54 protein-coding genes and 2 tRNA genes (2 of these 56 only partly in view) are annotated in these 57,671 nt (G+C 65.2%); 23 read left to right on the top strand and 33 right to left on the bottom strand.

The annotated features are described in order from the left end of the window. Positions 1 to 153: the final stretch of a PQQ-dependent sugar dehydrogenase gene (locus ABZ293_RS04715; RefSeq protein WP_355177336.1), read on the top strand. The gene continues 954 nt to the left of window position 1, outside the view; 153 of the gene's 1,107 nt are visible here — the last part of the coding sequence; the start codon falls outside the window, past its left edge; the stop codon is at positions 151 to 153. A gap of 65 nt (positions 154 to 218) precedes the next feature. Here the strand turns inward: ABZ293_RS04715 and gatB are convergent, their stop codons facing one another. From gatB to ABZ293_RS04685, 6 genes are all read right to left on the bottom strand, one after another. Beyond that, positions 219 to 1,724 (bottom strand): Asp-tRNA(Asn)/Glu-tRNA(Gln) amidotransferase subunit GatB, encoded by a 1,506-nt coding sequence (gene gatB, locus ABZ293_RS04710; protein WP_355177335.1) that lies wholly within the window; start codon positions 1,722 to 1,724, stop codon positions 219 to 221. A gap of 129 nt (positions 1,725 to 1,853) precedes the next feature. Then, a complete protein-coding gene (locus tag ABZ293_RS04705) occupies positions 1,854 to 3,236 on the bottom strand; it encodes an alpha/beta fold hydrolase (RefSeq protein WP_355177334.1) in 1,383 nt (460 codons plus the stop codon). A 66-nt stretch (positions 3,237 to 3,302) separates the two neighbouring features. Further along, complete coding sequence (locus ABZ293_RS04700) at positions 3,303 to 3,746, bottom strand: hypothetical protein (protein ID WP_355177333.1); 444 nt, start codon at positions 3,744 to 3,746, stop codon at positions 3,303 to 3,305. Positions 3,747 to 3,801: 55 nt separating this feature from the next. Then, positions 3,802 to 4,836: an ATP-dependent 6-phosphofructokinase gene (locus tag ABZ293_RS04695; RefSeq protein WP_354954302.1), complete on the bottom strand. Its 1,035-nt coding sequence runs from the start codon at positions 4,834 to 4,836 to the stop codon at positions 3,802 to 3,804. Positions 4,837 to 4,907: 71 nt separating this feature from the next. After that, positions 4,908 to 6,794: a protein kinase gene (locus ABZ293_RS04690; RefSeq protein ID WP_355177332.1), complete on the bottom strand. Its 1,887-nt coding sequence runs from the start codon at positions 6,792 to 6,794 to the stop codon at positions 4,908 to 4,910. 175 nt (positions 6,795 to 6,969) lie between these two features. Continuing rightward, positions 6,970 to 7,854: a hypothetical protein gene (locus tag ABZ293_RS04685; RefSeq protein WP_354954298.1), complete on the bottom strand. Its 885-nt coding sequence runs from the start codon at positions 7,852 to 7,854 to the stop codon at positions 6,970 to 6,972. A 155-nt stretch (positions 7,855 to 8,009) separates the two neighbouring features. On the opposite strand from ABZ293_RS04685, the gene ABZ293_RS04680 reads away from it, so the two are divergent. After that, positions 8,010 to 8,132, top strand: coding sequence for a hypothetical protein (locus ABZ293_RS04680; RefSeq protein WP_355177331.1), 123 nt, complete (start codon positions 8,010 to 8,012; stop codon positions 8,130 to 8,132). Positions 8,133 to 8,352: 220 nt separating this feature from the next. After that, a complete protein-coding gene (locus tag ABZ293_RS04675) occupies positions 8,353 to 8,835 on the top strand; it encodes an adenosine-specific kinase (RefSeq protein WP_355177330.1) in 483 nt (160 codons plus the stop codon). Between the two features lie 5 nt (positions 8,836 to 8,840). Here ABZ293_RS04675 and ABZ293_RS04670 read toward each other — a convergent pair whose 3' ends face one another. From ABZ293_RS04670 to ABZ293_RS04660, 3 genes are all read right to left on the bottom strand, one after another. Next, positions 8,841 to 10,697 carry an ABC transporter ATP-binding protein/permease gene (locus tag ABZ293_RS04670; protein WP_355177329.1) on the bottom strand — a complete coding sequence of 619 codons (1,857 nt, stop codon included), beginning with the start codon at positions 10,695 to 10,697 and terminating at the stop codon, positions 8,841 to 8,843. An 86-nt stretch (positions 10,698 to 10,783) separates the two neighbouring features. After that, complete coding sequence (locus tag ABZ293_RS04665) at positions 10,784 to 11,971, bottom strand: NADH:flavin oxidoreductase (RefSeq protein WP_355177328.1); 1,188 nt, start codon at positions 11,969 to 11,971, stop codon at positions 10,784 to 10,786. After that, positions 11,968 to 12,549 (bottom strand): TetR/AcrR family transcriptional regulator, encoded by a 582-nt coding sequence (locus ABZ293_RS04660; protein WP_355177327.1) that lies wholly within the window; start codon positions 12,547 to 12,549, stop codon positions 11,968 to 11,970. Before ABZ293_RS04660 ends, ABZ293_RS04665 begins: the two co-directional genes overlap by 4 nt. A gap of 114 nt (positions 12,550 to 12,663) precedes the next feature. Between ABZ293_RS04660 and ABZ293_RS04655 the strand changes: the two genes are divergently transcribed. The 6 genes from ABZ293_RS04655 to ABZ293_RS04630 all read left to right on the top strand — a co-directional run bounded on the left by ABZ293_RS04655 (position 12,664) and on the right by ABZ293_RS04630 (position 20,238). Further along, positions 12,664 to 13,302 (top strand): hypothetical protein, encoded by a 639-nt coding sequence (locus ABZ293_RS04655; protein ID WP_355177326.1) that lies wholly within the window; start codon positions 12,664 to 12,666, stop codon positions 13,300 to 13,302. Further along, positions 13,302 to 14,777, top strand: a complete 1,476-nt coding sequence (locus ABZ293_RS04650) for an FtsW/RodA/SpoVE family cell cycle protein (RefSeq protein WP_355177325.1) — start codon at positions 13,302 to 13,304, stop codon at positions 14,775 to 14,777. Before ABZ293_RS04655 ends, ABZ293_RS04650 begins: the two co-directional genes overlap by 1 nt. Further along, positions 14,774 to 16,240, top strand: a complete 1,467-nt coding sequence (locus tag ABZ293_RS04645; RefSeq protein ID WP_355177324.1) for a penicillin-binding protein 2 — start codon at positions 14,774 to 14,776, stop codon at positions 16,238 to 16,240. The genes ABZ293_RS04650 and ABZ293_RS04645 overlap by 4 nt, the downstream gene beginning before the upstream one ends. A 37-nt stretch (positions 16,241 to 16,277) precedes the next feature. Beyond that, positions 16,278 to 17,804 carry a protein kinase gene (locus ABZ293_RS04640; protein ID WP_355177323.1) on the top strand — a complete coding sequence of 509 codons (1,527 nt, stop codon included), beginning with the start codon at positions 16,278 to 16,280 and terminating at the stop codon, positions 17,802 to 17,804. Then, positions 17,801 to 19,708: a Stk1 family PASTA domain-containing Ser/Thr kinase gene (gene pknB / locus ABZ293_RS04635; protein ID WP_355177322.1), complete on the top strand. Its 1,908-nt coding sequence runs from the start codon at positions 17,801 to 17,803 to the stop codon at positions 19,706 to 19,708. Before ABZ293_RS04640 ends, pknB begins: the two co-directional genes overlap by 4 nt. A gap of 110 nt (positions 19,709 to 19,818) precedes the next feature. Continuing rightward, positions 19,819 to 20,238 carry a CBS domain-containing protein gene (locus tag ABZ293_RS04630; RefSeq protein ID WP_354956791.1) on the top strand — a complete coding sequence of 140 codons (420 nt, stop codon included), beginning with the start codon at positions 19,819 to 19,821 and terminating at the stop codon, positions 20,236 to 20,238. 28 nt (positions 20,239 to 20,266) lie between these two features. On the opposite strand, the gene ABZ293_RS04625 is transcribed toward ABZ293_RS04630, so the two are convergent. From ABZ293_RS04625 to ABZ293_RS04615, 3 genes are read right to left on the bottom strand one after another with little or no spacing between them, the layout of a single operon-like run. After that, the gene (locus ABZ293_RS04625; protein WP_355177321.1) at positions 20,267 to 20,716 is read right to left on the bottom strand and encodes a deaminase; all 450 of its coding nucleotides are present in this window, start codon (positions 20,714 to 20,716) and stop codon (positions 20,267 to 20,269) included. 26 nt (positions 20,717 to 20,742) lie between these two features. Then, complete coding sequence (locus tag ABZ293_RS04620; protein WP_355177320.1) at positions 20,743 to 21,438, bottom strand: dihydrofolate reductase family protein; 696 nt, start codon at positions 21,436 to 21,438, stop codon at positions 20,743 to 20,745. Continuing rightward, the gene (locus ABZ293_RS04615) at positions 21,435 to 22,079 is read right to left on the bottom strand and encodes an aminodeoxychorismate/anthranilate synthase component II (protein ID WP_355177319.1); all 645 of its coding nucleotides are present in this window, start codon (positions 22,077 to 22,079) and stop codon (positions 21,435 to 21,437) included. Before ABZ293_RS04615 ends, ABZ293_RS04620 begins: the two co-directional genes overlap by 4 nt. A 207-nt stretch (positions 22,080 to 22,286) precedes the next feature. Here ABZ293_RS04615 and crgA point away from each other — a divergent pair, with 207 nt between their 5' ends. Both crgA and ABZ293_RS04605 read left to right on the top strand, forming a co-directional pair. Beyond that, on the top strand, positions 22,287 to 22,550 hold the full coding sequence (gene crgA, locus ABZ293_RS04610) for a cell division protein CrgA (protein WP_354956799.1): 264 nt from the start codon (positions 22,287 to 22,289) through the stop codon (positions 22,548 to 22,550). 194 nt (positions 22,551 to 22,744) lie between these two features. Continuing rightward, complete coding sequence (locus ABZ293_RS04605; RefSeq protein WP_354956825.1) at positions 22,745 to 23,146, top strand: PH domain-containing protein; 402 nt, start codon at positions 22,745 to 22,747, stop codon at positions 23,144 to 23,146. 43 nt (positions 23,147 to 23,189) lie between these two features. Here the strand turns inward: ABZ293_RS04605 and ABZ293_RS04600 are convergent, their stop codons facing one another. Continuing rightward, the gene (locus ABZ293_RS04600) at positions 23,190 to 24,059 is read right to left on the bottom strand and encodes a rhomboid family intramembrane serine protease (RefSeq protein WP_355177318.1); all 870 of its coding nucleotides are present in this window, start codon (positions 24,057 to 24,059) and stop codon (positions 23,190 to 23,192) included. A gap of 4 nt (positions 24,060 to 24,063) precedes the next feature. Then, on the bottom strand, positions 24,064 to 24,591 hold the full coding sequence (locus ABZ293_RS04595; RefSeq protein WP_355177317.1) for a peptidylprolyl isomerase: 528 nt from the start codon (positions 24,589 to 24,591) through the stop codon (positions 24,064 to 24,066). A gap of 278 nt (positions 24,592 to 24,869) precedes the next feature. Here ABZ293_RS04595 and ABZ293_RS04590 point away from each other — a divergent pair, with 278 nt between their 5' ends. Continuing rightward, positions 24,870 to 25,082, top strand: a complete 213-nt coding sequence (locus tag ABZ293_RS04590; protein ID WP_355177316.1) for a hypothetical protein — start codon at positions 24,870 to 24,872, stop codon at positions 25,080 to 25,082. Between the two features lie 26 nt (positions 25,083 to 25,108). On the opposite strand, the gene ABZ293_RS04585 is transcribed toward ABZ293_RS04590, so the two are convergent. The 3 genes from ABZ293_RS04585 to ABZ293_RS04575 form a co-directional block, all read right to left on the bottom strand. Further along, on the bottom strand, positions 25,109 to 25,927 hold the full coding sequence (locus ABZ293_RS04585; RefSeq protein ID WP_355177841.1) for an ABC transporter permease: 819 nt from the start codon (positions 25,925 to 25,927) through the stop codon (positions 25,109 to 25,111). Positions 25,928 to 25,956: 29 nt separating this feature from the next. Then, complete coding sequence (locus ABZ293_RS04580) at positions 25,957 to 26,976, bottom strand: ATP-binding cassette domain-containing protein (RefSeq protein WP_355177315.1); 1,020 nt, start codon at positions 26,974 to 26,976, stop codon at positions 25,957 to 25,959. 694 nt (positions 26,977 to 27,670) lie between these two features. Then, on the bottom strand, positions 27,671 to 28,612 hold the full coding sequence (locus ABZ293_RS04575; RefSeq protein WP_355177314.1) for an acyl-CoA dehydrogenase family protein: 942 nt from the start codon (positions 28,610 to 28,612) through the stop codon (positions 27,671 to 27,673). A gap of 163 nt (positions 28,613 to 28,775) precedes the next feature. Here ABZ293_RS04575 and ABZ293_RS04570 point away from each other — a divergent pair, with 163 nt between their 5' ends. Together ABZ293_RS04570 and ABZ293_RS04565 are read left to right on the top strand one after the other, a co-directional pair. Beyond that, positions 28,776 to 29,486 carry a YoaK family protein gene (locus ABZ293_RS04570; RefSeq protein WP_355177313.1) on the top strand — a complete coding sequence of 237 codons (711 nt, stop codon included), beginning with the start codon at positions 28,776 to 28,778 and terminating at the stop codon, positions 29,484 to 29,486. Between the two features lie 40 nt (positions 29,487 to 29,526). Further along, positions 29,527 to 30,774 (top strand): hypothetical protein, encoded by a 1,248-nt coding sequence (locus ABZ293_RS04565; protein ID WP_355177312.1) that lies wholly within the window; start codon positions 29,527 to 29,529, stop codon positions 30,772 to 30,774. Between the two features lie 261 nt (positions 30,775 to 31,035). On the opposite strand, the gene ABZ293_RS04560 is transcribed toward ABZ293_RS04565, so the two are convergent. The 10 genes from ABZ293_RS04560 to dnaA form a co-directional block, all read right to left on the bottom strand. Then, positions 31,036 to 31,108 (bottom strand) — tRNA-Ala (locus ABZ293_RS04560). 25 nt (positions 31,109 to 31,133) lie between these two features. Then, a complete protein-coding gene (locus tag ABZ293_RS04555) occupies positions 31,134 to 31,241 on the bottom strand; it encodes a DLW-39 family protein (RefSeq protein ID WP_218007666.1) in 108 nt (35 codons plus the stop codon). A 29-nt stretch (positions 31,242 to 31,270) separates the two neighbouring features. Next, positions 31,271 to 31,344 (bottom strand) — tRNA-Ile (locus tag ABZ293_RS04550). Between the two features lie 132 nt (positions 31,345 to 31,476). Then, on the bottom strand, positions 31,477 to 32,499 hold the full coding sequence (locus ABZ293_RS04545; protein WP_355177311.1) for a DUF3566 domain-containing protein: 1,023 nt from the start codon (positions 32,497 to 32,499) through the stop codon (positions 31,477 to 31,479). Between the two features lie 39 nt (positions 32,500 to 32,538). Next, positions 32,539 to 35,061 carry a DNA gyrase subunit A gene (gene gyrA, locus ABZ293_RS04540; protein WP_355177310.1) on the bottom strand — a complete coding sequence of 841 codons (2,523 nt, stop codon included), beginning with the start codon at positions 35,059 to 35,061 and terminating at the stop codon, positions 32,539 to 32,541. 47 nt (positions 35,062 to 35,108) lie between these two features. After that, positions 35,109 to 37,148: a DNA topoisomerase (ATP-hydrolyzing) subunit B gene (gene gyrB, locus ABZ293_RS04535; RefSeq protein ID WP_355177309.1), complete on the bottom strand. Its 2,040-nt coding sequence runs from the start codon at positions 37,146 to 37,148 to the stop codon at positions 35,109 to 35,111. Between the two features lie 399 nt (positions 37,149 to 37,547). After that, complete coding sequence (locus ABZ293_RS04530) at positions 37,548 to 38,108, bottom strand: DUF721 family protein (RefSeq protein ID WP_355177308.1); 561 nt, start codon at positions 38,106 to 38,108, stop codon at positions 37,548 to 37,550. A 197-nt stretch (positions 38,109 to 38,305) separates the two neighbouring features. After that, complete coding sequence (recF, locus tag ABZ293_RS04525; RefSeq protein WP_355177307.1) at positions 38,306 to 39,487, bottom strand: DNA replication/repair protein RecF; 1,182 nt, start codon at positions 39,485 to 39,487, stop codon at positions 38,306 to 38,308. A 136-nt stretch (positions 39,488 to 39,623) separates the two neighbouring features. Beyond that, positions 39,624 to 40,805, bottom strand: coding sequence for a DNA polymerase III subunit beta (gene dnaN / locus ABZ293_RS04520; RefSeq protein WP_355177306.1), 1,182 nt, complete (start codon positions 40,803 to 40,805; stop codon positions 39,624 to 39,626). An 841-nt stretch (positions 40,806 to 41,646) separates the two neighbouring features. Continuing rightward, positions 41,647 to 43,629, bottom strand: coding sequence for a chromosomal replication initiator protein DnaA (dnaA, locus tag ABZ293_RS04515; RefSeq protein ID WP_355177305.1), 1,983 nt, complete (start codon positions 43,627 to 43,629; stop codon positions 41,647 to 41,649). Positions 43,630 to 44,326: 697 nt separating this feature from the next. Here dnaA and rpmH point away from each other — a divergent pair. The 9 genes from rpmH to ABZ293_RS04470 all read left to right on the top strand — a co-directional run bounded on the left by rpmH (position 44,327) and on the right by ABZ293_RS04470 (position 51,530). Continuing rightward, complete coding sequence (gene rpmH / locus ABZ293_RS04510) at positions 44,327 to 44,470, top strand: 50S ribosomal protein L34 (RefSeq protein ID WP_084483849.1); 144 nt, start codon at positions 44,327 to 44,329, stop codon at positions 44,468 to 44,470. Positions 44,471 to 44,491: 21 nt separating this feature from the next. Beyond that, positions 44,492 to 44,923 carry a ribonuclease P protein component gene (gene rnpA / locus ABZ293_RS04505; protein ID WP_355177304.1) on the top strand — a complete coding sequence of 144 codons (432 nt, stop codon included), beginning with the start codon at positions 44,492 to 44,494 and terminating at the stop codon, positions 44,921 to 44,923. After that, entirely contained in the window at positions 44,920 to 45,270 is a 351-nt protein-coding gene (gene yidD / locus ABZ293_RS04500) for a membrane protein insertion efficiency factor YidD (RefSeq protein ID WP_354960264.1), read from the top strand. The genes rnpA and yidD overlap by 4 nt, the downstream gene beginning before the upstream one ends. A gap of 4 nt (positions 45,271 to 45,274) precedes the next feature. Beyond that, on the top strand, positions 45,275 to 46,372 hold the full coding sequence (gene yidC, locus ABZ293_RS04495) for a membrane protein insertase YidC (protein WP_354960263.1): 1,098 nt from the start codon (positions 45,275 to 45,277) through the stop codon (positions 46,370 to 46,372). 141 nt (positions 46,373 to 46,513) lie between these two features. After that, on the top strand, positions 46,514 to 47,044 hold the full coding sequence (locus tag ABZ293_RS04490) for a protein jag (RefSeq protein WP_355177839.1): 531 nt from the start codon (positions 46,514 to 46,516) through the stop codon (positions 47,042 to 47,044). A 117-nt stretch (positions 47,045 to 47,161) separates the two neighbouring features. Beyond that, positions 47,162 to 47,890, top strand: a complete 729-nt coding sequence (gene rsmG / locus ABZ293_RS04485) for a 16S rRNA (guanine(527)-N(7))-methyltransferase RsmG (protein WP_355177303.1) — start codon at positions 47,162 to 47,164, stop codon at positions 47,888 to 47,890. 591 nt (positions 47,891 to 48,481) lie between these two features. Next, on the top strand, positions 48,482 to 49,489 hold the full coding sequence (locus tag ABZ293_RS04480) for a ParA family protein (RefSeq protein ID WP_354960261.1): 1,008 nt from the start codon (positions 48,482 to 48,484) through the stop codon (positions 49,487 to 49,489). A gap of 65 nt (positions 49,490 to 49,554) precedes the next feature. Further along, on the top strand, positions 49,555 to 50,571 hold the full coding sequence (locus ABZ293_RS04475; protein WP_355177302.1) for a ParB/RepB/Spo0J family partition protein: 1,017 nt from the start codon (positions 49,555 to 49,557) through the stop codon (positions 50,569 to 50,571). Between the two features lie 227 nt (positions 50,572 to 50,798). After that, a complete protein-coding gene (locus ABZ293_RS04470; RefSeq protein WP_355177301.1) occupies positions 50,799 to 51,530 on the top strand; it encodes a GNAT family N-acetyltransferase in 732 nt (243 codons plus the stop codon). 111 nt (positions 51,531 to 51,641) lie between these two features. Here ABZ293_RS04470 and ABZ293_RS04465 read toward each other — a convergent pair whose 3' ends face one another. The 6 genes from ABZ293_RS04465 to ABZ293_RS04440 all read right to left on the bottom strand — a co-directional run. Next, entirely contained in the window at positions 51,642 to 52,838 is a 1,197-nt protein-coding gene (locus tag ABZ293_RS04465; RefSeq protein WP_355177300.1) for an N-acetylmuramoyl-L-alanine amidase, read from the bottom strand. Positions 52,839 to 53,100: 262 nt separating this feature from the next. Then, positions 53,101 to 53,427, bottom strand: coding sequence for a thioredoxin (trxA, locus tag ABZ293_RS04460; RefSeq protein ID WP_354960257.1), 327 nt, complete (start codon positions 53,425 to 53,427; stop codon positions 53,101 to 53,103). A 32-nt stretch (positions 53,428 to 53,459) separates the two neighbouring features. Further along, positions 53,460 to 54,446 carry a thioredoxin-disulfide reductase gene (gene trxB / locus ABZ293_RS04455; protein ID WP_355177299.1) on the bottom strand — a complete coding sequence of 329 codons (987 nt, stop codon included), beginning with the start codon at positions 54,444 to 54,446 and terminating at the stop codon, positions 53,460 to 53,462. 252 nt (positions 54,447 to 54,698) lie between these two features. Then, positions 54,699 to 55,535, bottom strand: a complete 837-nt coding sequence (locus ABZ293_RS04450; protein WP_355177298.1) for a hypothetical protein — start codon at positions 55,533 to 55,535, stop codon at positions 54,699 to 54,701. Positions 55,536 to 55,637: 102 nt separating this feature from the next. Next, complete coding sequence (gene sigM / locus ABZ293_RS04445; protein ID WP_355177297.1) at positions 55,638 to 56,222, bottom strand: RNA polymerase sigma factor SigM; 585 nt, start codon at positions 56,220 to 56,222, stop codon at positions 55,638 to 55,640. Positions 56,223 to 56,630: 408 nt separating this feature from the next. Further along, positions 56,631 to 57,671 carry the end of a lipid II flippase MurJ gene (locus ABZ293_RS04440; RefSeq protein WP_355177296.1) on the bottom strand. It continues 3,411 nt past the right edge of the window, so the window shows 1,041 of its 4,452 coding nt (coding positions 3,412-4,452); its start codon lies beyond the right edge, outside the window — the gene reads right to left on this strand; the stop codon is at positions 56,631 to 56,633.

Raw genomic sequence — 57,671 nt, 5'->3', positions numbered from 1 at the left:
GTGCAGGACAAATACGGCAGGCTCGGCGGGGCGGCGGCCGGTGGTGACGGCACCATCTGGGCGACCACGGTCAACAATGACGACAATCACGGCCCCTTTGACGATCGGGTGATCAAGATCCCGCCGCCGTCGTCAGGCGTCGGCCCGGACTAGCGAGCCCATACGCAACTGGACCGGTCCCGAAGGACCGGTCCAGTCGCGTTGGCGGCAGCCGAAACTCAGGCGCACGCCGCGAGCACGAGTTCGCGTACTCGCGCCGCGTCCGCTTGGCCGCGGGTGGCCTTCATGACATCACCGACGATCTTGCCAGCGGCCTGCACCTTGCCCGAACGGATCTTCTCCGCGATATCCGGATTGGCCTCCAGTGCCTTCTGCACCTCGGCCTGCAGCGCGGTCTCGTCGCTGACCATGCCGAGGCCCTTGGCCTCGACGATCTGCGCCGGATCGCCCGCACCCGCCAATACGAAGTCGACAACCTGCTTGGCGACCTTGTTGTTCACCGTCTTCGATTCGACGAGCTTGATCACCTCGGCCACCTGGGCGGGCGTGATCGGCAGGTCCTCCAGCGAAACCTCACGCTCCTTGGCCTTTTCGGTGAGGTAGGCGACCCACCACGACCTGGCGTCGTTGACCGGGGCGCCCGCGTCGACGGTGGCGATGATGAGATCCAGCGCGCCCGCGTTGACCAGGTCGCGCATGACCTCATCGGACAGCTCCCAGTCGGACTGGATGCGCGCGCGGCGCAACCACGGGTACTCCGGAATGGTGCCGCGCAGCTGCTGCACCCAATCCTGGGCGGGCGCAACGGGTTCCAGGTCCGGCTCGGGGAAGTAGCGGTAATCCTCCGAGGTTTCCTTGACCCGGCCGGACGAGGTGGTGCCGTCGGCCTCGTTGAAGTGCCTGGTCTCCTGCAGGATCGAGCCGCCGTCGGCGAGAATGGCGGCCTGCCGGCGCATTTCGAAGCGGACCGCGACCTCGACGCTCTTGAGCGAGTTGACGTTCTTGGTCTCGGTGCGGGTGCCGAATTCCGTTGCGCCGATGGGCATCAGCGAGACATTGGCATCGCAGCGCAGCGAGCCCTGCTCCATCTTGACGTCGGATACCTGCAGCGACTTCAGAACTTCACGCAATGCGGTCACATACGCGCGCGCCACCTCCGGCGCCCGCTCCCCCGCGCCGGTGACCGGCTTGGTGACGATCTCGATGAGCGGCACTCCGGCCCGGTTGTAGTCCAGCAGCGAATGGCTCGCGCCGTGGATGCGACCGGTCGCGCCACCGATGTGGGTGGACTTGCCGGTGTCCTCCTCCATATGCGCGCGCTCGATCTCGACGCGGAAGGTACTGCCGTCGTCGAGCACAACGTCGAGGTGTCCGTTGGTGGCGATCGGCTCGTCGTACTGGCTGATCTGGTAGTTCTTCGGCTGATCCGGGTAGAAGTAGTTCTTGCGCGCGAAGCGGCCCCACGGGGTGATCGAGCAATTCAGCGCCAGTCCGATCCGAACCGCCGACTCCACGGCCTGCTGATTCACCACCGGCAGCGAGCCGGGCAGACCGAGGCATACCGGGCATACCTGAGTGTTGGGAGCCGCGCCGAACTCGGTCGGGCAACCGCAGAACATCTTGGTCGCGGTGTTGAGCTCGACGTGAACCTCCATGCCGAGCACCGGCTCGAACCGGTCGATGACATCGGCATAGTCCATCAAGTCGACGGTGGGGGCACTCATGACTCCGCCTCGCTGACGCTCGGCTCCGTCATGACCGCACCCATGGCGGCTGTGCCGATTGTTGGCTCGCTGCGCTCGCTCATAGCGATCAGTCTATTGACCCGCTCACCGGCCCCGCCACGCGGTTGGTCAGCGGGTCGGGGCGTGCTGCGACAGCCACGCGGTGACGTAGCCGAGGACCTCGGGCGAGATGGTGGTTTCGATGGTGGTGTACTCGCTGGGCAGGCCGGAGTTCGCGGGTTGCATGAGGTGGTTGAGGCGGGGGAACACGTGCACGGTGGCGTCGGGATCGGCGGCGAGGCGATCGCGCATCGGCTGCTCGTTCTGGGTGGCGAGCACCTGCAGGTCCTTGGTGCCGAAGAACGCGAGGACCGGGATGTGCAGGGCCGAGAGTGCGGGCGCCGGATCGTAACTGATGAAGGCCGCCATATAGGGCGTGTTGTAGGCGTTGAGCACGTCGGCGGACGCGCGCTGCTCCGGCGGGAGGGACTCGTTGTGCCGTTGGCCGAGATCCTTGGCTCCGGCGAGATCGCCGGAGCGGATCAGGTTGGTCCAGTCGGTGATGTAGGCGACCTGCTCATCCACCCGCGACTGCGGTGCGCCGGCCGCGGTCAGCAGTGCGCGGTTCTGTTCGATCAGCACCTCCCAGCCCGGTACCGACGGACCGGCCATCAGGATCGCGAAGGCGATGCCGCTGTCCGGGCGCGCGGCCACCAGCGGTGCGAGGTAGCCGCCCTCGCTGTGGCCGAACAGGCCGACGTGGGCCGGGTCGATGTCCGGACGGGCACGCAGGAACTTCACACCGGCCGCGGCGTCATCGGCCAGGTCGGTGTAGTTGGCGTTATCGAGTTTGCCGCTGGTGCCGCCGACGCCGCGGTCATCGGTGCGCAGTACGGCGTAGCCCGCGCGGGTGAACGTATCGGCCAGCAGCAGAAAAGGCTTGTGGCCCATGAGTTCTTCGTTGCGGTCCTGTGCGCCGCTGCCGGAGATCAGCAGAATCGCCGGAAACGGTCCGTTGCCCTCGGGCTCGGTCAGTGTGCCCGCGATGGTGATATCGCCATTGCGGTAGGTGACATCCTCGGATCGGTACGGATACGGCGGTTTCGGCTCCTGTGGGCGCGTGGCCTGCTCGACCTTGCCCGGTTGCAGCGTCAGCGGCAGGCTCTGCCCCGCCTGACGGAACTCGCCGACGATACGGTCGGAACCCTTGTCGAACTTGCCCGCGAATGCCGGGTCGCCCGGCACGTCGGGAATCGCGAATGCCACCCGATCCGGTTGCGTGGAAACATCTTTCAACTGCGCGCCGTGCACACCCTGCAGCGGAATGTCGATGGTGGCGCTGCCGTTATCGGCAAAGCTCACCCCGACCGACAGCGGCGCACCGGGCGCTTCGATGGCGCCGTGCCAGTCTCCGGTGAGCGAGGGCGGCGCACCCTTATCGGATGACGAGCACCCCACCACCACGGTGACGATCAGGAACACAACCGAGACGAACCATCGCCCATTGCGCATGCCGCAAGACTACCGACCCCTGCGACCGGTTCCGGCGAAAACACGATGCCGACAGCACCGCACTCCTCACGCCCCGCGCGCGTATCGAACCGCCGCGGCGATCGCTTCCATATCGAGTTCCAGCGTGGGGTCGTCCTCCTGCGCCTCCTGGAATTCCAGGATCGCATCCGGTACGCCGCCGCGCCGCGCGACCGCCAGCAGTTCCCGGCGCACGAAGGCACCGAGCGGCAGTTCGGCGGCCCGAGCCCGGCGGCCGAACATGCCGAGCACGTCGGCGGGCAGGTCGTATACCTGGATGAGCGTCAGTGCGGCGGAGTCGAATGCCGGAGTCAGATCACGGCCCTGGGACTCCAGGAATTCCACGATCGTGTCCACCGAAGTTCGCCTACGCGCCATCGCGATCAGTTCCTGACGAACGACATCCTCGACCGCTATACCCGCGGCACGGGCACGGCGGCGGAACACCGCGACAGCATCGGTGGGCAGATCGGATACCCGGAGTTGAGCCACGGTGACCAGAGTAGCTGTGCCACAACCGATTCGGCAGGTCTCGATTGTGCAACAACTAGCCGAAAAACGCCTCGGCTTCGCGATATCGATCCTCGGGTACGCGCTTGAGCTGCTTGGTGGCCTCGGATAACGGCACCAAATCGATGGAAGTGCCGTGCAGCGCGACCATTTGACCGAAATGCCCGGCATGTACGGCCTCGGCGGCGTGCAATCCGAAGCGGGTGGCCAGCACCCGGTCGTACGGGGTCGGGCTGCCGCCGCGCTGGACGTGGCCGAGCACCGTGGTGCGGACCTCCTTGCCGATGCGGCGTTCGATCTCGGGGCCGAGCTGCTGGGCGACACCGGTGAACCGCTCGTGGCCGAATTCGTCGATACCCCCTTCGCGCAGCGCGAAACCGGTATCCGGGGCGGGATGCGCGCCCTCGGCGACCACGCAGATGAAATGCTTGTCTCCGCGTTGGAAGCGGCGCTTGATCATCGTGCACACCTCGTCCACATCGAAGGGCACCTCGGGGACCAGTGTCAGATGTGCGCCCGCCGCCATCCCCGAGTTGATCGCGATCCAGCCCGCGTGCCGGCCCATCACCTCGACCAGCATGACGCGCTGATGCGATTCCGCGGTGGTGTGCAGCCGGTCGATCGCCTCGGAGGCGATGGACAGCGCGGTGTCGTGGCCGAAAGTGACATCGGTGCAGTCGATGTCGTTATCGATGGTCTTCGGTACGCCGACCACCGGGACGCCCTCATCGGACAGCCAGCTGGCCGCGGTGAGCGTGCCTTCGCCGCCGATGGGGATCAGCGCCTCGATGCCGTTGTCGTCGAGGGTCCGCTTGATCTGGTCCAATCCGGCGCGCAGCTTATCGGGATTGGTACGGGCGGTGCCGAGCATGGTGCCGCCCTTGGTGAGCAGGCGGTCGGTGCGATCGTCGTTGTGGATGGTGATCTTTCGATTTTCCAGTAGGCCGCGCCAGCCGTCCTCGAAGCCGATGATCGCGTCGCCGTAGCGTCCGTTCGCGGTGCGAACGATGGCACGGATGACCGCGTTCAGTCCTGGACAGTCGCCGCCTCCGGTCAAGACTCCGATGCGCATGGCGCATATCTTGCACCGCTTTGCGCGATCATGTGGCCGCACCCCCATGAACCTTGGGTAACGGCTATGCCTCAATACACATAGACAATCGCGTTCTCGCCGCCGCTACAGGTCGCGAATTGATCACCAGCGGTGCAATTCATTGTGTAGTCGCGATTGCTGACCGGGCTGTGCGCACTGATCGAGCGGTCGGTGATGGCGGTGTCGCCACCGTCGGCGTACGCCTTGCGGACCTCCTCGGCGAAGGCGCAGCTGGTGACCGTGGTGCCGATCGCGGATGACGTGAAGCGGCCGAGGGCCGGATAGAGCTGGGCGCACGGCTTGGCACCTGCGGGCAGGCGGGCGGACGTGGTCGGCTGCGCGGAATGCTCGCCGAAACCGTTGCGCACATACCAGCCGACAGCGCCCGCGATGACGAGGACCACCAGTGCCGCGACGACCCACCCGACGCGCCGCGATCGGCGCGCGGACGTCGGTGACCGATCCGGTGGATACGGTGCGTCGGATTGGGGCATCGGCATGCCGGAGGTTTTCGCGAGGGCCTCGGTGGTGGCGTCGAGTATCGGATCCGATGGATGCCGGGGCACGATCGTCGACTCCAGCCCGGTGATCGGCTGCGGGCCGCTGGTTGAATGCGGGCTGCCGGTCGGGTGTGGGCCACCGGTTGGATGCAGCCTGCTGGGTGCCTGTGGCCCCTTGGTCAACGGCGGCACACCGGGTGACTGCGACCCCTTGGACGACTGCGATACACCGGGCGACTGCGACCCCTTGGACGACTGCGATACACCGGGTGACTGCGACCCCTTGGACGACTGCGATACACCGGGCGACTGCGACCCCTTGGACGACTGCGACCCTATGGTCGACTGCCGCACACTGGGTGACTGCGGCCCACTGGTCGACCGCTGTCCCCTGGTCGGCTGCGGCTCGGCGATCGGTCGCGGCCCACTGATGGATGGCGGTCCCGCCACCGACCGCGGCCCACCTGGCGAGGACGCTCCGCCCGCCGACTGACGCCCCACCGTCGATTCAGGTCCGAATGCCGGAAATACGACGGTGGCCGGGGCGCGCGACGGGCGCTGGGATATCTGCGCGGTCGGCAATTCCGAATTCGGCAGCGACGATGTGCCCGAGACCGCCGCCCTAGCCGCCGCGGCCAGCGCACCGGCCGTCGGGTAGCGATCGGCGGGCTCCTTGGCCATGCCGCGCGAGATCACCTCGTCCAGTGCGGCGGGCAGTTCGGCACGCATGGTGGTCGGCCGTGGTGGCGGTGTCGAAAGATGAGCCCGGATAAGCGAACTCATGCCGTCCGATGGGAAAGGTTGGGCACCGGTGAGGCATTCGAATAGCACGCAGGCCAGTGAGTAGACGTCGGCGGTGCCGCCGATCGGGGTGATATCGAATCGTTCCGGCGCGATATAGCTATAGGAGCCGATGGCCTGGCCGGTCGCGGTCACGCTCGGATCGCTTTCGGAGCGGGCGATGCCGAAATCGGCGAGGTACGCAAAATCCGAGGGGGTGACCAGAATATTGGCCGGTTTGACGTCGCGATGCACCAAGCCCTCGGCATGCGCGGCATCGAGCGCGGCCGCGACCTGTTCGATGATGCCGACCGCGCGGGCGGGGCTCAGCGGACCCTTGTCCCGCAGCACCGAGCGCAGATCACTGCCGCGAACCAGTCGCATATCGATATAGAGGACACTCTCGATCTCGCCCCAGTCGTGGATCGGGATGACGTGCGGTTCGGCCAGCCGGGCGGCAACCCGGGATTCCTGCCGGAACCGCCGCTGGAACCGCGGATCGCCCGCCAGTCCCACCGGCAGCAGTTTGACCGCAACCACCCGGTCCTTGACCGTGTCGTATGCCTCGTAGACCTCCCCCATACCGCCGCGGCCGAGCAGGGCGCGCAATTCGTAGGGGCCGAATCGCGTACCGGCCCGCGACTCCGTGTCGTCCACCCCGTCTACCTCCACCTCGCGGCCACGACCCCACGGTCGTGGTCCGGCGACCTCATCCGATAAGTCGGGATTGTCGGGTGCCGCCGTTACCCGGTCCAGTGTGCGCGCTCAGGTCGCCGCCTGCGCAGCCATCATGGCCGCGCAGGCGAACGCCGCTGTATGGCACCGCGCCCGATCAGGAACAGGCGCCACCGGATAGTTCATCGAGATGCTGTGAGATCACCGTGGCCAGTCGATCCAGGATGTTCATACCGTCGGAGAATGAGCCCGAATCGGGTTGTACGGCAATGGCGATCGCTATCCGACCGCCCGGTCCCTCGATCAGACCGAACTGACGAACCAAATAGGAGCCGGAGGTATCCGGGCCCCAGCCGCCCTTGAATTCCGCGCCGGCGAGCCCGCCGAGGCCCCAGCGCTGACTCGACGTGATCTGCTCCATCAGGTCGATCACACCCGCGGCCTGTGGCAGACACGGTAGTCGGGAGGCGAATCTGACCTGCTCGGTCAGCGCCCAGTCCGCCTGCCCGAATGCCGAGGCATCCGATCGGACCTTGGTGGCGGGCACCGTGGTCTTGGTATCGCCGCCCTCGCGCAGGACGGTCTCGACCGCCTTGGCCGCATCCTGGCCGGTACCGAGCGACTGCCAGAGGGTATCCGCCGCCGCATTGTCGGACTGGGTGATCGCAGCGGTCGCCGCATAGCTCGAACTCGTCGAGCTCTTGCGGAATGCGGCGATCGTCAACGGAACCTTCATCGTCGACCAGGCGGGTCCGGTGGTCCAGTCGCCGAAGGTCACCATCTTCTGGCCGCCGACCGGCATGACCGCCATGCCGAGCTTGCCGTGCACACTCACCTGCAGTTCCTGGAATCCGGCCGCCAGCGTGCCCGGCACGGTGAAGGACAGTTGCTGCTGGTCGGTATGCGCCGCGGCCGCGGTGATGCTGGTCTGCGCTACCGAATTCCTACCGGTGTCCGCACCGCATCCGACCAGGACGAGCAGTCCAGTCAGCGCGGTACCGCCGACTGCCATCCGCAGGCGCCGGGTTCGATCAAAATACATACTTCGACACATTCTCGTTTCGAACTCCCCCGGGTTTCGATGTCAATACGGCATCCCGACACCGTACTTGGCATTCGCGATGGCCGCCCACCGCAACCGCGCCGAGGTCGCCGAACCGCGCACAGCGACAACGGCTTACGACGTGGTCGAACAGTATGAACACCGCGACTCGCACACCCGGTCGGTATCGGTCGGCCGGAATCGGCAGCGACACTCCCGTGCCGCTGGCGGCCGACCGCACCCGTGAACTCATCCTTCAGAACGTACTCGACGGTTGATCACATCCCACTTTCGCCAGGTAATGACGCAAATGTGACACCGCACCGCGCCTGCGCCGAACCCAGTCGCAGACAAGGGCTCTCATGACTGCGTCGGCATCCCGGGATCGACACCCACCGCGCGAATGATCGGCTTTTCGCTGGTCGGCGCCCCGGCGGTCCCGCAGGCAAGGGCGTGTCGCCCTGGTGCACAAGCGCGCAGGCGGCGCAGGATAGGGCAATGGAGCTGACTTCGGTACACATCGATAAGCCGGACGATCTCAATGTCATCATCGGGCAGGCTCACTTCATCAAGACCGTTGAGGATCTGCACGAGGCACTGGTTGGGATCAGTCCGCATCTGCGGTTCGGGTTGGCATTCTGTGAGGCGTCGGGGCCGCGATTGGTCCGGACCTCCGGTAATGACGATGAGCTGACCGAACTCGCCACCAAGAATGCGGTCGCGCTGGGCGCGGGACATTCGTTCATCGTCTTTCTACGCGAGGGGTATCCGGTCAATGTGCTCAATGCGGTGCGGCTAGTTCCCGAGGTCTGCGGAATCTATTGTGCGACAGCCAATCCGGTTGAGGTCCTGATTGCCGAGACCGAGCTGGGACGGGGGATTCTCGGCGTTGTCGACGGTGGCGCACCGCTGGGTGTCGAAGGTCCGGACGACCAGCGCGACCGCAAACAGTTGCTGCGCCGGATCGGTTACAAGTTGTAGACAGCTCACCGTTTACCGGGGTAATTCGGCGCGAACAACCACCCGCCACCGCCGGTGAGTTCGAGCCGGGCGGTGTGGTGCTGATCGACCGTTGTGCGGTGGGCGGTGCTGAACAAAATGATGTCGGGGAGTTCGGTGCGGATGAGAGTGTAGAGGGCGAATTCCAAACCTTCGTCCACGGCCGAGGTCGCCTCGTCCAGGAATGCCGCCTCGGGACGGATCAGGATAATCCGAGCGAATGCCAATCGCTGCTGTTCACCGGGCGAGAGGATATTCGCCCAATCGGCCTCCTCGTCCAATCTGATTGCCAGATGCCCGAGTTGTACCTTGGTCAGGGCGGCACTCAGCTCCGCATCGGTGGCGCTCTCGGGTGCCGCGGGATAGGTGACGGCCGTGCGCAGATCGCCCAGCGGGATATACGGAAGTTGCGAGAGGAACAAGGTGCCGCTGGCCTCCGGTCGACCGACTACACCACTGGTATAGGGCCACATCTCCGCGATGGCGCGCAACAGCGTCGTCTTGCCGGTCCCGGAAAGCCCCTTGACGACCACCGCATCCCCGCTGCGCAGCCGCAGATTCAACTCCTCGATCAGGACAACGCCGTCGGGCTTCGACACGTCGACCTTTGTCAACTCCACCGAACCGTCCAACGCACGCACGCCGATGGTGGGCAGTTCGCGCGATTGCGCACTTGCCTCGACGAGACCGTACAGACGCAGCATGGTCGCGCGGAAGGCCGCGAATTGGCTGTAGCTGTTGCGGAAGAACGACAGCGACTCCTGGATCTGCCCGAATGCGGAACCGGTCTGATTGACATCGCCGAGTGTGAGCGTCCCGACGAAGAAGTGCGGCGCCTGGATGAGCCAAGGAAAGACCTTGGCCGTCTCCGTCGCCGCCTCATTCCAGCCGATGAAACGGGTAGTGAACAGGACCAGGCGATAGTAGACGCGCAGCACTTCCGCGAATAGCGTACGCAATCCCATACTTTCCGCGCCCCCGCCGCGGTAGAACGCGATGCGTTCCGCGTTCTCGCGCAATCGGACCAGTGCATAGCGGAAGTCGGCCGTGACGGCCTGATATCGGAAGCCGAGCCCGATCAGTGGACGGCCGAGCCAGAACGCGACGGCCGTGGCCACCAGCACGTAGACGAACACCAGGAACACCATGGCCCGTGGAATTTCGACGCCGAAAAGATACAGCGGCTCCGAAAGGTGCCAAAGGATCTCGCTGAAGGACACCACCGACACAACAGCGGTGACGGCCCCGAGCGACAGCGTCCGGGCACTCGCGATCATATCGCCGACATCCTGCTGGATGCGCTGGTCCGGGTTATCGATGGGATGGTCGATAAATCGGGTCCGATAGAAGGCCCGATCCCCGATCCACGTTTCGGTGAGATGGTCGGTAAGCCAACGGCGCCAGCCGATTTCGAAGACCTGACCGAGATAGAAATCCAACTGAGTGCGCAACACCTCGACGGAAGCGAGCAAGGCGAAGATGGCCAGCGAATGCCAGAACGCGTTCTGGGCGGCATCGAGCCCGGGGCCGTCACGGCGCCCCATCGCCTGGGCGGCACGCTGTAGGGCCGAGAACATGTCATTGCCCTGATAGGACAGCAGCACCTGCACCCGGACCGATAAAATGGCACTCAACATCAGCACCGCGACCAACGGGACACTGCGCAATGCCGCGCTACCGGTGAAGAACGCGCCGGTGACGATCCGGAAATGTCGACCCCATACGGTGATCCGCAGCAATAATGCCGCGACAAGGAGAAAGACGACGGCGGTGATCGGGAAGGCAATGAGCAGCCACCGCGCCGACCCGGCGAGTTCGTCGCTCCAGTCGCGTGACGCAGACACCGCAGTCTCCGATCGTTTCCAGGCAGCATCGAAACAGCAGTCGAGAATTCGCCCGGCATCGGGCGCGCGAATGCCAACGTTACTTGCTACCTGGGCAAACTCGGTGGATCCTGATCGACTCGCAACACACAGCGGGTCCGGGTGTAGATCGTCGGCATGCACTCGTTGCAGTGGATACATGCCGACCGCGTGCGCTGATCGGCTTGGATGCGGCGCAGCAGATCCGGTTCGCGCAGCAGCGCCCGCCCCATCGCGACGAAATCGAAACCCTCCGCCATTGCCCGCTGCATGGTGTCGAAGTCGGTAATACCGCCCAGCAGGATCAGCGGCATCGAGAGTTCACTGCGGAACTGGCGGGCGCGCTCGAGCAGGTACGCGTCACGATACGGATACTCACGCAGGAAGGCCCGGCCCATCAGGCGAAAGCCCCATCGGGCGGGCGCGGGAAGCACTTTCGCGAATTCCTTGCGCGGTGCGGCGCCATGGAACAGCAGCATCGGGTTGAGCAATGAGCTACCGGCGGTCAACTCCAGGGCGTCCAACGCACCGTCCGCCTCCAGCCACGACGCCACCCGCAACGATTCCGGAACCGAAAGTCCGCCGCGCACACCGTCTTCCATATTCAATTTGGCAATGACGGCCAAACGGTCGCCCACCGCTTCGCGCACCGCGAGCGCGACCTCGCGAGCAAGTCGGGCCCGATTGACCGGGGATCCGCCATAGCGGTCCTTGCGCCGATTCAGCAGCGGACTCAGGAACGAACTCACCAAATAGTTATGACCGAAATGGATTTCGACCGTATCGAAACCCGCTTGCTCGGCCAGTCGAGCCGCATTCGCGAAATCTGCGATGACCGTGGCAATTTCGGACAGATCCGGAACATGCATGGGGCGCATGCCGAGTGGACTGAACATCCGACTCGGCGCCAATGCGGGTGCGCGATTGGATGCGGCATTGGCCACCGGGCCGGCATGTCCGAGTTGGGCGCTGGCCGCCGCACCCTCGGCGTGCACCGCGTCGGTGAGCTTGCGCAGTCCCGGCACGGCCTCCGGGCGCATCCAGATCTGATGGCGGTCGGTGCGTCCGCCCGGTGACGTGGCGCAGTAGGCGAGTGTGGTCATCCCGACACCACCGGCCGCGACTTCCCGATGGAAATCGATCAATTCGTCGGTGACCAGCGCATTCGGCGTCCGCCCCTCGAAGGTCGCGGACTTGATCACCCTGTTGCGCAACGTGACCGGGCCCAGCGTGGCCGGCGCGAATATCTCGTTCATTTCTGCTGTCCCGTCGTCGCGGTGAGTCCGGCGACCACGAAATCGCGCAGTGTGCGCACCGCCTCGTCCGACATCTCACGCTCCCCGGTTTCGACACCACCGAACTGCACGATGATCAATTCGAATGCCAACGCCCACCGCCGCCGACTCTCGGATTCACTCACCTCCGGCAGCAAACCGATCCAGTCGTCCATCCGGAACCACGGCCGACGCCACACCGTCGGATGCCGTCCGAGGACGACCTGGGCCAGCAGCCGCAGGTGCAGCCGCCCGACCGGATCGGCCGCCAGCCCGATGAACGGCTCGATCACCGCGTCCACGACCGTCGCCACCGATCCGTGCGCATCGGTCACCTCGGTCAGCCGTTCGGCCCACAGCGATCCGAGCCGATCCTCCAGTAGCGCCGCGACCAGCGCCTCCTTCGACCCGAAGTGATAGTGCACCGCGGCCGAATTCGCCCCCGCCGCCGCACACACCGCCCGCACCGAGACGTCGTCATATCGCTCGGTCAGCAATAGCCGCTCAGCCGCGAGCAGTAGCCGCTCCCGCGTCCCCGTCGCCGTTGTCCGCTCCGTCATGCACCGAGTCAACCACGATTCCAATCATCGATTCAAGCATTGATTGAATCGATGATTGAAAGGCGCGGAGCTATCATTGGGCCACCTCGATACCGGCGAGGTTTTCGCGGCGCGGTGCCGCCCGAGACGCCGCCGCCGAGTAAATCCCACCGGCTGCGCTGGATTCTGCTGGCGGTCGCCCTAGTGGCGGCCGCGGCTGTCGGATTGCTGGTCGGCTACAAGATGATTCGCAGCAACTACTACGTGGGTGCGGATAGCGGCCAGGTCGTCATCCTGCGCGGACTCCCGGGTTCGGTGCTCGGATATTCGATCCACGAGGTCGAATCGGTCGGCTGTGTCGACACCAGCGGCACCCTCACGCTGAAGCAGCCCAATGAGGGTCTGCCGGCGAGGTGCAAGGCGCTCGAGGTGTCCGATCTCAAGCAGACCGGGCGCGATCAGGTTGACAAGGGTCTGCCGCCGGGTTCGCTGGATGATGCCCGCAAGCAGATGCAGACCCTGGCGCAGAAGGAACTGCTGCCCGTCTGCCCGCCCAAGGAGGCGGTGCCCCAGCCCGGCGTCGTTCCGCCCGCCGAACCGCCCGCAGCGCCCGGTGCGCCCGCGCCCACGCCTGTTGCTCCGACCGGCGAGAACCATCAGCCGCCCGCACCGCAGCAGCCGAGCGAGACCAAGATCCCCGACGTCAAGACCCCGACGGCGACCGCGTCGTCGAACCCCCAGACGGCGGGGGAGCCTTGCCGGGTGACGGACTGATGTCCGCTCCGGCACCGCCGTCCGCTGGGGCCTTTCCCAGTCCTCCTGGCGGATTCGCGCCCGCGCCGCCGCCGTCGACCAGACGCAACGCCGAACTCTTATTGCTCGCCGGTGCGACAGCGATCGTCACCATCTCACTGTTCCTGGTGGAGGCGAGCCAGGAACAATCGGTCACCTTGGACATCGCCAAGTACGGTCTCGCCTATCTCGCCCTGTTCGCCGTGGCACATCTGGCAGTGCGGCGCTTCGCTCCATTCGCCGATCCACTCCTGCTTCCGATTGCGGCGCTGCTCAATGGACTCGGCCTGGTACTGATCCATCGGCTCGATCTCGCCGATGCGCAAACGGCCGTGTACAACTCCTGGCCGATTCCCTCCCCCGATGCCAATCAACAGATCCTGTGGACCGGCCTGGGGATGATCATCTTCATCACGATCCTGGTCGTGCTGCGCGATTACCGAACGCTGGCGCGCTACAGCTACACCCTAGGCCTCATCGGCCTTGTCGCGCTGACGATTCCGGCATTGCTGCCGGGTGCGTATTCGGAGACCAATGGCTCCAAGATCTGGATCCGGCTGCCCGGATTGAGTGTGCAGCCGGGTGAATTCGCCAAGATCCTGCTGATCATTTTCTTCGCCTCGGTGCTGGTCGCCAAGCGCGATCTGTTCACCGCGGCCGGGCGGCATTTCCTCGGCATGGAGTTCCCGCGCGCCCGCGACCTCGGGCCGATCCTGGTCGTCTGGATCGTCTGCATCGGGGTACTGGTCTTCGAAAAGGACCTCGGCACTTCGCTGTTGATCTTCAGCACCGTGCTGGTGATGCTCTACATCGCGACCGAACGCGTCGGCTGGCTCGTTATCGGCGGCGTGCTGCTGACCATCGGATTCTTCTTCGCCTACCAGGCCTTCAGCCATGTGCGGGTGCGCACGCAGACCTGGCTGCACCCGTTCGCCGATTACAACAACACCGGCTACCAGATCTCACAGTCGCTGTTCGGATTGGCCACCGGCGGACTTGCGGGCACCGGCCTGGGCAGCGGGCGGCCCTCTCAGGTGCCTTTCGCCAAGACCGACTTCATCATCACCACCATCGGCGAGGAACTCGGCCTGTTCGGACTCGCCGCGGTGCTGCTGCTGTTCCTGGTGTTCGTGGTGCGCGGCCTGCGGACCGCGCTGGCCGTGCGTGACAGTTTCGGCAAGCTGCTGGCGGCAGGGCTGGCCTTCACCATCGCGATCCAGCTGTTCGTGGTGGTCGGCGGTGTCACCAAACTGATTCCGCTGACCGGCCTCACCACCCCGTTCATGTCCTACGGTGGTTCGTCGCTGCTGGCCAACTACGCACTGCTGGCCCTGTTGATCAAGGTGTCCGACGCGGCCCGTGCCCCGGCGCCGGTGCGCAAGAAGGATGCGGTGGCGCCGATCGCAGAGGCGTCGACCGAACTCCTGCGCAAACCGGAAGCGAGGCCGCAGGAATGAACACACCGCTACGACGGGTCGCGGTCGCGGTGATGCTCATGATCGTCGCGCTGCTGATCAACGCCACCTACGTGCAAGTGATCAAGGCCGACGACTACCGCACCGATCCACGCAACTCCCGCGTACTGCTCGACGAGTACGCGCGCCAGCGCGGACAGATCTCCGCGGGCGGCACCGTATTGGCCAGTTCGGTCGCGACCGAGGACCGCTACAAGTACCTGCGCACCTATCCGACGGATCCGGCGGCGTACGCCCCGGTCACCGGTTTCTACTCGATGCAGTACGGCAGCACGGGTTTGGAGCGTGCCGAGGATACGGTGCTCAACGGCTCGGACAACTCGCTGTTCGGGCGCCGCCTGATCGACATGATCTCCGGTCGTGATCCACGCGGCGGCAATGTGCTCACCACGCTGGATCCGATGATGCAGCAGGTGGCCTACGAGCAGTTGACCGCGAAGGGCTTCACCGGCTCAGTGGTGGCGATCGAGCCGAGTACCGGCAAGATTCTCACCATGGTCTCCACCCCCAGCTACGATCCCAACCTGCTGTCCGGCCACGATGGCGCCCAGGGCACCAAGTCTTGGGAAGAGCTGAGTGCGGACCAGCGCCAACCCATGTTGAATCGTGCTGTGTCGCAGACCTATCCGCCGGGTTCCACCTTCAAGGTGGTCGTCACCGCCGCCGCGTTGGCCAACGGCACCGCCACCCCGGATGACCAATTCACCGCCGCACCCAACATCACCCTGCCCGGCACCACCACGACGCTGGAGAATTACAACGGCTCGACCTGCGGAAACGGCCCGACCGCGACGCTCACCGAGGCCTTCCGCAGATCCTGCAATACCGCCTTCGTCGAACTCGGCCTCAAGGTCGGCGCCTCGAATCTGAAGGATGAGGCCGCCGCATTCGGCATCGGCGCGCACCGCGGCATCCCGATTCCGGTGGCCGAGAGCACCGTCGGCACCATTCCGGACAACGCCGCACTGGCCCAGAGCAGCATCGGCCAGCGCGACGTCGCACTCACCCCACTGGACAATGCAGTTATTGCCGCGACCATCGCGAACGGCGGCGTCCGCATGGAGCCGTACCTGGTCGACCAGCTGCAGGGGCCCGATCTGAGCGAGCTCTCGAAAAATAAACCCGTCTCAGTCGGACAAGCCGTCAGCGCCCAGGTAGCGTCGACGCTGACCAACCTGATGATCGCGTCGGAGGACAACACCGTCGGACACGGCCAAACCCGGTACCAAATTGCCTCTAAGACCGGAACCGCCGAGCACGGCAGCAATCCGCGCAACACGCCACCACACGCCTGGTACATCGCCTTCGCCCCCGCACAGAACCCCAAGATCGCCATCGCGGTGATCGTGGAGAACGGTGGCGATCGGGCGCTGGCCGCTACCGGTGGCTCGGTGGCCGCGCCGATCGCCCGCGCGGTGCTTGACGCCGGTTTGCGAGGGCGCTGAGAGATATGAACGTGCGAGTGGATGTACGGGGGCCGGGATGCTGAACAACGGCGCGATGATCGCCGACCGATATCGGCTGCAACGCCTGATCGCCACGGGCGGTATGGGCCAGGTCTGGGAGGCGCTCGACACCCGGCTGGACCGCCGGGTCGCGGTGAAGGTGCTCAAGTCGGAGTTCTCGGCCGACCCCACCTTCCGACACCGGTTCCGTAGCGAGGCCAAGACCACGGCCCAGCTGAATCACCCCGGCATCGCCGGTATCTACGACTACGGTGAGACCCTCGATCCGAGTGGTGGCGAAACCGCCTACCTGGTCATGGAACTGGTGCAGGGCGAGCCGCTCAATACGGTGCTGAACCGCCTCGGCCGACTCTCGGTGGCCCAGGGGCTGGACATGCTGGAGCAGACCGGCCGCGCACTCGAGGTCGCACATGCCGCTGGCGTCGTACACCGTGACGTGAAGCCGGGCAATATCCTGGTCACCCCGCACGGTCAGGTGAAGATCACCGACTTCGGCATCGCCAAGGCGGTCGACGCCTCCCCGGTGACCAAGACCGGCATGGTGATGGGCACCGCCCAGTACATCGCACCGGAGCAGGCGGTCGGCGAGGATGCGACCGCAGCCAGTGATGTTTACGCACTCGGTGTGGTTGGGTATGAGGCGCTGGCCGGACAACGGCCGTTCACCGGTGACGGCGCGATCACCGTCGCAATGAAACATGTGCGCGAGGCCCCGCCGCCGATGCCGTCCGATCTGCCACCCAATGTGCGTGAGCTCATCGAGATCACCATGGGCAAGGATCCGACGCTGCGCTATGCCAGCGGCGGCGAATTCGCCGACGCGGTCGCCGCCGTGCGTGCCGGCCGTCGCCCACCACCGCCGGTCGCCACCGGCGCACCGATGGCGACCGGCGCGACCCGGGTGCTGCCGCCCGGCCCGACGGTGATTCTGCCGTCGCACGACCATGAGGGCCCGACGGTCCGGTACAACACCCCGGCCACCCCGATGGGTGGGGCGGGCGCCGGTTCGAGCAGACAAACGCCCGCCGGCGCGCCGAGGACCGTGATGAGTTCCGGTGCGACCCGCGCCAACTCGGGGCCCGGTCCGGAGACTTCGAAGTTCACCACCGGCCAGAAGGTCGGTACGGCCGTCGCCGTCGGCGCGGTACTGCTCGTCGGTCTCGTGCTCTGGTTGCTCTTCGGTGGTGATACCAATCCGGATACCGTGCGCCCGACCACCACCACGAAGGTCGTGCCGCCGCCAGTGGTCGCGCCGACGACGGTAACAACAACAACCGAGCCGCCGACGACCATCGTCCCCACGACAAGACCGGCACCGCCACCGCAGACAACAACGGAAACGCCGACGACGACAACACAGCCGCCGACGACGACTCCGAGCACCACGGCGCCGACTACGACGAAGACCTCGAAAACAACGACTCCGTCCACCACCACCAGAGGCTCGTGGTTCCCTACGCTCGACTTACCATTTCCGGATAGTCCCGGTGCCCGAGGACCCTCGGCCACCCCCGGCGCTGCTACTCCGCAAGGACAACCATGACGACCCCGAAGAATCTCTCCTCCCGCTACGAGCTGGGTGAGATCATCGGGTTCGGCGGCATGTCCGAAGTCCACAAGGCGCGGGATCTACGGCTCAGCCGGGATGTGGCGATCAAGGTGCTGCGCGCCGACCTCGCCCGCGACCCAACGTTCTATCTGCGCTTCAAGCGCGAGGCGCAGAACGCCGCCGCACTGAACCACCCGGCCATCGTCGCGGTCTACGACACCGGTGAGGCGGAGGTGGACGGCGGCCCGCTGCCGTACATCGTGATGGAGTACGTCGACGGTGACACGCTGCGCGACATTGTGCGCGGTAAGGGGCCGATACCGCCGCGCCGGGCCATGGAGGTCGTCGCCGACGTCTGCGCCGCACTGGATTTCAGCCATAAGGCCGGGATCGTGCACCGCGATATGAAACCGGCCAACATCATGATCAACCGGGCCGGCGCGGTGAAGGTGATGGACTTCGGCATCGCGCGGGCGATCGCCGATAGCTCCAATCCGATGACCCAGACCGCGGCCGTGATCGGAACCGCGCAATATCTTTCGCCCGAACAGGCGCGCGGTGAGACCGTCGACGCCCGCTCGGATGTCTATTCCGTCGGCTGTGTGCTGTTCGAAATCCTCACCGGCGAGCCGCCTTTCACCGGTGACTCCCCGATCGCCGTTGCCTACCAGCACGTCCGGGAGGACCCGCGGCTGCCCTCGCATGTCCATAACGGGGTGCCGCGCGAACTGGACTCCGTCGTGCTCAAGGCGATGAGCAAGAATCCGGCCAATCGGTACCAGTCCGCGGCCGAGATGCGCGCCGATCTGATCCGGGTGCTCGGCGGGCAGAAGCCGAGCGCGCCGATGGTGATGACCGACGAGGACCGCACCACCATCCTCGGCTCCAACGAACCGCCGCCGCGCAACTTCCGGACCGTCGAGCGCAATGACGACACCGCCGAGCAGGAACCCGCCGAACCGGCGAATCCGCGCCGCAATCTCTACATCGCACTCGGTGCCGCGGCCGCGGTCATCGTGGCATTCGCCCTGTTCTGGGTATTGATCGGGCCGGGTGCGCGCCCGGATCAGATTGCCGTGCCCGACCTTTCGAACAAGTCTTCGCAGCAGGCCCAGGACTCGCTGCAGAAGCTCGGCTTCACGGTGGCCATCCAGCAGAAGCCGAATAACCAGGTGGCCACCGGCAATGTCATCTCGACCCAGCCACTCGGCGGTTCCCGGGTCGATAAGGGCAGCACCATCACCGTGCAGGTCTCCGCCGGACCGGCTCAGGTCCCGGTGCCTCGACTGGACGGCATGACCCAGCAGCAGGCCGAGCAGCAGCTCAATGCCAACGGCCTGCGGATGGATCCGACCGTTCAGCGCAAACCGTCGAGTGCGCAGGAAACCGACAAGGTGATCGGCACCGAGCCGTCGGCGGGCTCCCGGGTCGACGTCGACCGGGCCGTGGTCGTGATCCTCGGCTCCGGACCGGAACAGATGCGGGTGCCGAATGTGGTCGGACAGGACATCAGCGTCGCGCAGCCGAATCTGGTGGACAGCGCCGGATTCAAGATCACCGTCCAGGAGGTGCCCTCCTCGAAGCCCAAGGGCGAGGTGATCGCGACGAATCCGGCTGGCGGCACCACCGCCGACAAGGGGTCGGCGGTGACCGTGCAGGTCTCCAGTGGTGACCAGGTCACCATGCCGTCGCTGATCGGGCTGACCTCGGCACAGGCCGTGGACAAACTGCGTCAGGCCGGGTGGACCGGCTCGGCGGCACAGATCAACCAGTCGGCCCAGGGCACCTTCGATACCAATAGCGTCGGGCGGGTGGTCAGCCAGCAGCCCGCCGCGGGTTCGTCGATCGCGAAGACCGGACCGATATCGGTCACCATCTACGTCCTCGGTCCGCCATAGCGGCACCCAGGTCAAGCACCTGAATGCGCGGAGAGGCGGACCGCACGGTCTGATCGGAGCGAGAATGGGGCTGCCCATCCCCAACCCACTGTGGAACAGGAGGCAGCCCCATGACCACTGCCAGGGACATCATGAAGCCAGGGGCCGAGTGGATTTCCAAGGACGAGAGTGTCGGCAAGGCCGCGCGGGTAATGGCCGAACGCGGCGTCGGCGCACTGGTCATCGCCGATGAGAACGAACGGATGTGCGGAATCATCACCGACCGCGACATCGTGGTCAAATGCGTCGCCCAGGGCCGGGCGCCGTCGACCACCCGCGCCGAGGAACTCTGTGCGGCGACCCCACGGTGGGTCGACGCCGATGCGGATGTCAACGAGGTGCTCGATCAGATGGAAAGTCATCGGATCAAACGGATGCCGGTGATCGAAGCCAAGCGGCTGGTCGGGATGATCAGCGAGGCCGACCTCGCACGACACCTCGACGACAACCAGCTCAGCGAGTTCGTCACCGCGATCTACGGCAGGCCGTAGATCGCGTCGCCGACGGGTTCGGCACCCGTCACGAAAGATCCAGGTGGCGATTCATCGACATCGCCTCCTCGGCCAGCTCCGCCAGTTCGACCACCTCGACGCCGTGCTGGCGCAGTTTCTCCACGCCGACGCAATTGGTCACGAAGGTGGCCGGTTCGCGCCAGGCGATGACCACCCGCGGAATACCGGCCCGCAGGATCCGGTCGGTACACGGCAGCCGCGTCGCGGTGGCGCGCTGTGAACACGGTTCCAGGGTGGAGTAGATCGTCGCTTCGGCCAGCCGAGGATCGTTCGCGTCGAGTTTGTTCAGCGCGGACTCCTCGGCATGGACCTTCGCATCGGTCTCCCGCGAGTAGCCCATCGAGATTTCGACACCATCGGCCACGATGACCGCACCGACCGAGAACGCGGTCGGACTGGTCGGGCACAGCCGCGCCAGTTCGATTGCCCGGCGCATGAAGTGGATATCAGCAGACATCGGAAGACCTCCGTGGTCGGGGACACTCAGCTGTCATACGCGGCACTGCCGGACTGTCGCGGCAGATAGCGCAGCAGCGCGATATCACCGATCTGCGTGACATCGGCCAAATGCATTCTGCGAGCCGGGTAGGCGGCCGGACCGAGGAAGCGGGGTGCTGCGGCATGTCCGATGACGATCGGCGCGATCGCCATCTGCAACTCGTCGGCCAGGTCCTGCGAGAGAAATTCCGTGTGGACGCGGGTGCCACCTTCGACCATCAGCCGGGCGATGCCGCGCCGACCGAGATCGTCGAGCAATGCACCGAGCTGGATTTCGGCGCCAAGGGAGACCACCTCGGCGAGACCGGCCAGCCGAGCGCCGAGCTTCGCCGCACCGGCGGCGGTGGTGTAGACGAGCTTGCCGCCGCCGTGGTGCCAGAACCGCAGTTCCGGATCCAGATCACCGCGCGCGCTGACGGCGATCTTCAGCGGGTATTCCGGCTTACCCGCCGCAATGCGCGCCGCCCGCCGGTGCGCGCTGTTGACCAGCAGTCGGGGGTTGTCGCGACGGAGCGTCTCAGCACCGATCAAGATCGCGTCCGAGTCCGCGCGCACCTGATCCACCCGATCGAAATCCGCCGCATTCGACAGCTTCATCCGCTCCGGAGTCGCGTCGTCGATATATCCGTCGACGCTGACCGCAACCGACAGCAGGACGTAGGGCCGGATTTCTTGCGTCACTGGGTCACCAGTGCCGCAACCTCCGCCTCCAGCAGCTCCACCAACCCCTCCGACGGCCGCTCGCCGCATACCTCGAGCCAGTTCGCCAGCATCCGGTGCCCGCCCTGGGTCAGCACCGATTCGGGATGGAACTGCACACCGTGGATCGGCAGTGTGCGGTGCCGCATGGCCATGACGATTCCGGACTCGGTGCGGCCGATCACCTCGATATCTGCGGGCAATGTGTCCTCGAGGACGGTGAGCGAGTGGTATCGGGTCGCGGTGAACGGATCGGGCAGCCCGGAGAGCACGCCAACGCCCAGGTGGAACACCGAACTGGTCTTGCCGTGCAGCAGTTCCGGCGCGCGAGTGACCGTACCGCCGAACGCCTCGCCGATGGCCTGATGACCGAGGCACACCCCCAGCAGCGGAACGCTGTGCCGGGCGCAGGCGTGTACGAGGTCGATGCTCGCGCCAGCCCGATCCGGGGTGCCGGGACCGGGGCTGATCAGGATGCCGTCGTATTCGGTGACGACGGCATCGAGGTCGGCCAGCTTCGGGTCGTCATTGCGCCAGACCACGGCCTCGACACCCAACTGGCCGAGGTACTGCACCAGGTTGAACACGAAACTGTCGTAGTTGTCGACGACCAGAACACGCATGCTGTCGAGATTACGTGGCGACCCGGCGGGCCGTCGCATCCATTACCAGTTGGGATAGCCTAGAGGCAGACCGGAGGGGACCTGAGCCCTCGCCCGGCCCCTTCGGCGCTCGTCGGATCGGGGACTGCGGCGAGCGAGCCGGGGCGCCATAATTCAATCGAATCCTGCCCGCCGGTACCCGACCTGAACGCCGAACACGAGGACGACATGCCCAAGTCGAAGGTCCGAAAGAAGACCGACTACACGATCAATCCCGCCAGCCGCACGCCGGTGAAGGTGAAGGTAGGACCGTCCCCGGTCTGGTACGTCGTGATCATGCTCGGCTTCATGCTGGCCGGGCTGGTCTGGCTGCTCGTCTACTACCTGGCCAATGACCGCATCACCTGGATGGCGGATCTGGGCGCGTGGAACTTCCTGATCGGCTTCGGGTTGATGGTCATCGGCCTGATCATGACGATGCGGTGGCGCTGACCGGCCCATAGTCGGCTGTTCGAGCGACCTGTAAACCGTCCCACCGGCTGAGATTACAGACGTGTCATTCATACACACCTGTGGATAACCGTGTGGACAACTCGAGGAACGATTGGGGAAAGTGACGCGTGGATCCCGAATCCGATTCTCCTGATCCGCTGCCGCCCGAACCACGCACCACCTGGACTACGCCGATGGCCGCACTCATCGCGGTCACCATCGGCGGCGTGGTGCTGGCCGGTGCCGCCATCCTCGCCAAGGATGGACCGAGCCGTCTGCTCATCGGGTTGGCCGCGGTCGGCCTGCTGGCATTGGCCGGACTCGGATTCCGGCAGCGGCCTCGACTGAGCATCGCCTCCGGCCCCGAGCCACGTCTGGTGGTTCGCACCCTCACCGGACCGACCGAATACCGGCGCGATCAGATTCTGCGCGCGCGGGTCGTCGGCTACCGCCGCTTGGGCCGCAAGAATCCCATGCTCGAAATCGATGTCGAGCACCACGGCGACGAACGCCTGCTCATCTTCGGCCGCTGGGATCTCGGCACCAGTCCCGACGAAGTCTTCGAAACCCTTGTCGCGCATGGCCTCGCGCAGTAGCCGACGCTGAATCCGCGCGGGGACAACGTTTCACGTGAAGCATTTACCGCAGTGACATCGCTGCGGCAACGATGACGGCAAGCGCCGCGACCGCGACCGCGGCAACCGCCGCCCAGCCGATCATTCGTGCGTTCTCTTGGGATTTCGCGCGCAACCACTCGGGCAGGAACAGAATGCCGAGCGCGGCGAGCGTACCGGCGGCCAACCCACCGAGGTGTCCGGCCAGGGAGATACCGGGTAGCGAGAAACTGATGAAGACATTGATGCCGATGAGGATCAACATCTGATTCGGATTCTGCCGCACCCGGATCAGGATCACCGTGATCGCACCGAACAGGCCGTACACCGCGCACGACGCACCTGCGGTGAGACTGTCCCTGGCGAAAATCATGACCGCGGCCGAACCGCCGAGCAGTGACACCAGATAGACCACCAGATACCGCGCCCGGCCGAGTACCGGCTCGATACTCCGGCCGACCACATACAGCGCGAACATATTGAGCAGTAGGTGGATCGGACCATAGTGCAGGAACCCAGACCCGATCAGCCGCACATATTGGCCGTGCGCCACCGCGGGCGGGTACAGCACCCAGTCGACGTACAGCGCGGAATGGGCGGTGTTCTCGACCAGGCTGCGCGATTGGCCAGCGGTGATCGCGAAAACAATGGTGTTCAGCGCGATCAGCGCATAGGTGACATACGGAATCGGGGTCCGTGCGGTCTGCGCACCGGCCACGGTGCGGACCGGGCGGTCCTCACGCTGACCTTGGCGGATGCAGTCGACACAGTGCTGACCCACCGCGGCGGGTCGCAGGCAGTCCGGACAAGCGGGCCGCCCGCAACGCGTGCAGGCCAGGCCCGTCGGGCGATTGGGGTGGCGGACGCACGTCGGTGCGGGAGGCTGAGCGTTCATCGGATCATTCGATAGTGATTGCGGAGATGGTGACGGCTTCCTTGGGACGGTCGTTGCGATCGGTGGCCGTGGTCGCGATGGCATCGACGACCTTGCGCGAATCGGGGTCGACGACCTCCCCGAAGATGGTGTGCTTGCGGTTCAGGTGTGGCTGCGGGCCGACGGTGATGAAGAACTGCGAACCATTGGTTCCCCGTCCCGCATTCGCCATCGCCAGCAGGTAGCCGCGGTCGAAGCGCAGCTCTGGATGGAATTCGTCGCCGAATTCGTAACCCGGTCCGCCACGTCCGGTGCCGGTCGGGTCACCGCCTTGAATCATGAACCCGTCCATCACCCGATGGAAGACCCCGCCATCGTAGAACGGCCCGGAGTTTCCTCCACTCGCGTTCTCGGTGGTGTACGGCGCCGAGCCATCGGCCAGGCCGACGAAGTTCCGCACCGTCTTCGGGGCATGGTTACCGAAGAGCGAGATCTTGATATCGCCGTAGTTGGTGTGCACCGTCGCCACGGCGGTCTGATTCGGTGAGGTCACCCCGTCATGCTAGCCATCGTCCGACACGGTCTCGCCGCGCCGGTGGCTTGGCGCGTCACGAGTCGACAGCGCCCCGGAGACTGTGCATAACCGGTCAACTGATCTCCCTTGCACATGGGTAACTCGTCGAGCACGCCCAAACCAGGGAGGCACTCGACCGCCGGCCCTCGAGGCTCCGGACTTGAATGGCCTAAATATTCGGGGAGGCGGACGAGCGCCGGATGCGGCCGTGAACTGGTACTACTGCGCGACGCGCGGGTATATGCAACAGTTGTCGAATGACCTTGGGGCGACTGTTTGTATCCGCACGTTCTCGTAACCGACTGATCGCCGCGGTCGTTGTCGCGCTGGCCGGTGGCGTGGCCTGGCTGGTACGCAGCAAGCGCCCGCAGCCGCCGGAGCCCGCACCGGCGCCGCCGCGAATCGGATACTCCCGCAATGGTTCCGCGCCGACGCCCGTGGCGGGCGCCAGCGCGGACAACGGTCGCTGACGGACGGTGACCGGGCACCGACCCGGTCACCGGCTGACGGTGCGCTGGTACTGCCGCAGCGCAAGCGGGATGAACACCAGCAGGATGATCACCACCCACGCCAGCGTGGTCACCACCGGATGCTGCATGGACCAGGCATCCGATTTGGGCGCCAGCGGGCTGGTATTGCCGAACAGGTCGCGGGTGGCCTGGGTGACCGCGGACACCGGATTCCATTCGGCGAATATCCGCAGCGCTGCCGGCAGATTCTCCAGCGGAACGAAGGTATTCGCGAGAAAGGTCAGCGGGAAGATCACCATGAAGCTGGCATTGTTGAACACCTCGGGCGCGCGGACCAGCAGCCCGACGACGGCCATGATCCACGAGATCGCGTAGGCGAACAGCAGCAACAGCACAAACGCGAGCGCGGCGTCGAGCAACGATCCGCGAATCCGCCAGCCGACGACATATCCGGTCAGTGACATCACCACCAGGCTGACCACGTTGATCACCACATCGCTGATGGTGCGCCCGACCAGTACCGCCGATGGCGCCATCGGCAGCGAGCGGAACCGGTCGATAATGCCCTTCTGCATATCCTCGGCCAGGCCCAATCCGGTGAACGTCGCGCCGAACACCACCGACTGCGCGAAGATGCCCGCGATCAGGAACTCCCGGTAGCCGCCCGACATGCCCGGCACCTCGATCGCCGAGCCGAAGATATAGGCGAACAGCAGCACGAACATGATCGGCGACAGTGTCGAGAAGATCAGCACATCGGGCACGCGCCTGATCTTGATGACATTCCGCTTCGCGATCGTCACGCTGTCGCTGGCGACGATGGACAGGCGTTCACCGAGTGACATGGTGGTTCTGGTGTCCAGGGTGGCCGCGGTCATCGCTTGCGTCCTTCCGTTGCTTCGAGCCGATCCGCGGCCATGCCGCCATCGCGTCGTCCGTCACCGTTGATCAGCTCCTCGGCCTCGTGTCCGGTGAGGCTGAGGAAGACGTCGTCGAGTGACGGACGACGCAGGCCGACATCGTGGATCTGTACGTTGTGCATGCTCAGCCTGCCGATGGCGTCGACGAGCGCCTGCGAGCCGTCGCTGACCGGAACGGTGATCCGGCGCAGCCCCGGCTCCAGATGGATCTCCCCGTCCGCCAGGCCCTGCAGCGCCTCCTGGGCGGTCGCGAGATTGTCGGCGTGGTCGACGGTGAGTTCGATGCGGTCGCCGCCGACCAGGGTCTTGAGCTCGTCCGCGGTGCCCCGGGCGATCACCCTGCCGTGGTCGATCACCGCGATGGAATCGGCCAGTCGGTCGGCCTCCTCCATGTATTGCGTGGTGAGCAGCAGGGTGGTGCCGCCCGCAACGAGTTCCTCGATGACATCCCAGAGGTCGAGCCGCGCACGCGGATCGAGTCCGGTGGTCGGCTCGTCGAGGAAGAGCACCGGCGGATTCGCCACCAGCGCACCGGCCAGGTCGAGGCGGCGGCGCATACCTCCGGAATAGCCCTTGACCGGCCGGTCGGCGGCGTCGCTGAGCCGGAATCGCTCCAGCAATTCCCTGGCGCGCTCCTTACTTCGCTGCACACCCATGTGATAGAGCCGCCCCACCATTTCCAGGTTTTCGAATCCGGTGAGATATTCGTCGACGGCGGCGTACTGTCCCGACGCGCCGATGCGCGAGCGCAGTGCTTGTGGATTGCGGAGCACATCGATACCCGCGACCGTCGCGTGGCCCGCGTCCGGAATCAGCAGGGTGGTGAACACCCGGACGGTCGTGGTTTTGCCGGCACCATTGGGTCCGAGCAATGCGGTGACGGTACCCTCCGGCACCGATAGGTCGAGTCCATCGAGGGCGACCAACTGGCCGTATCGTTTGACCAGACCCTCGGCGACTATTGCGTCGGGCATGATTCTCCTGGGGTTCGAGGCCGTTACTCGAGCCAGTATTGCCCTGGGCACCGACAATTTCCTGTGATTATTCGCCCACCTGGGCATATCACCCGCCGACGGCGGCAGCGCCGGACATAGAACGGTCGCATCCCGTTCCGGGCGGTGCTCGGGGGTGCCGGATCGGGATGCGACCGGTTTCGATCATCGCGCCCTGGTACTCGACCAGCGCGCGTAGCGCACTACCCGATTCGGGCCGGGCCGGTACTCGGAGTCCGCGTACACGACATGCCCGCTCCCGAACGACACGCGGCAAATCCGGCCAAATCCACAGCCGGGGATACGAAACCGCGCCGCGATTCCGGACCGACAGCAATCGGTCGGCATGGTTTTCACATTTCGTTCGGCAGGTAGCTGGATCACGATCGCTCCGTAAAACCATGCGCGACAACATTTTTGACAACAGTCACGGATTTGCCGAGTGAATCGGCAATCGACCGGTCCGGCTATCTGGGCGACAGCAGCGCACCTAGCAGGTAAGCCGACCCAAAAAATCTTGGAAAGTGGCGATCCCCACGCACACACAATCCTGGATCATCGCGTAGGATCATTCACGTCGGCCCCTCCCCCCCGGGCCGACCTTACGCGGGCCTCGGCTAACTCCCCCCCTTCGCCGAGGCCCGCTCCCCATTTCTGGGGCAGGTCGAAATCCGACTCAGCTATCCGTCGGCACCGCTGGGATATCGTCGATGCCCACCGATTGCCAGGCCGCCGTCAACCGTTGCGCCCGTACCTTTCCCGCCGTCGCCAGTAGCCGACGGTCGCGATCCCACCGCTCGCGGGTGACCGGATCGGCCCGGGCCCAGAGCGGCTCCAGCTCCGTCAGCACCGACTCGAAGAATTCGTACGCCCCGCCCAGGGCAATATGTCCGCCGGGCGCGGTAGGACGAGCCATATCCAGGCCCCGCACGAAGGCCACCGCCGCGAGCAACCGCTGCAGCACCGCCCGCGGCCAGCCGGACTCGCGTCCGACCCGCACCAGCCAGCCGAGCGTTGCCGCGAGCACGTGCACGTCCTCGATGGTGCGGAATGGTTTGAGGTAATCCGAGTACCCGTCTCCGGGCAGTACCTGGGCCACGGCGTCGGCGAATGTCACCGTGGCGTGCGGGATTTCGGGTGCAAACGGTATCGCGGGCAGATTCGTCACGTGCACGCCGGGCTGTCCGGCGTCGACGAGTACGGCGCGCAGCCGATTGCGCCCATCCGTCGCCACGCCCGCGCTGGCGATCACCAAGAGCCGCCGCGCCAGGATCCCCAATGTCGTGAAGGTCTTCGTCCCGTTCACCCGGCAGCCGCTGTCGGTTTCGGTCAGCGCGGTCTGGATCGCGGATGGATGCGCGCCGCCCGCCTCGGTCGCGGAGACCGCGACCAGTTGATCGGCCGCGAGATCGGGCAGTAGGGCACGTAGCGCCTCCTGATATCCGGACAGGAATGCGAAACCCAGTCGGTCCGCACCGAATCCACCGGCAATCGCGATATCCACCGTCGTATCGAATCGCCCGGCGGCCACCCGATGCCGGATCCAGGCATCGGCAACTGTCTCGAGCGGTGTCGGATCGAGCACTTCGGTCAGCAGATAGTCGAACACAGAGTCCACTCGTGCACGCTAACCGAGAATCGGCCATTCGATCGCGCCGGAACCTCGGTGTCCGTTTCGCGAACATCCGGCAATCCTTATCGAACACCTCGGCGATGCGTCAGCGGATTCTCAGAACGACCGGGTATCACTGAGTCGTAATCCGCCAAGAGGAGCCCGACCAGTGCCGAAACCGGATCTAGAGCGCCGAAAGAAGCTCTTCGACGCCAACGCGCGGCTCTCCTGGGTGCTCGCGGCATTGGCCGGTCTGATCGGAGCCGCGGCCTTCATGCATACCGCTGGCTACTTCGTCACCTTTATGACCGGCAATACCGACCGCGCCATCCTCGGCTACTTCCACGACGAACCGGACCTGGCCGTCGCCGCGGCCCTGCTGCTGCTGTCGTTCCTGGCCGGAGTGGTGGTCGCCTCGTTGTGTCGCAGGCATTTCTGGTCCGGACATCCGCACGGCCCGACCCTGCTCACCACCCTCTGCCTGGCCGCGGCATCACTACTGGACAGCATCATCTACTGGCTGACGAGCGCCACCAATATCGACCTCATTCCCATCCTGCTGGTGGCCTTCGGCGTCGGCGCCCTCAACACCTCCTTCGTCAAGGACGGCGAGGTCTCGGTGCCGCTCAGCTACGTCACCGGAACACTCGTCAAATTGGCCCAGGGCATCGAACGCCATATCAGCGGCGGCGATTACGCCGACTGGCTCGGCTATTTCCTGCTCTACGCCGCCTTCTGCTCCGGTGCCCTGCTCGGCGGTCTGCTGAGCCTGCTGGTGGCGGGCTGGGCCATGCTCATCACCGCCACCGTGGTGTGCCTGCTCACCACCTGCTACACCTACCTGCATCTGGACCGCCACGGCCCACCAACGACCAGCTGACCCCCGTGCGCGCCGTCGAGTCGACGGATACGGTTGTCCGGTGGGGAGTTTCGATGACCTGACACCGGATCACTTTGCGACACTTGTGCTGCGGCATCTCGCCGATGTCGGCAAAGACGTCGCCGGATACGACGCCGAGGCTTTCCGCATCGATCTGATCGACGGATCCGAGATCGGACTCGGCAATGCGTATCACGACGCTATTCGCTTGTCCGGGCCGAGACGCACGGCACGGATCGCGCGGTTTCTGACCGGGATCAGCGGCGACGAAAACGCACACACGCACACGTGGGAGGAAGCTCGTCCGCTACTGCGCCCGATTCTGCGTTCTGCCACCTGCAAACAGGCAGGATGGGACGATTTGCTGCACCGCAGGCCCGGGCTGGTCACCTACGATGTAGCGCGGTTCGTTAGCCGCCCGGCTCTCCCATTCGTCGACGAGTTGGTGGCGATCGACCTGCCTAACTCCCGAACCATCGTCAACAACTCGCTGCTGGCGAGTTGGCCGGTCGGGGCCGACGAGGTCTTCGCGACGGCCCGCAAAAACCTGGAAACCATTGCACAGCCCCATAATCCACGCGGCAATGCGATCCTCAGCCTGAACGACGACGAGGGCAGCGGCTACATCACCTCGTGGCTGCTCGCACCCGGCTGGCTGGCAAGTTTCAGCCAGCGATACAGCGGCCGCCGCCCGGTAGCCTTCATACCCGATATCAACAACCTCATCGTGGTCCCCGACATCCCACACCTGCTCGCGCGCATCTATCGCCAAGTCGAGGAACAGTACGTCAACGCACGCCACTGCCTCTCACCCCAGGGCTACACCCTCGACGAAGACGGCACCGTGGTGCCCTTCGACCGGGCGGGCCCGCACGAGCAGCACCAGACCGCCGTCCGCGCCGGATACCGCTTGGCGCTCCGGGAATACGCCGCCCAGGCCGACTGGCTCAACAAGGCACTGGAGCGCGATTTCGAATTCCGCTGCTACGGCTTGAAAATGGCCATCGTCGGCGATATCAAGATCGCGGGCACCGACACCTGGCCCTACACCTACACCGTATGGGGCAAAGACGTCGACTACCTGCTCCCCGCCGCCGACTACATCATGTTCGCCAGCACCGACGCCGACAATAACGCCGTCCCCGTCTGCACCGTCCCATTCACCGCAGCCCTCGAAATAACCGGCCTCACACCAGTTCCGGGCATGTCCCCCATCCGCTTCGAAGCCCGGTTCTGGCCCGACGAAACAATGCTCGCCCAGTTGAAGCACGCCTCGGTCGCCCTGTGAACTGAGCCGGAACGCCGATGGCTGGACGGAAGCGCGACTACCCCGTGGGCGGAACCCGACAACCTCGACGAGCCACAGCTCTCGAAGGTGTAGCGACCAATCTCTGAGCCACCCGCCGCTCGGCAAGCCCAACCGCCGAGCCAACAACCCAACGCAACCACGAACAAGGGGGCTTCCGGGTGGGGTTTGGGGCTTCGCCCCGAAAGACACGCGAAACGAGACAAGGCCCACGCTCTCTCTGAGCATGGGCCTGGTATCGAGTGGAGCCTAGGGGAATCGAACCCCTAACCCCTGCCTTGCAAAGGCAGTGCTCTGCCAATTGAGCTAAGGCCCCGAATCCCTGCTGTCCGAGGACAGAATCAGCGGGTGGTGACTTCGTGCCACAGGTCCGCATCGTCGCGCTTGCGCAGCTTGGTGATTCCAATGAGAACCGCGACTACGACACCGACCGTGAGAAGAATTTTCATGATTCCCACCCTACTGTGATGTTCGGGAGTGGGCCTAGGAGGACTTGAACCTCCGACCTCTTCGTTATCAGCGAAGCGCTCTAACCGCCTGAGCTATAGGCCCTCATCTCGTTCGGATACCTGCCGAAGCTGCTAACCGAACCGAGGCACGAGATTACCTTACCTGCCCGCCGATGACCAAAACGGCCGGTCACCGCCCTGCGCGAGGGCAGCGACCGGCCGTTCGGCAACCGTTCTAATCGGGGTCGGCCAGGGTCACCTGAATGCCGCCGACGAGGTCGCAGCACTGGTTGTAGATGAATACGCCGACGGTCGCCAAGGCTGTGAAAAGCACCACATTGATCAGCCCGATGACACCCGCGTACCCAAAGACGGAACCGGCGTCGACCAATCCGACCGATCCGCTGTCCGAGGAGACCATATCGGTGAAGGTGCTGTTGAGCCGCTCCCAGACACCCATGCCCTCGAGCACGATGTAGAGCAGACCGACCGCGAGCATCCACACGAAGAACATGGCCACGCTGATCACCAGCGAGATCTTCAGGGTCGACCACGGGTCGATCCGGCGGATCTGCACCGTCGCCCGCAATGGTTCACCAGTGGCGACGGCCGCCGCGACGGCGACCGGAACCGCGGGCGAGACCGGGGTGGCCTGCGGACCCGGAGTTTCGACCGGCAGCGGATGCCGGATCTCCGAGAGGTCCGGCATGTCCTTGATCAGTTCCGGGCGGGCGATGCTGCGGGTCGGTCCGTCGATGCCGACGGACTTCACCATCGCCGCTTCCTTGCGCGCGGCCTTGGCCGCCAGATCCGCGGTGGTGCGGGCATTGCCGCCACCGAGGCCACCGCCGCCACCACCGAGGCCGCCGCCGCTGCTGAGCCCACCACCGGTGGAATTCGGACGACCGGTCACCGGCGACTGCCCAGGCCGATACAGGTTCGACTGCGGCTCCCGCTGCGGCAACTGCGACCAACCCTCTTGGAAGTGAGACTGGCCGTTGCCCGCGGAATCACCGGCATCCTTTTTTGATCCGGCCCCGTCGGCAGCGCCCGGTTCCGGCGCCTTGAACGCGACTTCGCCTGGCGGGTTGTGGCTTTCATGCGGCTGGGCACCTCCCGGCGCGCCAACCGGCTGGCCGTTCTCGGCCGAGGCGACGGGCCGTGGGATCGGCCGAGGCGGAATCGGTGACGGTGCGATACGTTCGGTTACACCGTTCGTCTGGTGCCGCTCGTCATTCGGCTGATTCGGAGTGGTCAATGGGAATCCTTAGATCCGTTCGTTGCCGCCGCTGTGGGGTTATTGCTCAGAGGAACCGGTGTCGCCGTCTCCGCCGACGATCGCATCAGGATCGGGTTCGTCAGCATTGCGCGCGATAGCAAGCAAGGTATCCCCCTCGGCGAGGTTCATCAATCGCACGCCCTTGGTCTGCCGTCCAGCCTTACGAACCTGCTTCGCCGCCGTCCGGATAACGCCACCGCCCGACGTGATCGCATACAACTCATCCTCGTCGTCGACGATGAGCGCACCGACCAGGGTGCCACGCTTGGTGTCGTATTGGATAGTCAATACGCCTTTACCGCCCCGACCCTGCGGGGTGTACTCCTCGATCGCGGTCCGCTTGGCGTAGCCGCCGGAGGTCGCGACGAGCAGGTAGGTATCGGCACGAACCACATTGAGCGACAACAGTTCATCGTCGGCATTGAACCGCATGCCCTGCACACCGGAGGTGGCGCGGCCCATCGGACGCAGCGCCTCGTCGGTGGCCGAGAACCGGATCGACTGCCCCTGCGCCGACACCAGCAGCAGATCGTCGTCGGCCGAGCACAGCACGGCGCCGACCAGTTCGTCCTCGTCGCGCAGGTTCACCGCGACGATGCCGCCGCTGCGGTTGGAGTCGAAATCGGAGAGCTTCGACTTCTTCACGAGGCCGTTCCTGGTGGCGAGCACCAGATACGGGGCGTCCTCGTAACCCTTGATCTGAATGATCTGGGCGATCTTCTCATCCGGCTGGAACGCCAGCAGGTTGGCCACATGCTGACCGCGCGCGGTCCGGCTGGCCTCGGGCAGTTCGTAGGCCTTTGCGCGGTACACCCGGCCCTTATTGGTGAAGAACAGCAGCCAGTCGTGGGTGGAGCTGACGAAGAAGTGCTTGACGATGTCGTCCTGCTTGAGGCCCGCACCCTGCACACCCTTACCGCCGCGCTTCTGGCTGCGGTACAGGTCCGTCTTGGTGCGCTTGGCGTAGCCGGTCTCGGTGACGGTGACGACCACATCCTCGCGGGCGATGAGATCCTCATCGGCCATATCGCCGTCGTTGGCCACGATCTTGGTGCGCCGCTCGTCGCCGTACTTCTCGACGATCTCGGCCAGTTCATCGCGCACGATCGCGCGCTGCCGCTCGGGCTTTTCGAGAATGTCCTTGAGGTCGGCGATCTCGGCCTCGATCTTGGCCAGATCGTCGATGATCTTCTGCCGTTCCAGGGCCGACAGCCTGCGCAGCTGCATATCGAGGATGGCGGTGGCCTGGATCTCGTCGATATCCAGCAACTGCATCAGGCCGGTGCGCGCGGTGTCGGTATTGGCCGAACGCCGGATCAGCGCGATGACCTCGTCGAGTGCGTCGAGTGCCTTGACCAGGCCGCGCAGAATGTGGGCCCGCTCCTCGGCCTTGCGCAGCAGGTAGCGGGTGCGCCGCACGATGACTTCCAACTGGTGCTCGACGTAGAGCCGGATCATCTGATCCAGGCGCAGCGTGCGCGGCACGCCGTCCACGATCGAGAGCATGTTGGCGCCGAAGCTGGTCTGCAGCTGGGTGTGCTTGTAGAGGTTGTTCAGCACGACCTTGGCCACCGCATCACGCTTGATGGTGACCACGATCCGCATACCGGCACGGTCGGAGGACTCGTCGTGGATATCGGAGATGCCCGCGATCTTGCCGTCCTTCACCTGCTCCGCGATGGAGTTGATGAAGTTGTCGGTGTTGACCTGGTACGGCAGCTCGGTAATGACGATGGTGGTGCGACCGCGGTTGTCCTCTTCGATCTCGACGACACCGCGCATGCGGATCGAGCCACGGCCGGTGGTGTAGGCGTCGTGAATGCCCTGACCACCGACGATGAGGCCGTAGGTCGGGAAGTCCGGACCCTTGACCCGCTCCATACAGGCGGCGAGAGTCGCCTCCTCATCGGCCTCGTAGTTCTCCAGCGCCCAGTAGACCGCCTCGGCCAACTCATTGAGGTTGTGCGGTGGGATATTGGTCGCCATGCCGACCGCGATGCCGTTGCTGCCGTTCATCAACAGGTTGGGCACACGGCTGGGGAGAACCGTCGGCTCCTGTGAGCGGCCGTCGTAGTTCGGCGTGAAATCGACCGTCTCGTGGTCGATTTCACGCAGCAGCTCCATCGCCAGCGGAGTCAGGCGGCATTCGGTGTACCGCATCGCGGCCGCGCCGTCGTTGCCGCGGGAGCCGAAGTTGCCCTGGCCGTCGACCAGCGGATAGCGCAGTGACCACGGCTGGGCCATGCGGACCAGGGTGTCGTAGATCGAGGCGTCACCGTGTGGGTGGTAGTTACCCATGGTCTCGGCGACCGGGCGGGCGGACTTCACATAGCCGCGGTCGGGACGGTAGCCGTTGTCGTACATCGCGTAGAGCACCCGGCGATGCACCGGCTTGAGGCCGTCGCGGACGTCGGGCAGCGCGCGGCCGACGATCACGCTCATCGCGTAATCGATATAGCTGCTCTGCATCTCGTTCTGGATGTCGACCGGCTCGATCCGGTCACCCGCTCCGCCGTTGGGTGGCAGGGTGGTTTCAGTCATCTAAAAGTCTCCTTTGGCACCGGACGTGGAATTACGCGTCACGCCGGTTACACGTCGAGGAAGCGAACGTCCTTGGCATTGCGGGTGATGAAGCTGCGACGTGCCTCGACGTCCTCACCCATCAGGATGGAGAACAGCTCGTCGGCCGCGGCGGCGTCGTCGAGGGTGACCTGACGCAGTACCCGCACCGAAGGATCCATGGTGGTCTCCCAGAGTTCCTTGGCATTCATCTCGCCGAGACCCTTGTAGCGCTGGACACCGTCGTCCTTGTTGATCTTCTTGCCCGCGGCGAGACCCGCCTCCAGCAGGCCGTCGCGCTCGCGATCGGAGTAGGCGAACTCTGGATCGGAGCGCTGCCACTTGAGCTTGTACAGCGGCGGCTGGGCGAGGTATACGTGCCCGTGCTCGACCAGCGGCCGCATGAAGCGGAACAGCAGCGTCAGCAACAGGGTCGAGATGTGCTGGCCGTCCACGTCGGCGTCGGCCATCAGCACGATTTTGTGGTACCGCAGCTTGGCGATATCGAATTCGTCGTGGATGCCGGTGCCGAAGGCGGTGATGATCGACTGGACCTCGTTGTTCTTGAGGACGCGGTCGATACGGGCCTTCTCGACATTGATGATCTTGCCGCGCAGCGGCAGAATCGCCTGGTACATCGAATCGCGGCCGGACTTGGCCGAGCCACCGGCGGAGTCGCCCTCGACGATGTAGATCTCGGACTTGCTCGGATCCTTGGACCGGCAGTCGGCCAGCTTGCCGGGCAGTCCGCCGAGGTCGGTGGCGCTCTTGCGACGCACCAATTCACGTGCCTTACGGGCCGCGACCCGGGCCTGCGCCGAGGAAACCGCCTTGTTCACAATGGTCTTCGCATCGGCTGGATTGGCCTCGAACCAGTGTGAGAGGTGCTCGTTGCAGGTGCGCTGCACGAACGATTTGACCTCGGTATTGCCCAGCTTGGTCTTGGTCTGGCCCTCGAACTGCGGTTCGGAGACCTTCACGCTCACGATGGCGGCCAAGCCCTCGCGGATATCGTCGCCGGTGAGGTTGCCGTCCTTCTCCTTGAGCAGCTTCTTGTCCTTGGCGTACTTGTTGACCACCGTGGTGAGCGCCGCGCGGAAGCCCTCTTCGTGGGTGCCGCCCTCATGGGTGTTGATGGTGTTGGCGAAGGTGTGCACGGACTCCGAGTAGCCGGAGTTCCACTGCATCGCGACCTCGAGCTCGTGCCCGGTGCCCTTGCCGGTGAACGCGACGACCGAGTTGTGAATGGCCTGCTTGGTCCGGTTGATATGCCGGACGAAATCCTCCAGACCACCCGGGTAGTGGTAGGTCCGCGTCTTCACCTTGTGCTCGACCGGCTGGGCTGGCGCATCCGGATCGGCATGCTTGGGCGCCTCGGCGGTATCGCTCACCACCTCGTCGATGACGTCGCTCTCGGCCACCCGCTCGTCGGTCAGGGTGATGGTGAGGCCCTTGTTCAGGAACGCCATCTCCTGCAGGCGGCGCGCGACCGTCTCGAAGTTGTAGGTGGTGGTCTCGAAGATGTTCGGGTCGGCCCAGAAGCGAATCGTGGTGCCGGTGCGCTTGGTCCGCTCGCCCTGCATCAGCTTGCCGGGCTTGGAATCCTTGTATTCCTGCGTCCAGTGGTACCCGTCCACGTCCACATCCGCCTCGAGGCGGCTGGAGAGTGCGTTCACCACGGAGATGCCGACACCGTGCAGACCGCCCGACACCGCATAGGAATCGGAGTCGAACTTGCCGCCGGCGTGCAGCTGGGTCATGACGACCTCGATGGTGGGCACGCCCTGGGCGTGCATGGCCACCGGGATACCGCGGCCGTCGTCGATCACCTCGACGCCACCGTCCGCCAGCAGGGTGACATCCACCTGCGTCGCGTATCCGGCCATCGCCTCGTCGACCGAGTTGTCGACGACCTCCCAGATCAGGTGGTGCAGACCGCGCTCACCCGTGGAGCCGATGTACATACCGGGCCGCTTGCGAACGGCTTCGAGACCTTCGAGAACGGTGATGGATTCGGCACCGTAATTGCCTGACTTGGGCTTGTTCGAGCCGTCTACGTTGGAGTCCATGGCAGCCACTGGTCGGTAGCTCTCCTTACTTGCTGATCCTTGGCACAGCGGTCGGACAGCACACGTGGGGCCCCGGTTCAGATTTCTGGTCGTGAAATAAGGGTCCACGCGCGGGCTGCGCGGAACGCGCCGAAGGTTCGCCGCTAGTTACCCCACCATCCTACTGGTAGACCCAAGCCACAGCGCACCTACGACACCCCTAACGGCTCCGTGGATGCGAGAAATCGGTCGGCGCCGGGTCGGTTCCGCCTTCAACCGCTTTGCGTCCGCCATTCCGCCTCCCCGACCCCTTTCCCGAGCGGTGGGCAGATCGCCGGTTTCCGCATGGATCGACAGTCGAACATATATTCGACTATCAGGGTTTCACGTGGAACGACCTCGGCCTGTGACAGTGCAATGCTATCCGTAGGTGTCACGAGGGCCGCGACCCTTGATATGGCGTTCGCCCTTGCGCCAGCTCGGAGCCGCCGGACCGGTGATCTTCAGCGAGGTGACCACGCCCTGCCCAACCGCTGCGTTGATCTTCGCCAGCAGTTGCCCCTGCAGCATGCGCAGCTGGGTGGCCCACGCCGTCGACTCGGCAGCGATGCTCAGCACGCCGTCCTTCAGCGTCATCGGAGTCGCATGCGAGGCGATATCCTCACCCACCACACCGGCCCAGCGGCCGAAGACCATCCCCTCGGCGACCTTGGCCGACCAGCCCCGATTCTTCGCGATGGCGCCAGCCAGGCTCGAAAGCAGCTGTGGGTCACGGTCATCCGGCCGCGCACCGGACCAACCGGTGCGGCGCCGGGCACCGGTACGCAGCCGACGCGGCGAGGCCCGGCCCTGTCCCACCGATTTACCGCTCGCCTTGGCGGCGGCCCGAGCCTCCTCGAGCGCGCGGCGCGCCAGATCAATGCCGCGCAGTTCTGGTTCGGGATCCGATGGAGATGCGCTCGATGCTGCTCGATCGCTCACAGGTCCGCCTCTCCCTCCACGAACCTTTGCCGGCCGTCAAACCTCGATCGCCGGACCGACGGTTCTGCACGTCCCCGGCGAGTTACGAAATCAGTTGGTGCGTTGGTAGCTATGGCTTTGCAACGCATTCGCGAGCGATCTTACCGATGAACCACGCGGGCAGAAGTCCTGGCGTCGGTACGAATCGGCGTCATGGATCAGGCGGTGGGGGTTTCGACATCGGCGATTCGGGAGATCCGGCCGTCCGCACCGCCATTGGTCTCCACCCGCAGCGGTACCGCGGACAATTCCGCTGGCACGTCCTCGGGAACCGCTGCGGTAATCAGCACCTGCTCGGCCCCCGCCGCGACCTGCGCGAGTGCCGTGCGTCGGCGGCGGTCGAGTTCGGCGAAGACATCGTCGAGCAGCAGCACAGGTTCGGCGCCGGTGGCGCGCAGCAGTTCGAAGGCCGCGAGCCGCAGAGCCAGCGCGAACGACCACGATTCACCGTGACTGGCAAAACCTTTCGCGGGTGCGGTACCGAGCATGAGATCCAGGTCGTCACGGTGCGGGCCGACCAGGCAGACGCCGCGCTCCAACTCCTTTGGGCGCGCCGCCACCAATTCGCGCAGCATGATCGCCTCCAGCGCCTCGGTGTCATCGGGCAGCGGTGCGCGCGCCGGATCCAGGAACTCCGCTGGCAGGCTCGCGCTGCGATAGCCGATTGCAGCCGGACGGGATTCGGGTGCGATCGATGAGTATGCCTGTGCGAGATGGGGATACAGGTCGTGCACCAACCTCAGCCGTTGGGCAAGCAGTACGGCGGCATGGGTCGCCAGATGTCCGTCCCATACGTCGAGGGTGCTCAGTTCCGCCTTCGAGCGGGCATGTCGCCCAGCGGATTTCAATAGCGCCGAACGCTGTCGCAGCACCCGGTCGTAGTCGGATCGGACCGCGGCCAACCGCGGCAACCGGGCTGTGCACAATTCGTCGAGGAAGCGGCGACGTTCGCCCGGATCGCCCCTGACCAAGGCGAGATCCTCCGGCGCGAACAGCACCGTCTGCAGAATGCCGAGAATCTCCCGCGGTCTGCGCACCGGCGATCGGTTGATCTGGGCGCGATTCGCGGCGCCCTGGTTCAGTTCGATATCGACGCGCAGCTCGCGGCCCGCATTCACAACCGTCGCACCGATCCTGGCGCGATCCGCGCCGATGCGGATCAGCGGTGCGTCGGCGGCGACCCGATGCGAGCCCAAGGTGGCGAGGTAGCCGACCGCTTCGAGCAGGTTCGTCTTACCGTTGCCATTCGAGCCGAGAAAAACCGTTCGGCCTGGGGATAATTCGAGTTCGGCATGCTCCCAGGAGCGGAAGTCGCGCAGTGACAGCGTCCGGATGAACACCTGTCTACTCCGCTCCGGCCGTCGTCATCGCCGTTTTTCGCCGCCGCCCGGGACGAATCGGCCGCAGACCACAACATCTTGTGGTCCATCCACCGTCTGTGGACGAACTGTGGATAAATCGCATCGGTGCCGATGCTCAGCCCGGCAGCCGGACCGGCATCAACAGGTAGATGTAGGGGCTTTCCAGTGCGGCGAAGGCGCCCGACTCCGTCACCTTCGGCTCCTCGTCGCTGGCGGGCAGCAACACCGCGGGACGACTCGGTGTGGTGAAGCCGAAGGTGACCCGGTCGGCGTGCAGGGCGGAAAGCCCGTCGATCAGGTAGCCCGGGTTGAACGCGATGGTCAGCGACTCACCGCGGAATTCGGCCTCGAGCCATTCCTCGGCGCGTCCGGCATCGTCACCACCCGCCGAGAGCAGCAGGCCCTCATCGGTGAACTCCAGGCGCACCTGGGCGCCGCGCTCGGCGACCAAGGCGACGCGCTTGATGGCATCGGTCAGTGTCGAGACCTGCAGGGTGGCGATCGAGGTGTGCTCCTTGGGGAGCAATTGGCGGAACTTGGGGAATTCCGCATCGAGGAGTCGGGTGGTGGTGCGACGGCCCGCGTTCACGATGCCGAGCAGACCATCGGAGCCAGCACCACTGCCGGTACCGAGCGACAGTTGCACCGGAGCATCCGACGGGCCGAGCGTCTTCGCGGCCTCCGACAGCGTCCGGGCCGGAATCAGCACCGAGGTCTCGATATCGGTGCGGGTGGGCTGCCATTCGATGTGCCGGACCGCCAACCGGAATCGGTCGGTGGCCGCGAGCACGACCTGTGGACCCTCGATCTCGACCCGGATGCCGGTGAGCATCGGCAGGGTGTCGTCGCGTCCGGCGGCGACCGCGACCTGACCGACCGCTTCGGCGAAGACATCGACGCTCAGCTCACCGGTCTGCTCGGGTACCTCGGGCAACTGGGGATAGTCCTCGACCGGCATGGTCGGCAGCGAGAATTTCGCGCTGCCACAGCTGATCAACACCCGGGTGCCGTCGATGGCGACATCGACGGGCTTATTGGACAGCGCCTTGGTGATATCGGCGAGCAATCGGCCGGAGACGAGCACCTCGCCGGGACCGGCGACCTCAGCGGCGACGCGCATCTGCGCGGAGACCTCGTAGTCGAAGCCGGAGACGGTGAGTCCGTCCTCGCCCGCCACGAGTAGTACACCGCCGAGCACGGGAACCGGAGGCCGCGACGGGAGGCTCCGTGCCACCCATGCAACGGACTCGGCGAAATCCTCTCGGGCGACCCGAAACTTCATACTCGCCAGCTCCATCGCCCGATCTGTCCTCTCCCGGTTCCGTGATCCCTGTCGGCTCTCAGCATTGATTCTCGAAAAAGGGGTGCTGTTGCGGCCACCCAGAAGTGTGGCATAGGCGACCGACATCAAACCGTACCCGCGCGAACCAGATGAACCTAGCCCGACCCTCCGGTCACTGTTCGTAGCGATCCCGACTCTCGTATCGATGAGAAGCCATGGGGAAGGAGTACGGGCGATCTGGTGGACACGTCGTCCCCGCCCTTTCCTTGCTTCGGGTGCGGTGACCGATTCGGATGCCGATGTGCATCGACCGACTTTCCACACACCCTGTTTTGAAGAGAGATTTCTAAGAAGAAGAACTGAAGTAGTAGTAGGCACTGTGGAATCTGTGGACTGCGGCCGAATCCGCAGGTCCGGGGGCGTGGTGCCGTGGGGATGGACGCAGGGTGACTCGAGGATGAACGGGAGGGGTCTGTGGAGGTTCGGCAGTTGTCCCCCGTTCATCCTCGAGTGCTCCTCGAGTTGTTCCACTACGTACCCGTGGTTGTTCACAGATGTGCATCGAATCGTGGACAACTCGAGGAATCCTCGAGGACTCCACACGGAATCCTCGAGGATTCCACACCCCTGTGACCGAATCCGTTGCTGGTCAAGAGCTGTGGGCGGCCCGGGCTGTGGAAGCTGTTGAATCCACCCCTGTTAGCCGAGCCGCCGGACCCCTGCCGCGAGCCTGTGGACAGACCGGTGCACAACTTGGAGTTTCCTCGAGGACTCCACAAGAATTCCTCGAGGAGTCCACAGGGCATAAAAAAGCACCGCCCCAGGTCAGGGGCGGTGCACAGGGTGTGAGGGATGGTCAGCGCGAACGCTGTTTAATCCGGGCTGTTAGTTCTTGCACCTGGTCGTAGACCCGTCGCCGTTCGGTCATCTCCTTGCGAACTTTCTTCTCGGCATACATCACCGTGGTGTGGTCGCGACCGAAGGCCTGGCCGATCTTGGGTAGCGATAGGTCGGTCAGTTCACGGCACAGGTACATGGCGATCTGCCGGGCCTGGGCCAGCGGGCGGGCCTTACCCGGTCCGGTCAGCTCCTCGAGGGTGGTGTTGAAGTATTCGGCGGTGACGGCCATGATCGTCGCCGCATTGATCTCCAGCGTCGCGGTATCGGGCATGAGATCGCGCAGGACGACCTCGGCCAGCGGCAGATCCAGTGGCTGACCGTTCAGCGACGCAAAGGCCGTCACCCGGATCAGCGCACCCTCCAACTCGCGGATATTGCGTTCGACCCGGCTGGCGATCAGCTCCAGCACGTCGTGCGGTACGTCGAGCCGGTCCATCCGCGCCTTCTTGCGCAGAATCGCGATGCGGGTTTCCAGCTCCGGCGGCTGCACATCGGTGATCAGGCCCCATTCGAACCGGGTCCGCAGCCGCTCTTCCAGGGTGGCCAGCTGCTTGGGCGGCCGGTCCGAGGACACCACGATCTGCTTATTCGCGTTGTGCAGGGTGTTGAAGGTGTGGAAGAACTCCTCCTGGATGCCTTCCTTGCCCTCGATGAACTGGATGTCGTCGACCAGCAGGATGTCGGTTTCTCGGTAGCGGCGCTTGAACGCCACCTTCCGGTCGTCGCGCAGGCTGTTGATGAAGTCGTTGGTGAACTCTTCGGTCGAGACGTACTTCACCCGCATACCGGGGAACAGCCGCTGGGCATAGTGGCCCGCCGCGTGCAGCAGATGGGTCTTGCCCAAACCCGAAGCGCCCCAGACGAACAGCGGATTGTAGGCACGCGCTGGCGCCTCCGCGATGGCCACCGCCGCCGCGTGCGCGAAGCGGTTGGACGCGCCGATGACGAACGTCTCGAAGGTGTACTTCGCGTTCAGGCTCGCCGAGGAGTTCGACGGGGCCGGGTTCTCCTGTGACTTGGTGAAGTAGGTGGGCCACGAGTTGCGGACGTTGACGACCGGCTCGTCATCGTGGGAGTTGTCCGAGATCGGCTCGCGGACCGATTCGTGCGCGGCCGCGATCGCTGAATCGCCATTCGGCCGCGCTTCCCGCACGGGAGCCGCTTCCCGCATCGACGCACGACCCGGGCCACGTCCCGGCTCTGGTGCCGGTTCCGGATTGAACAGTGATTCCTGTCCGGGCGGGACGGAATCACGCCGGGGCGGCAGTCCGGATTCCCGGCGGGGCACGGGCGGCGCGTCCTGTCGTTCGCCATTGACCGGGCCCGGGTAGTCGCCGCGCGGTGAGTAGTCGTCGGTCGTGAACTCCCCGGCGGTTTCGTATCCGGGCACCGGCAGATACTCCGGCGGGCCCGCGTACTCGGATGCGGACTCGTAGTCCGGCGCGGCCGAGTATTCGGGTCCGCCCGAATACTCCGGCGCTGCCGAGTAGTCGTTGGGCTGTGCATAGCGCGGCGGCGAATAGTCCGAACGTCCGGGATAGTCCGGGGCGGGATATCCGGCCGGGCCGCGGCCGCTGTCCCGGCCGCGCTCCGGCCGACTCGTCATTCTGGCGTGGCGCGGATTGTTGCCGGGGCGTTCGGTCGGCTGGGTAGCCGGTGCGGCGATCCGCACCCCGAGGCCCTCGACCTGGGGACCGAGACGACGGCCGAGGGAGCGCAGAATGGGTTCACGCAGATCGCGTTCGATCGCCTCCTGGGCCAGCGAGGATGGCACCGAGAGCAAGGCGAAGCCCTGCGCCACGGTCAGCGGCTTGACCAGTTTGAGCCAGGCCTGCTGCGCCCGCGAAACCGGCGGGATGGCACCATCAGGCGAGCCGGTGGTTAGTTCGGCGACCACCTCGGGCCACACCGTGGCCAACACGTTCTGCTCGTCGTCCATGCAGTTTCCTCCCCGGAGAAGTAGGCGATAGGAGCAGACGGTCGGGGCATGCGGAGTATCAACCGTGGATAGGTCGATGTTGTGATTCCGCGTACGTCCGTAACCGGTTCGGACGCTGCCCGGGTCCCCCATCCGGGCGGCGGCGTGGCACCGTCGGCCCTACGAATATGCCACTCCAGGGGTCTTTCCACACAATTATCCACAGATGTGGAGAACCCTGGGGAAATGTGAAACGAGGTTGCGCTCCGCCGTTATATGGCCTGGACCTGCGATTCTGCAGCAATCTTCTGGCTACGCACGCTAGTGGGCGGAGCGGCCGACGACTAGGGGTGTGGACGAACTCACGATTATACCCAGGATGCGTGACTCCAGCTCACGCTCGCGAGCGGACAGTGGAACCGATGGGCCGAGTTTGACCCGTACTTTGCCGATCAGTACCCTCGTACAGTCACCCCTTGGTGCGGTGGCGGTCCTGTGCTGACCGTTTCGATTGGCGGCGCTCGCGGTGCCCTCCGTGGTTACGCAAGCTGCCTCCTCCGGGCCCGTCGCTCACGCCGCTGGGTCAGGTCGTATCGACCTCGTGCGCCAGGACCGACGCGCATCGATGATGACCAACTCGCGATTCATCGCGCACAGACGTATCACCGAACAAACTTTGGGCGCCGAACGGTGCCCACCTACTCGAGGAGTGTTGACCGTGGCCAAGGGCAAGCGGACGTTCCAGCCGAACAACCGTCGTCGGGCGCGTGTCCACGGCTTCCGTCTCCGGATGCGCACCCGCGCCGGTCGCGCCATCGTTTCCGCGCGTCGCAGCAAGGGCCGCAAATCCCTCACTGCCTGATCTTCGCTCTCGGACGCTCGGGTGTTGCCTGAGCCGTATCGGTTGCATCATCGTGCCGACTTCTCCCGGACGGTGCGCCGCGGCCAGCGAATCGGGAGGCGAGATCTGGTCGTACACGCGCTCGTGCGCGGGTATGACGGAGTCATGGGCGCGAGTGCACGACAGAGCGATGCGGCAGTGGCCGGATCGTTGGTCCGCGTGGGCGGTCCGCGGTTCGGATTGATCGTCAGCAAGGCGGTGGGCAACGCGGTGATTCGACACCGCGTCGCCCGCCGCCTGCGTCATATGTGCGTCAAGGTGGTCGCCGAGCTGCCCGCCGATGCCGATATCGTGATCCGTGCCCTGCCCGGTGCGGCGACCGCGGATTCAGCGGAATTGCTCCGCCAGCTGCGTGCTGCGCTGCGCAAGCTCGATATCGCCCGTCCATCGGCTACCGTGGCCGGTGCGGGATGAGTGCGCGCGCCACCGTTGCTCGGCTGCCCGCGAACACGGTGATTTTCCTGATCGAGCTGTACCGAACGTACGTCTCCCCCATGCGCCTGCCGGTGTGCCGTTTTACCCCGACCTGTAGCGAATACGCGGTGACCGCGTTACGCACCCGCGGCCTGTTCGTCGGCCTCGGATTGACGGTCGTGCGATTGGCGAAATGTGCACCCTGGCACCCTGGTGGGTGGGACCCCGTTCCGGAGCGCAAGAAGCGCGGCCGGAACGAGGCAGCCGCCGACCCGGAGTCGGCGCCACACGCTTGTAAAGGATCACCGCGCGCGGTGATCGGCGACACGAACGACGGGAGTGCATAGAGCCGTGCTCGACTTCATTTATTACCCGGTGTCCTGGATCCTCTGGTTCTGGCATCGGGTCTTCGGGTTCGCGTTCGGCGCGGACAACGGACTCACCTGGGCACTCGCCGTGGTGTTCCTGGTGTTCACGCTGCGCCTGGTGCTCTACAAGCCGTTCGTCAAGCAGGTGCGCACCACCAAGCAGATGCAGGAGCTACAGCCCCAGATCAAGGAGCTGCAGAAGAAGTACAAGAACGATCGCCAGAAGATGGCGACCGAGATGCAGAAGCTGCAGAAGGACCACGGCTTCAACCCATTGATGGGCTGCCTGCCGATCCTGGCGCAGGTGCCCGTCTTCCTCGGTCTGTTCCATGTGCTGCGCTCGTTCAACCGCACCGGCACCGGCATCGGCCAGCTCAGCATGTCGGCCTACGACAACGCGCATACTCCGAACTACGTCTTCAGCGCCGCCGACGTCCAGTCGTTCCTGAGCGCACGCATCTTCGGCGCACCGATCTCGGCCTACATCACCAGTCCGCCGAGCCAGCTGCAGGCGTTCGCCGATTACGGCGGCGTGCCGACCAAGCTGAGCATCGCGCTCGTCTCCATCCCGCTGATGGTGATCGCCGGTCTGGCGACGCATTTCAATGCGCGTGCCTCGGTCGCACGGCAGAGCCCGGAGGCGGCGGCCAACCCGCAGTCGGCCATGATGAACAAGCTCGCGCTGTGGGTCTTCCCGCTCGGTGTGCTCGTCGGTGGTCCGTTCCTGCCGATCGCCATCCTGCTCTACTGGGTCTCCAACAACATCTGGACCTACGGACAGCAGCACCTCGTCTTCGGCCGCATGGCGAAGGAAGAGGAAGTCAAGAAGCAGCAAAAGCTGGAGCAGCGCGCACAGAATGCGCCGAAGCCGGGTGCAAAGCCGGTCAATGTCAAGAAGAAGCAGTCTCCGTCCGACGCGACATCCGTCGATGCCGGTTCCGATGCGGCCGTTGATGCGGTCGAAGGGGCGCCGTCGACGAACGGCACCGCGAAGTCTCCCACCAAGGCGGGACAGCGGCGCGCTAGCGGTCAGAAGCGACCGGGCAACCGTGGGCGACCCAACCAGAAGCGACGGCGCTGACACATCGCGCGTCCACGGGATCTCTGAGCAACCCTGTTCGCGTTCTCCGATCGGCCCGTCGCCGGTCGCGCGCGATGAGCAGATGAAGGAAATCAAATGACTGTTGAAACCGACGGAGGGGACGCCACTGTGGCGACGACGATGGTGAGCGACTCGGCCGGTCGCGATGCCGATGCAGGAACCGAATCCGCCGACGCCGCGAACGATGCCGAGGAAGCTCTTATCGAAGAGGGTGAGATCGCGGGCGACTACCTCGAGCAGTTGCTCGATGTGCTCGACTTCGACGGCGATATCGATCTCGATGTCGAGGGCGATCGCGCCATCGTGAGCATCGATGGCGGCCGGGATCTGTCGAAGCTGGTCGGCCGCAACGGTGAAGTGCTCGACGCGCTGCAGGAGCTGACTCGCCTGGCCGTGCAGCAGGCCACCGGGGTGCGCAGTCGGCTGATGCTGGATGTGGCGGGCTGGCGGGCCAAGCGTCGCTCGGAGCTGAGCGCGCTCGGCACGGCCGCCGCGCAGCGGGTCCTCGAATCGGGTAAGCCGGAGCCGCTGGCGCCGATGACTCCCTTCGAGCGCAAGATCGTGCACGACGCCGTCGCCGCGGTCGATGGAGTCAGCAGCGAGAGCGAAGGCGTGGAGCCGAACCGGCACGTTGTCGTGGTGCCTTCCTGACTCCCGGATTGTGATTGGATAGGGCCTCTAGTCTTCGGACCGGGGGCCTTCTTCATGTCTCGGATGCTCGCCCCTCCCCTGCCCCACCGCCGCACTGAACGACTCGAGTTCGGAAGGATGTTTCACGTGGAACGAGATCTCGGTGGAATCACCGCGTTGCCGGATGAACTGGAGCCCCCGGCCGCGGCCGCGGTGGTATTCGGCGACCGGCTGGATCTCGCGCGCCGGTACTGCGCGGCCCTCGCCTCGGCCGGAGTTGAGCGCGGGCTAATCGGCCCGCGCGAGGTGCCTCGGCTCTGGGATCGGCACATCCTCAACTGCGCGGTGGTTGGTGAGTTGATGGCCGAAGGTGCGACGGTGGTCGATATCGGCAGCGGTGCCGGGCTGCCCGGTATCCCCTTGGCGATCGCTCGTCCGGATCTCCGGATCACCTTGGTCGAGCCGCTGCTGCGCCGCACCATCTTCCTGAGTGAGTTCATCGAATCGGCCGGTCTCGATATCACCGTCGTGCGCGGGCGGGCCGAACAATCGGGCGTGATGAAGGAAGCGGGCGGCGCGGATGTGGTGACCTCCCGTGCCGTCGCCCCGCTGGCAAAGCTGGCACTGTGGTCCCTGCCGCTCCTGCGCGACCATGGACGGATGCTCGCACTGAAGGGAGTCAGCGCGGCCGAGGAACTCGAGCGTGATGGGGAGGCCTTGGCGAAGGCGGGCGCGGGGAATGCGAAGGTTCTCGAATGCGGAGCCGGACTCGTCTCCACTCCCACTCTGGTGATCAGCGCCGAGCGGCTGCCCCGAGGCGGACGTCCCTCGCGGCGTGCGGGCAAGTCGGCGCGGAAGTCGAAGTAGCGCCATCCGATTCGAGTCGGCCGCAGTGTTTCATGTGAAACAAGGCGGTCGGGTGGTTCGGATCGAGATGACGCCAAACGCCAAGCTTCACGTGACGTTTCGAACCTGGTGTCATTGTGTAGGGAAATCGATGACCCGGATTGCGCCAGCCTGATCGGGCGTGAGAGCGCCCTGCGCCCCGACGCCTCCGACGCTTGGGGGAGGACCGGCATGGCGCGGAGAAATGCCCATGTTTCATGTGAAACAGGATCCGGGCGTCGATCCGGGACTTCATGTTTCATGTGAAACAGCGATTCGGGCGCGCCAACCTTGTGTGCGACAGCGAGATTCAACACAGATTTGCGTGTCCTTTGTGCGATGCCGCGATTCAGCTTTCTAATCGCGCGAAGTGCTGGCAAGCTAGTGAGCGTCGGGCGTGAGCGTTGGTGCCACGGAGGGATGTGGGTGTCACAGCGGCGAGAGCTCCGCTCGGTCGATCGGGCGCCGCGGTCCCGATTGAGCATCATGTTCGATCCGACACAGCTATTGATGACACGGCGCCAAATTCGGTCGGGTGCACGTGATCTGAGGTTCTCGCGTTAGGAGCTGTCTATGTCGAGCGGTCCGGCGAATGTTTCACGGGAAACTACGTCGCGCGTGCCGGGGATGCTGGACTCCAGCACCTTCGATGCGGAGGCATTCGGAAGCACACCGTTCGGGCACATCTCCCCCAGTGAGACCCCGATAGCAGCCGAAGCCCAACGTGCCAGCCAAATACTGCATCCAGGAAAGGTGACAGTGCCGAAACCGCACGAGCAACGGATCATCACCATCGCGAACCAGAAGGGCGGCGTCGGTAAGACGACGACAGCGGTCAATCTTGCGGCCGCGCTGGCGCATACCGGGATGACGGTTCTCGTGATCGATCTGGACCCCCAGGGCAATGCCAGCACCGCGCTCGGTATCGAGCACCACTCGGGCGTTCCGTCGAGTTATGAACTCCTCATCGGCGAGGTGTCGGTGCGGGATGCGATCCAGCAGAGTCCGCACAGCGAGCGCCTGCTGTGCATTCCGGCCACTATCGACTTGGCCGGTGCGGAGATCGAATTGGTCTCCATGGTGGCCAGGGAGGGGCGGCTCAAGGCCGCCATTCAGGAGGCCAATATCGCCGGGTACGACATCGACTACGTGATGATCGACTGCCCGCCGTCATTGGGTCTGCTCACCGTCAACGCGATGGTGGCGGCGAAGGAGGTGCTGATCCCGATCCAGTGCGAGTACTACGCGCTGGAGGGTGTCGGGCAGTTGCTCCGCAATATCGGTCTGGTGCAGGCGCATCTGAATCCCGAACTCCATGTCTCCACAGTGATTCTCACGATGTACGACGGCCGGACCAAGTTGGCCGATCAGGTCGCCGAGGAGGTGCGCGGGCACTTCGGTGATGTGGTGCTGAAGTCGGTGATCCCGCGCAGTGTGAAGGTGTCCGAGGCGCCGGGCTACGGCATGACGGTGCTCGATTATGATCCAGGCTCCCGGGGCGCGATGAGCTATCTGGACGCCGGTCGTGAGATGGCCGCGCGGTCGGTGGTTCGGCCCGGTGCGGCAGAGCGGGCGCAGTGATCCAACGGGATCACATGATTGATCGGGTCGAGTGTGGTGGCGAACAACGAAAGGGTCGGTAACCGATGACTCAGGCGAAGAAGGGCGGCTTGGGCCGCGGGCTTGCCGCATTGATTCCGACGGGGCCCGCGGCCACACCAGGTCTCGGTGCCACACCCGGGCTCGGCAGTGCCGCGGCCAATGTCGTCATCGGAATCGACCCGATCGGGCCGCAACCGGCATCGGCATTCCTGCACCGTGTTCCCGACCCCAGCGATGAGCAGCTGTCGGATGGCGGCGCGACGTATCGCGAGATTCCACCGGAGCAGATCGAACCGAACCCGAAGCAGCCGCGCCAACACTTCGAGGAGGATGCGCTCGCCGAACTGGTGCACTCCATCAAGGAATTCGGTCTGATGCAGCCCATCGTGGTGCGTCGGCTGGAGCCGGAGGTGGACAAGTATCAGATCGTCATGGGCGAGCGGCGTTGGCGCGCCTGCCAGGAGGCCGGGCTCGCGGCCATTCCGGCCATTGTCCGCGAGACCGCCGACGATGCGATGCTGCGTGATGCCCTCTTGGAGAACATCCATCGGGTGCAACTGAATCCACTCGAAGAGGCGGCCGCCTATCAGCAGCTGCTCGAGGAATTCGATGTCACCCATGAGGAATTGGCCACGCGAATCGGTCGATCTCGACCGGTCGTGACGAATATGATTCGTCTGTTGAAACTGCCGATCCCGGTGCAGCGCCGGGTGGCGGCCGGTGTTCTCTCCGCCGGACACGCCCGCGCACTGCTCGGCCTCGAGGCAGGCGCCGACGCCCAAGAGGTGCTCGCCGCCCGCATCGTCGCCGAGGGATTATCGGTCCGGGCCACCGAGGAAGCCGTCACCCTGGCGAACCGGGATCCGGATAAGGCCGCTCCCCCGGCGGCCCGGCGTAAGCCGATTCATATGCCGGGGCTGCAGGATGTGGCCGAGCGGTTGTCGGAGTCGTTCGACACTCGCGTCACCGTGAGCCTCGGCAAGCGGAAGGGCAAGATCGTCGTCGAATTCGGTTCGGTCGAAGACCTCGAGCGCATCGTCGGCATGATGCAGCAGCCGTAGCTCGGTACGTGACAGAAGTGGCAAAAATAGCCCTGTGTTTTCGGTAGGCACGAGATCGACGTCGAAACGTCACTGTGACGGCGCGGGAAAACGGCCTCCGGACAGGCTCCTTACCAACAGCACAGCGACGTGGAGTGAGGCGGGTTCGCATTGATCGCTTATTCTTGCTGGCGAGTGAAAACAGCGTGAGTGTGGATGAATCGGACAGCTGGAGGCTGAGCAGAGCGGTGTCGACCAGCGTCACAGCACTAACCCTCGGCGGACTCGACAGGCTGCCCGCGCATGCGCGTCGTTGCGTGTTCTGGGAGATTGATCCAGCCCTCGCGGCGACGTCCCGTGAATTCAGTGATCCGGTCTTCGAGAAGGAGGCCTGGCTCTCCACCGTCATGCTGGAATGGGGTTCGTGCGGTCAGGTCGCGAACGTCGACGGCAATGTCGCGGGGTGTGCGCTGTATTCGCCACCGAGCGCCGTACCGCGCGCCGCCCTCTTCCCCACCTCTCCGGTAAGCCCGGATGCGGTCCTGCTGACCACGCTGCGGGCCGAATTCCCCTACCAGGATGCCGACATAGCCAATCGGCTCATAACGGCCGTGGTGGCCGATCTGGTGCGCCGTGGTGTGCGTGCGCTGGAGGCCTTCGGGATTCGCAAGGATCCACCGACGACGGCGATGTCGGATCGTTCGCTCGGGTCGATGCGATTGATGGAACGGATCGGTGCCCCGGTCCGGGATGCGGCCTCGGCCGGTTCGGCGACCGAATGTTCGCCGGAGACCTGCATGATCGAGGCCGACTTCCTGGAGGACGTCGGCTTCGAGGTGGTGGCACCGCACCATCGGTTCCCGCGACTGCGCTTGGAGCTCAACTCCGATCACGGCTGGAAGGAAGATGTGGAGCGGGCGCTGGACCAGCTGCTCGCCGCCGCCTCGCTGACGGTTCCTTTCCGCGTCGGAGCGACCTGAGGCTTCCCGGATTCAACAGTGCGCCCCTGCTGACGGATGGTCGGCAGGGGCGCACTCGTATGTGAGCTATTGATCAGTAGATCGTAATGGATTGGATCAGAATCTAATTCACTACATGCGGTCGGCCGCGGCGAGCTCCTCGGCCAGTAGTTCGGCGAAAGTGTATGTGCCCGTTGGCTGATCGTCCTGCCCGAGCAGATAGAGCCGCTTCACCGAGATGAGGATGGCTTCGGCGATCACATCGCGCATTCGGGGATTGGTGAGCACCGAGGCGTCGTATTCATTTGTCAGATAGCCGATATCGACCTGCACGGTCGGCATCTTGGTCAGCCGCAGCAGATCCCAGGTGCGTGAGTGAGTTCGGCAGTCCTGCAATGAGGTTCGCGCGACAACCTCACGCTGGATGAATCCGGCGAGCACCTGGCCGATCATCGACACCGAGCCGTGCGAGTTACCGAAGTGGAAGCTCGCGACACCATTGGCAGACGGGCTCGGATTGGTCGCGCAGCGCAGCGAGATCATCAGATCGGCGTCGAAGGCATTGGAGGTGTCGGCGCGCTCGGCGTCGGTCGGATTGGCGCCCCACGGCCGCGACAGGAAGGTCTCCATGCCGGTGGCGGCCATCCGGCCCTCCAGCCTGCTGGCCAGATCCCAGAGGATCTCCGACTCGTAGACGTCGCCGTACTCGGTCGGCACCGCGAAACCCTTATCCGGGCCGCCCAGACCGGGATCGATGACGATCCGCTTACCGGTCAGTTGCGGACCGGCCCGGTGCACAACCTCCTCCTCGGCGATCCGGTGTGGATTGCCGCCGGTGACGCGCGCGCCGAGCAGTTCGAGCGAACGTAGCGTGTCCGGGCCGCAGATACCGTCCGCGGCCAGGCCGATCTCCCGCTGGAATGCGGTGAGGGCGTCATGGGTGTGCGGACCGAAGTAGCCGTCGACCCGGTGCACGTAGAAGCCGAGGTCCTGCAGCCTGCGCTGCAGGGTTGCCACATCGTCGCCGTAGAGTGGCGCGGAGAGTTGGTAGATCAGCGTGCGGGCACCCAGTCGGTAGGAGGCTTCCTTGAGCGCCCGGTACGTGGCCGGTCCGACGACGCCGTCGACCAACAGTCCGCGGTGCTGTTGGAAGGCGCGAACCGCCGAGTCGAGCTGGCGATCGAACGAGGCGTCGATGTCCTTCCAGTACTCTCGCGCATCAGTGTGAACGGTTGCGGCGGAGTGCGTATGCAGGAACCCGAGACTTGCCAGGGTGCTCCGAACCTCGGCGACGGCTGGACCGGTATCGCCGTGACGAAGTCGGTGCATGCGTGAGAGCCCTTTCCTTCCGTCAACCCGGGTACCCACTCATGCGATGGCTACACACCTTCGCACGACCGGAGGTCGGTCGATTGTCTCAGACCCGGACCGGAATTCAGCAATTCCCGGCGTCCAGGCATCCTACGGCGCGTCGTCGAATGACGGCGTTGTTTGGACGTGTCCGTGTTCAATCTGCGGCAATCGCGGGGCCCTTGTGGTTACGCAGGCTACCGCCTCCGGGCCCGTCGCTCATGCCGCGGGTTATGAAACGTCAGATAATGCCGTCGAGTTCACGCAAGAGGGCGGCTTTGCCCTTTGCTCCGACGATTTGCTTGACCGGCTTACCACCGGAAAACAGCATCATAGTGGGCAGCGAAAGGATCTTGTAATCGCGGGCGGTATCCGGATTGGCGTCCACGTCCAGCTTGGCCACGGTGAGCTTGTCCGCGTGCGCGCCCGCGATCTCCTCCAGTACCGGGGCGACCATCTTGCACGGACCGCACCAGTCCGCCCAGAAGTCGACGAGGACAGGCTTCTCGCTGAGCAGCACGTCATCGGCGAAGGACGCGTCGGTCACGGTGACCGTGTTCTCGGACATGGATATCTCCTTGTAGTGCAGAAGTGATGAGATCAGTTGGCGGGCACGGCAACTGGGTTGCCGGCGTGATCCAGGGTGTTCGCGGTGATATCACCCTGTTCGGCCAGCCAGCGCTCGGCGTCGATCGCGGCGCGGCAGCCGGTGCCCGCGGCGGTGATGGCCTGGCGGTAGGTGTGGTCGACCAGATCGCCCGCGGCGAAGACGCCGGGCACCTTTGTGGCCGTCGACGGGTGCTCCACCTGCACGTAGCCCTCGTCGTCCAGCTCCACCTGGCCCTGTACCAGCTCGCTGCGCGGGTCGTGACCGATGGCCACGAACAGGCCGGTCGCGGCGAGTTCGGAGGTTTCGCCGGTGCGGGTGTCGCGCAGTGTCAGGCTCGTCACGCTGGTATCGCCGTTGACCTCGGCAACCTCGGCATTGAGTACGAACTTGATCTTCTCGTTGGCCTTGGCGCGCTCCAGCATGATGCGCGAGGCACGGAATTCCTCCCGGCGGTGCACGATGGTCACGCTGCTGGCGAACTTGGTGAGGAAGGTCGCCTCCTCCATCGCGGAGTCGCCGCCGCCGACCACCACGATGTCCTGGCCCTTGAAGAAGAAGCCGTCACAGGTGGCACAGGCGCTGACGCCGCGGCCGAGCAGCTTCTGCTCACCGGGGACGTTCAGATAGCGGGCGGCCGAGCCCATGGCGAGGATCACGGCGTAGGCCTGGTAGGTCTCATCGCCGACGGTGACCGTCTTGATCGGGCCGCTCAGGTCGATGGCGTCCACATCCTCGGTGCGGATATCGGCGCCGAACCGCTTGGCCTGCTCGCGCATCTCCTCCATCAGGTCCGGGCCCATGATGCCCTCGCGGAAGCCGGGGAAGTTCTCGACCTCGGTGGTTGTCATCAGCGCGCCACCGAACTGGGTGCCCTCGAAAAGCAGGGGCTGGAGTTCGGCACGGGCGGCGTAGACGGCGGCCGTGTAACCGGCGGGCCCGGAGCCGACAATGATCAAGTCGCGAACTGCGGTGCTCATGTGACCCTTCCGAGGGAGACTGCATTAGACGTGTCGGTCAACAACAGGGTAAACGGTGTTGTTCCCGCGGTTGCGCCCGCTTCCGGCGGCCGGACAGTGGGCTATGACACGTGACGATTGGTTTCGGATGTGTAGGGGAACTCCCGGGGCACGCCCAGCGCTGAACCCATCCTTCGACCGCCGGTCGACAACGCAATTGTCGTGGCATTTACTATGCCGCCGAAGGTTCGGGGAGGCAGCGGAGCGCACTCGCTAACCGATATCGGTGCGTGCCAACTGCTGGGGATCGTCGGTGCCGCAACCGATTCCGACGACCAGTGCGGTGATCTTGTGCGGGCGTGGGCCGGTCAGCAGGATCAGGACGGCGTCCTTGCCCTGGAAGGTGGTATTGGTCGAGCCGAGTACGGTGCGGTCGAGGCCATTGGCGTGTACGCAGCGATTCAGCGCCGCCGGGGTGCCGAGCGCGCCGGTGACATCGTTGCGGCCGAGTGCGCTGAGCGCGACGGTGGCGTCGAATTGGTCACCGAGTTCGACATTGCCGGTGGTCGGCTGTGCGGTCGGCGTGACCTCGGGCCCGCGCATGGTCACCACCACCACGGCCGCGCAGGCCGCGGCCGCGATGACGGCCGCGGCGGCGAGCCAGCGGAGTCGGCGCGGGCGACGGTCCGCGAGCGGGATCGGTGCGGTGGAGGTTTCCACGGGTATCGGGGGTGCCTCGGAAACCGTTGCGTTGTTGGTGGATTCGGGCCACCCGGTGGCTAACGTTTCGGGCCATGTGGCGGCCGCGGGCAGTTGGTGGATGGTCGCGACCCGCTCGGTGGGCTCCTCAGCCGGGTCGAGGCCGTCTACGAACTCTTCCAGCCGGGCCGCGATATCGGCGGGCATCGGGTGGACGATGCGCTCATCGCGGCCGAGGTTGCGCAATTCGGCGCTGACGTCGTCGAGCGAACTCAGGAAGCGCAAGGCCTCCGGATCGCTGCGGACCGCGGCCCAGAGCGGTTCGCTGAGTTCCGGCGCGACATTGTCTGCGTGTAGGTCGGCGAGCAGTTCCGGCGAGAACGGAGGCTGCGGAACGGATCGCGTCGCCATCGCACCTCCATGGTCCTCGAGTCGACATCGCGGGAGCCCGCACGGCGCGGGCACAGCATGTACATCGTCTGGTTGTCCGTCAGTATTAATGACGCAGCTCAGCTACTTCCGGTTCCCCGGATCACGCAGAAATTCCAAACGTTCTTGCAGCCGCTGCCGACCGCGCGCGCATCGGCTCTTGATCGTGCCCTCGGGGACGCCAAGCAGCGCCGCCGTCTCGGCGACACTACGCCCCTCCAGTTCGACCGCGACGAGCGCGGCTCGCTGATCCTCGGGCAGCGTGAACAGGGCGCGGTCGATGACCAGCGACATCTCCAGCTCGGCGATATCGTCCCTGGTGTCCTTCGGTTCCGGCATGGTCTCCGCCGACAGCGATACCGCTCGGCGGGTCTTGTTGCGCCGGATCCGGTCCAGGCAGGCGTTCACCACGATGGCGTGCAGCCAACTGCGCACCTCGGCCTCGGCGCGAAAGGAGGCGGCGGTGCGGTGCGCGGACAGCAGGGCGTCCTGCAGCGAATCGGCGGCGTCCTCGCGCGTGTAGGAGGTGCGCAGCGCGGTCTGCCAGAGGTGGTCGTTATGGCGGCGCAGGAGTTCGGCGAAGGCATGCCGCTGGCCACGCACATGGGCTTGCAGCAGTTCGGCGTCGGTGAGCTCTTGCGGGACGAACGAACGTTCACGAAACACCACAGGCCGCGCCTTCCCCCCGTGGGAATCGTCGATCAGTTCGGACGGCAAAACCAACCCCTTGGACAGCTCTCGCTGCGACGACGGACGCGATCGACCATCATCGAGATTTCGCAGCATCCAGGATCGAACAACCAGAACCCGGGAAGCTCCCCTGCTGAGAGCGCGGGATGATCATATCCTCAGTAACGAAATGGCAGCAACCAGAGCAGTCGGGGTGGGGGTGCACGCCGAGTCGGTGCGATATGCCCGGGGGATCTACACCGGCGGGCGAATGCGGGAGCGCGACAACTGGTTTCGCGAGAACGTAGGTAACTCGTCAGGTACGCCCAAAGCACAACGGCACTCGACGGAGGACCTGAACGCGGGCCTAGCGGGTCTTACTGTCCAGTCTGAATATGCGGAGAGCGGTCAAGCTGCGGCGTCGAAGCGGATTTCGGCGATCGAGGTCTGGAACTGGCCACCGGAGTTGCCAAGTCCGGTGATCCACACGAGCACATAGCGGGCCGCCTGATCGGCGTGGACCGGGATCTCGGTGATGCCGTTCTCTAGTCGTGCCGAGCCGATCAACTGGGTCTGGTCCAGCGTCGGCGATGCCGTCGGCGAGGTGCGGATCTCGACCGAGGTGCCCACACTCGGCGAATCGATCGAGACATTGGTCAGCTTGGCCGGACTCGGCAGTGTGGCCAGCAGCCCGACGCCCTTCTTGAGCGCCGGGAACTGCTGGAAGTACTGATCGGTGCGCCAGACGGTGCCCGAATCATGATCGAGCACCGCCCCCGTACCGCCGACATTGTCCGGCGTGCCCTCCGGGGAGAAGACCGTCACACCGGTCACCGGAACCGGCACCCCGCCCGTGGGCGTACCCGCGGTGCCGCCGGTCGTCGGTGCGGGTCCGGGTGAGCTGTTCGTGGTGAGACCGATATTGCGCTGCTCGTTCAGCGGCGCGTCCGAGGCACCCGGTGCGAAGACACTCACCATCCACCAGATGATGATGCCGACGACCAGCGCGGCCAGGATGCCGAGCCCGACCATGATCCACATCATCCGCTGCGAGCGTTCCCGTTCCGCCGCAAGCAATTCCGGATCGGCGAGCGATTCCTCGACGCCGCTCTGCGGACGCTGACCGAGGCGCAGCACCGGGATGAAGTCGGTCTTCTGATCGACCACCGACGCCTGCTCGAGCACGTGCTGCACGGTCGCCGCGGTGCGCACACCCTTATTCGATTCCAGCGAGCGCACCGCGACCGCCGAAATCTCGAACGGCACCTCGGGGCGGATCTGCCGCGGCTCGACGGGAGTTCCGTCCGAGCCGAAATCGGCCAGCCGCAAGCCGCCGACCGTCGCGGCGGTACCGGTCATGCCGCCAGCGCGGATCGGCCAGCGCGCAGTCATCAGCGCGTAGAGCATGGCGCCGAGGCCGCGCACATCGGACTGCGCGTCGGAATCGGA

The sequence above is a fragment of the Nocardia sp. NPDC005998 genome, assembly GCF_040614395.1.
In the GTDB taxonomy this organism is placed as follows: Bacteria; Actinomycetota; Actinomycetes; order Mycobacteriales; family Mycobacteriaceae; genus Nocardia.
This window is presented reverse-complemented; position numbering and strand designations above follow the sequence as displayed.

Bases quoted from the DNA above. Each gene is read 5' to 3' on its own strand.
- ABZ293_RS04660 (WP_355177327.1), bottom strand. From the start codon at position 12,549: ATGACGGAGCGGACAACGGCGACGGGGACGCGGGAGCGGCTACTGCTC.
- ABZ293_RS04605 (WP_354956825.1), top strand. From the start codon at position 22,745: ATGGCCGCACTCATCGCGGTCACCATCGGCGGCGTGGTGCTGGCCGGT.
- ABZ293_RS04480 (WP_354960261.1), top strand. From the start codon at position 48,482: ATGTCGAGCGGTCCGGCGAATGTTTCACGGGAAACTACGTCGCGCGTG.
- ABZ293_RS04475 (WP_355177302.1), top strand. From the start codon at position 49,555: ATGACTCAGGCGAAGAAGGGCGGCTTGGGCCGCGGGCTTGCCGCATTG.
- ABZ293_RS04600 (WP_355177318.1), bottom strand. From the start codon at position 24,059: ATGAACGCTCAGCCTCCCGCACCGACGTGCGTCCGCCACCCCAATCGC.
- ABZ293_RS04590 (WP_355177316.1), top strand. From the start codon at position 24,870: ATGACCTTGGGGCGACTGTTTGTATCCGCACGTTCTCGTAACCGACTG.
- ABZ293_RS04675 (WP_355177330.1), top strand. From the start codon at position 8,353: ATGGAGCTGACTTCGGTACACATCGATAAGCCGGACGATCTCAATGTC.
- ABZ293_RS04680 (WP_355177331.1), top strand. From the start codon at position 8,010: ATGAACACCGCGACTCGCACACCCGGTCGGTATCGGTCGGCCGGAATC.
- ABZ293_RS04630 (WP_354956791.1), top strand. From the start codon at position 19,819: ATGACCACTGCCAGGGACATCATGAAGCCAGGGGCCGAGTGGATTTCC.
- ABZ293_RS04695 (WP_354954302.1), bottom strand. From the start codon at position 4,836: ATGCGCATCGGAGTCTTGACCGGAGGCGGCGACTGTCCAGGACTGAAC.
- rsmG (WP_355177303.1), top strand. From the start codon at position 47,162: ATGTTTCACGTGGAACGAGATCTCGGTGGAATCACCGCGTTGCCGGAT.
- gyrB (WP_355177309.1), bottom strand. From the start codon at position 37,148: ATGGACTCCAACGTAGACGGCTCGAACAAGCCCAAGTCAGGCAATTAC.
- trxA (WP_354960257.1), bottom strand. From the start codon at position 53,427: ATGTCCGAGAACACGGTCACCGTGACCGACGCGTCCTTCGCCGATGAC.
- ABZ293_RS04625 (WP_355177321.1), bottom strand. From the start codon at position 20,716: ATGTCTGCTGATATCCACTTCATGCGCCGGGCAATCGAACTGGCGCGG.
- ABZ293_RS04490 (WP_355177839.1), top strand. From the start codon at position 46,514: ATGGTGAGCGACTCGGCCGGTCGCGATGCCGATGCAGGAACCGAATCC.
- ABZ293_RS04650 (WP_355177325.1), top strand. From the start codon at position 13,302: ATGTCCGCTCCGGCACCGCCGTCCGCTGGGGCCTTTCCCAGTCCTCCT.
- yidD (WP_354960264.1), top strand. From the start codon at position 44,920: ATGAGTGCGCGCGCCACCGTTGCTCGGCTGCCCGCGAACACGGTGATT.
- ABZ293_RS04705 (WP_355177334.1), bottom strand. From the start codon at position 3,236: ATGCGCAATGGGCGATGGTTCGTCTCGGTTGTGTTCCTGATCGTCACC.
- ABZ293_RS04640 (WP_355177323.1), top strand. From the start codon at position 16,278: ATGCTGAACAACGGCGCGATGATCGCCGACCGATATCGGCTGCAACGC.
- dnaN (WP_355177306.1), bottom strand. From the start codon at position 40,805: ATGGAGCTGGCGAGTATGAAGTTTCGGGTCGCCCGAGAGGATTTCGCC.
- dnaA (WP_355177305.1), bottom strand. From the start codon at position 43,629: ATGGACGACGAGCAGAACGTGTTGGCCACGGTGTGGCCCGAGGTGGTC.
- ABZ293_RS04585 (WP_355177841.1), bottom strand. From the start codon at position 25,927: ATGTCACTCGGTGAACGCCTGTCCATCGTCGCCAGCGACAGCGTGACG.
- ABZ293_RS04580 (WP_355177315.1), bottom strand. From the start codon at position 26,976: ATGCCCGACGCAATAGTCGCCGAGGGTCTGGTCAAACGATACGGCCAG.
- ABZ293_RS04615 (WP_355177319.1), bottom strand. From the start codon at position 22,079: ATGCGTGTTCTGGTCGTCGACAACTACGACAGTTTCGTGTTCAACCTG.
- ABZ293_RS04450 (WP_355177298.1), bottom strand. From the start codon at position 55,535: ATGGCGACGCGATCCGTTCCGCAGCCTCCGTTCTCGCCGGAACTGCTC.
- ABZ293_RS04465 (WP_355177300.1), bottom strand. From the start codon at position 52,838: ATGCACCGACTTCGTCACGGCGATACCGGTCCAGCCGTCGCCGAGGTT.
- gatB (WP_355177335.1), bottom strand. From the start codon at position 1,724: ATGAGTGCCCCCACCGTCGACTTGATGGACTATGCCGATGTCATCGAC.
- ABZ293_RS04645 (WP_355177324.1), top strand. From the start codon at position 14,774: ATGAACACACCGCTACGACGGGTCGCGGTCGCGGTGATGCTCATGATC.
- ABZ293_RS04685 (WP_354954298.1), bottom strand. From the start codon at position 7,854: ATGTATTTTGATCGAACCCGGCGCCTGCGGATGGCAGTCGGCGGTACC.
- pknB (WP_355177322.1), top strand. From the start codon at position 17,801: ATGACGACCCCGAAGAATCTCTCCTCCCGCTACGAGCTGGGTGAGATC.
- gyrA (WP_355177310.1), bottom strand. From the start codon at position 35,061: ATGACTGAAACCACCCTGCCACCCAACGGCGGAGCGGGTGACCGGATC.
- crgA (WP_354956799.1), top strand. From the start codon at position 22,287: ATGCCCAAGTCGAAGGTCCGAAAGAAGACCGACTACACGATCAATCCC.
- ABZ293_RS04665 (WP_355177328.1), bottom strand. From the start codon at position 11,971: ATGAACGAGATATTCGCGCCGGCCACGCTGGGCCCGGTCACGTTGCGC.
- ABZ293_RS04555 (WP_218007666.1), bottom strand. From the start codon at position 31,241: ATGAAAATTCTTCTCACGGTCGGTGTCGTAGTCGCGGTTCTCATTGGA.
- trxB (WP_355177299.1), bottom strand. From the start codon at position 54,446: ATGAGCACCGCAGTTCGCGACTTGATCATTGTCGGCTCCGGGCCCGCC.